The following is a 57,671-nucleotide window of genomic DNA, read 5'->3' as shown; positions in this document are numbered from 1 at the left end:
GCCGTAGTTTCTCGGTATGCCCCGAGAAGCTGCTGAATGCCGTGACAATCTCAATGCTGACCGGCGCGAGACTGTTCGTTAAAAATCAAATACTTATCTTGCTTTCGTAAATCCGGCTTCGGATCCGGCATCCGGATAGAACGGGCGCGCCGTCGGCGACCGTGCGTGACTGGCCTCCGGCCGCGTAACGGAGCCTTCACTGTCCCGCGGCTAATGAGCGTCCACCGGCAGCACACGCGACGCACCTTGCGCGCTCACGCCCACGCCGCGAGCCGGCGCGCCATTCGCCACGAAGTAGGGCACGTCTGCCCGCGTCAGCGGCTTTTGTCCACGGATCCGGTCGGCGATTTTCTCGGCGAGCATGATTGTCGGCGCATTGAGATTGCCCGTGGTGATGCGCGGCATGATCGAGGCATCCACGACACGCAGGCCCTCGATGCCATGCACGCGACCCTCGCCATCCACGACGGCCATGTCGTCATACCCCATCGCGCATGAACAGGACGGGTGATAGGCCGTCTCGGCACGTGCACGCACGAATGCGTCGATTTCGCCGTCGGTCTGAAGTTCAGCGCCGGGGTTGAGTTCGCGTCCGCGAAAACGATCGAGGGCGGGTTGGCGGATGATCTCGCGTGTGATGTGGATCGCGTCGCGGAACTCGCGCCAGTCGAGCGCTTCGGCCATATAGTTGAAGAGGATCGACGGATGCTCGTGCGGATTGCGCGAGTGCAGCTTCACCCGGCCGCGGCTGGGTGAGCGCATCGAACCGACATGCGCCTGAAAGCCGTGCATCCTGATCGCGTTGGTGCCGTTGTAGTTGATCGCGACCGGCAGGAAGTGATACTGGATGTTGGGCCATGGATCGTCATCGCGCGTGCGGATAAAGCCGCCTGCCTCGAAGTGATTGCTCGCGCCGATGCCGGTGCCCTTCAGCATCCATTCGAGCCCGATAGCCGGCTGGTTGCGCAGCAGCAGGGCCGGGTACAACGAGACCGGTTCCCTGCATTCGTACTGCATGTACACCTCGAGATGGTCCTGCAGGTTCTGGCCGACACCAGGCAGATCGAGCACGATGGGGATGTCGAGTTCGCGCAACCATGCCCCAGGCCCGACGCCCGAGCGTTGCAGGATCTGCGGCGAGGCGATCGCGCCGCCGCAAAGCAGGACTTCGCGTCGCGCGTGGGCGGTGAGCTGGGCGCCGCCTTGCAGGTAGGCGACGCCGTTGGCGCGCTTTCCCGAGAACAGGATGCGATCGGTTGTCGCGTGGGTGACGATGGTCAGGTTGGGGCGCTGCCGTGCCTGGTCGAGGTAGCCGCGCGCGGTGCTCGCGCGGCGGCCGTTTGCCGTGACGGTGCGGTCCATCGGACCGAAGCCTTCCTGCTGGTAGCCGTTCAGGTCGTTGGTGCGCGGGTAGCCGGCTTGCACGCCTGCTTCGACCATTGCACCGAACAGCGGATTCACGCCTGGCTTGCTGGTGGTCACATGGACGGGGCCCTCCCCGCCGTGATAGTCGTTCGGACCGACGTCGCGCGTCTCGGCTTTCCTGAAGTACGGCAGACAATCGAGGTAGCTCCAGTCTTCCAGACCCTTGCGCTCGGCCCAGCCGTCGTAATCGAGCGCGTTGCCGCGGATGTAGCACATGCCGTTGATCAGCGACGAGCCGCCAAGACCCTTGCCGCGCCCGCACTCCATGCGCCGGTTGTTCATGTGCGGTTCCGGTTCGGTTTCATAGGCCCAGTTATAGCGCCGACCCTGCAACGGATACGCGAGCGCGGCGGGCATCTGCGTACGGAAATCGAACCGGTAGTCGGGGCCGCCTGCTTCGAGCAGCAGCGCTGTAACGTCCGGGTCTTCGGTCAGGCGTGTGGCGAGCACGTTGCCCGCCGAACCCGCGCCGATGACGATGTAGTCATACTCTTTCTGTGCGGCCATGCTGTGCTCTCCTGAACCCGTCAAAACACCGGCTGATACTTGCCCAGTTCGACCTGGATGGACTTGATGCGCGTGTAGTGCTCAAGCGTCGTGATGCCGTTCTCGCGGCCGACACCCGACTGCTTGTAGCCGCCCACCGGCATTTCAGCCGACGATTCGCCCCACGTATTGATCCAGCAGATGCCGGCTTCGAGACGATGAATCACGCGATGCGCGCGCGAAAGGTTCTCCGTGACGACGCCGGCCGCTAGGCCATAGACCGTATCGTTGGCGCGGGCGACCACTTCGTCTTCGTCGTTGAACGTCAGAAGACTCATCACCGGGCCGAAGATTTCTTCCCGGACGATCTTCATGTCGTCACGGCAATCGGCGAAGACCGTCGGCTGCACGTACTGGCCGCGCGCGTAGTCTCCATCGACGATCCGCGCGCCGCCTGTCACCAGCCGGGCGCCTTGCTGTCTGCCGCTTTCGATGTAACCGAGCACCTTGTCGAGCTGCGCGGCGCTGGCGAGTGGGCCGAAGTTTGTCGCATCATCGGATGGCTTGCCGATGCGGATCCGCTTCACGCGTTCGACGATGCGTGCTTCGAACTCCCGCTGTACCGATTGATGGACGAAGACGCGCGTGCCATTGGTACACACCTGGCCCGCGCTGAAGAAATTCGCGGTGACAGCGATGTCGGCGGCGCGATCGAGGTCCGCGTCTTCGAAAACGATGAGTGGGGACTTGCCGCCCAGTTCCATCGTCACCTCCTTGAGCGTCGAACCGCCCGCGAGCGACATCACTTTCTTGCCGGTTTCAACGCCACCGGTAAACGAAATCTTTGCGATGCCGTCGTGGGCCGCGAGCATGGCGCCCACGCGTCCGTCGCCCTGCACGACGTTGAACACGCCAGGCGGTACGCCGGCTTCAACGTAGATTTCCGCCAGCTTCGAGGCGGACAGCGGTGTCACTTCGCTCGGCTTGAAGATCATTGCGTTGCCGGTAGCGAGCGCGGGGGCGGATTTCCAGCACGCAATCTGGATCGGGTAATTCCATGCGCCGATGCCCGCCGTGACGCCGAGCGGCTCGCGCCGCGTATAGACAAACGACTCGACACGCAGCGGAATCTGCTGACCTTCGATGGCCGTCGCGAGCCCGGCGTAGTACTCGATGACGTCTGCGCCCGTCACGATATCCACTGCGCGTGTTTCCGCAATCGGCTTGCCGGTGTCGTGCATTTCGAGTTCCGCAAGCGCGTCGTTGCGTTCGCGCAGCAACTCGACCGCACGGCGCAGGATACGGGAGCGCTGCATCGCGGTCATCGCGGCCCAGGTACGCTGGCCTTCGCGGGCCGACTGCACGGCACGGTCGATATCGGCCGCGCTCGCCTGCTGCACGGTTGCGAGCTTTTCGCCGGTGGCGGGATCGAAGGTATCGAAGGTTTCGCCGCTGGTGGCGTCGACGTACTCACCGCCGATATAGAGACGTTGCAGACCGTAAGAGGGCATCGTGGATTCTCCGTGAATGCTTTTTGCTGAGAGACGTGGGCGCCGTGCTTTAAGCTGGTTGCGCCAGCAGCATGTCGATGTAATCGTTGGCGAGACGCAATGCGGCGCGCGTATCGAACGGATCGCCGGACAGTGCGCCGCGCAGCCAGAGTCCGTCGATCATCGCGGCGAGGCCGCTTGCGGCCCTGCGCGCCGCACTGCGCGGTAAGGTCCTGGCGAATTCCGCGCACAGGTTCGAATAGAGCCGCCGCGTATTGACGCGTTGCAGGCGGCGCAGCGCCGGCTCATGCATGCTCTGGGTCCAGAACGCAAGCCACGTCTTCATGACCGGCCCGCTCACCTGCGTCACATCGAAATTCGCCGCGACGATGGCCCGCAACCGCGCGCGCGGCTGCGGCTTCGCGGCGATCCGGCGGCGCGTCGTGGCGGTCCATAGATCCCGCAGGATATGGCGCATCGTGGCTTCGAGCAGGCCGTCCTTGTCGCCGAAATAGTGACTGACGATGCCCGTCGAAATGTTCGCGCGCTGCGCCACCGATGCCAGCGTGGTGCCCGCAAGGCCCGCCTGATCGATGGTAAGCAGGGTGGCGTCGATCAGTTGCGCGCGACGCACTTCGCGCATTCCAAGCTTGGGCATGGCGTAGGGGGCGAGTCGCCTACCGTTTGACCAGAAGTCGCCAGCTTAGCGGTTTTTTATTGAACGTTCAATCAACAAAAACTGCGTTACGTCCCGCTTTGTCGGTTTGGGGAAAGCGCGTGTCGGGTTTTGCACGATTGCCGCAGGGCATCAGGGACTACGCTCGAACGAGCGGCATTCGCCGAATGTCGCGACCAAAGACGTCATCAGACGAACATGGAGACGAAACAATGAGCGGTAATCGTGGTGTCGTGTATCTGGGGCAGGGCAAGGTCGAGGTCCAGCGGATCGACTATCCGAAAATGGTCGATCCACGTGGCCGCGCCATCGGCCATGGCGTGATCCTCAAGGTTGTGTCGACCAATATCTGCGGCTCCGACCAGCATATGGTGCGCGGCCGCACCACGGCCGAAGTCGGCCTCGTGCTCGGCCATGAAATTACCGGCGAGGTGATCGAGGTGGGCCGCGACGTCGAGACGCTGAAGATCGGCGATCTGGTTTCCGTACCCTTCAACGTGGCATGCGGGCGCTGCCAGACCTGCAAGGAGCAGCACACGGGGGTGTGCCTGAATGTGAACCCGGCGCGTGCGGGCGGCGCGTATGGATATGTCGACATGGGCGGCTGGATCGGCGGCCAGGCCGAATATGTCCTCGTGCCGTATGCCGACTTCAACCTGCTGAAATTCCCGGATCGCGACCGCGCGATGGAGAAGATCCGCGACCTCACGTGTCTGTCCGATATCCTGCCGACCGGTTATCACGGCGCAGTGATGGCGGGTGTGAAGCCAGGCTCGACGGTTTATATCGCCGGCGCGGGACCGGTCGGGATGGCGGCGGCCGCATCGGCGCGTCTTCTGGGCGCCGCCTGCACGATCGTCGGCGACATGAATGCGGACCGTCTGGCGCATGCGCGTGCGGTGGGCTTCGAAACCGTCGACCTGTCACGCGATGCTTCGCTTGGCGAGCAGATCGCGCAGATTCTCGGCAAGCCGGAAGTGGACTGTGCGGTCGACTGTGTCGGTTTCGAGGCGCACGGCCACGGCAGCCATGGCAGCCAGGAAGAAGCGCCCGCGACGGTGCTCAACTCGTTGATGGATATCACGAAGGTGGCCGGCGCAATCGGCATTCCGGGCCTGTACGTCACGGACGATCCGGGTGCCGCCGACGCCGCCGCGCGCAAGGGCAGTCTCAGCATCCGCTTCGGCCTGGGCTGGGCGAAGTCGCACTCGTTCCACACGGGACAGACGCCAGTAATGAAGTACAACCGCAACCTGATGCAGGCGATCCTGTGGGACCGCCTGCCGATCGCCGAGATCGTGAACGTGTCGGTGATCTCGCTGGATCAGGCCGCCGATGGTTATCGGCAATTCGACGGCGGCGCACCGCGCAAGTTCGTCATCGATCCGCACGGGTTGCTGCAAAAGGCCGCTTGATGCGGTGCGGGCCGCCGTCGCGCAGCGTTGCGCTGACGGCGGTCCGGTGCTTGCGCCTATCGGGCCGCCAGTGGGCAACCATCACGTAACCCTCGGGCAACCATCGCCTAGCCGCATGCGCCGATTTCTCCGCATGCGGTGCAGAAGTCGCAGCCGTCTTTTCTAATGACCGCATTTGCTCCGCACGTGTCGCATTTCCGGCCCAGCATCGTCGGCGCCACCGCCGGTGCGGCATGTTCCTGCAAAGACCCGTCGTCGCCTGCATCATTCGGCCGCGAGGATGTTCGGCCCGCCTCCGTCATCAGCCCGCGAGGCAGCCGGGCCAGCAGGCGCGACGGCACCTGGTTGCCTTCGGAATCGAGAAAGCCGCGCCGGTGGAGGATCTGCTGGATCGCGTAACTCAATGCCGCGACTTCGGAATCATGCCAGCGCGGCGTGCGATGGCCGTCAAGCCGCTGTACCTCGCCGAGCCTCACCTGGCCACGATCCCACGACACCTTGCGCAGATCCTGCAGATTGCGTGCGACGAAACCGCCACGCGCGGCGAGTGACAGCGAACGCATGGTGGCGGTGATCCATTGCTGGGATTCGTCGCGTTGCCCGGCGGGAATAAAGAATTCGATTGGCCGCTCGATCGTGACTTCCTTGCCGCCCACGCGCCCGGTGACCTCGATGAACGACACGGCGACGTACAGCGACTTCTTGCCCGCCTGCGTGAGATATTCGACCTTTTCGATGATCGCCGGCAGTTCGCCCCTGGGGCGATGATCGATGGCGACCCTCAACGGGTCGAGATCACCCGCGCCGAGCGATTCGTCGGGCTCAGCAGGGGAAACGCTTAGCACCGCGCCTAGCGTATCGTTGGGCCGGTAGGTCGCGAGGCCCTTCAGGCCTCTTTTCCATGCGTCGAAATACAGGCCTTCGAAATCCGCAAACGGATAATCGGCGGGGACGTTAACCGTCTTCGAAATCGAGGTATCGACGAAGGGCTGCACGGCCGCCATCATTTCCAGATGGTCGCGTGCGGACATTTCCAGCGCGCTGACGAAGTAACCGGGCAGGGCATCGATATTGCCGCCCAGTTCCCGATAGAGACGCCACGCGTGATCTTCGACGGCGAACGACTGGCGGCTGCCGTCCGCCATGATCTTCATCCGCGTATAGGTCCAGGAAAACGCCGGCTCGATGCCGTTCGAAGCATTGTCCGCGAACGCGAGGCTCACGGTGCCGGTCGGCGCGATCGACAGCAGATGGCTGTTACGGATGCCGTGACGACGAATCGCATCCTTGATGTCGTCGGGCAGGCGCGATGCGAACGTGCCTTCTTCCAGATAGCCGGCCGCGTCGAAGTGCGGGAATGCGCCACGCTCACGCGCGAGTTCGACCGACGCGCGATACGCCTCGTCGCGCATCAGGCGCGCGACACGCGCGGCGAAATCGCGGCCTTCCTGCCCGTCATAGCGAAGGCCCAGCATGACGAGCGTGTCGCCAAGACCGGTCAGGCCGACGCCAATGCGTCGCTTGGCGGCGGCTTCGTCAAGTTGTTCGGTCAACGGCCAGAGCGTGACGTCCAGCACATCGTCGAGAAAGCGCACCTGCGTGCGTGTGCGCGCTGCAAGTCCGTCCCAGTCGAACGAGGGCTTGCCGCCGTGCATCTGCGCAAAGGGATCGAGGACAAAGCGCGTGAGGTTGAGCGGCCCCAGGTTGCAGCATCCATAGGCCGGCAGCGGTTGTTCGCCGCACGGGTTGGTCGCGCGTATGGTTTCGATCGCGCGCAGGTTGTTGTCCTCGTTCATCCGCGACACGAAGACGACACCTGGCTCCGCGACGTCGTAGGTCGAGCGCATGATCGTGTCCCAGATGGCGCGAGCCGGCTTCTCGACGTAGATCCAGTAGCCATCCTCGCGTTGCCGCAGATCTCCGGCGGCCCGCAGGGCGGGCGAGGGCTCGGCACGATGCACGAGCTGCCATGGTTGATCCTGTTCGACCGCACGCATGAATTCGTCGCTGACCGCGACCGAGACGTTGAAGTTATTCCAGCGCCCCTTCGAATGCTTCGCCTCGATGAATTCGAGCAGGTCTGGGTGGTCGCAGTCGAGCACCGCCATCTGCGCACCGCGTCGCGCGCCCGCGCTTTCCACCGTGCGGCACGACGCGTCGAAGACGTCGATATAGCTGCAAGGTCCGGATGCCGACGAACTGGTAGTGTGAACGCGCGCGCCCTTCGGACGGATGGCGGAGAAGTTGTAGCCGACTCCGCCGCCGCGCCGCATCGTCTCAGCGGCCTGCAGCAGCGCGACATAGATGCCCGGCAGGCCGGCTTCATCGACGCCCTGGATCGAGTCGCCGACGGGTTGAACGAAGCAGTTGATCAGCGTGGCCGCGATGCCGCTGCCGGCCGCGCTCATGATGCGGCCCGCACCGAGCGCGCCATGCTGAAAGTTCTCAAAGAAGCGTGCCTCAATTGTCTCGCGCAACGCCTCAGGCTCCGCCATCGCCACGCCGCGGGCGACGCGTCGATAGACATCGTCGACGGTCTGCTCGTCGCCTTTGGCGTACTTCTCGAGCATCACCTCGGTGGAGAATTGCTGCGGAGCAATCGATAGCTTCGGATCGTTTTCGGCCATGGCCCATCCCGAACGGCATGTGCACGCATGATGCAATGCGGCGTTTCAAGCGGATTGGTACTGGCCAGCGCGCAACGCGCGAGGACACGGTACCGCGATTCATCTCACGGTACCGCACACAGCCGATCGCCGCAATGGCAGCGATCAAGGGCGCGATGAAAGGGAAAAAGCCGGGGATCAGGCGGTCACGGCGAGGCCCGGGTGCAACGCGGGCGTCAGGGTATGGGCGAGCGGCGCAACCTGCTTGCGGCGTTCGCGGGTCGGCGCCGTGCCGAACGCATCGCGATAGCTCTTGCTGAAATGACACGCTGACTGGAAGCCGCACGCCATGGTGATGTGCATGATGGACATGTCCGTTTGCAGCAAAAGCTCACGGGCGCGCCGCAGACGCAGCGTCAGGTAGTAGTGCGTCGGCGTCATGCCGAGATGTTCGCGGAAAAGGCGCTGCAACTGGCGTTGCGACATGCCGGCCAGTCGCGCGAGCTCTTCGCGCGACAGCGGCTCCTCGATGTTGTTCTCCATCAGCGAGATGACTTCGAACAGCGACTTGTTCGCCGAGCCCAGCCGCGCGACGAGCGGCATGCGCTGCTGTGCGCTGTTGTCGCGCACGTGCTCGACGATAAACTGTTCGGCGATCTGCGTCACGCGCGCAGTGCCGACGCGCGAAGCAATCAGGTTGAGCATCATGTCGAGCGGCGCGACGCCGCCGGTGCAGGTCACGCGGTCGCGGTCGATCACGAACAGCTCTTTCAGGAAGCGCGTGTCGGGAAACTCCTCCTTGAGCGCCGACATGTTTTCCCAATGGATCGCGCATGCGTAGCCCGCCAGCAGACCGGACTTCGCCAGCGCATACGTACCGGTGCACAGGCTGCCCAGCGCGACGCCTGTGCGCGCGAAGCGGCGCAGCGTCGACAGATGGGCGGGCGTGGTTTCGCGTTGTACGTCAATGCCGCCGCACACGAACACGATGTCGGGCTGCCCGACGCATTCGGCCGGACCCGTGTCGACGCTGAGTCCGTTGCTTGCCGTGACGAGGCCGCCATCCGGGCTGATGATCGACCACCGGTAAAGCGGTTGCCCGCTCAGGTAGTTCGCCATGCGCAGCACCTCGATAGCGTTCGTGAACGCGATCATCGTGAAGTTGGGCAGCGGCATGAACGCGAAGTGCGACAGCGACGCGGTACGGTCGGGCGACATGGGGCTGATGTTTCCTTCGACTCTGTAGTGTTGCAGCTGTCTTGAAGTATCGGGGGGACGGGCTGTTTATTCTGGGATCGAGGCAACAAGCATGCCATACGGCTAAACCCCAGGCTCGCGCCTCGGTGATCGCCTCAAAGCTCCGTCTGCCGCACCTTGCCTGTGCGTGTCAGGCACTAACGGCGGGCGTGACGCGCACGTATGCAGTGCGGTTGTGCTGCGCCGCAGCACGCGCAGAAAAATGATGTGCAGCTCCCGTCACAGGCTGTCCGTTAGCCGTTGAACGGGTGTTTGGCACGGTCGTGCGCCATAACCTGCACTTGTCCAAAACGGACTTGAATGGCGGAAAAGGTAAAGAACGCGTCTGAATTCGTAAATTGGCGTTTGGGGCGAGGGAGAAGAATAGAGCCGTCGGTAACCGCTGCCGGCAGGCCGTTCAAGGCAACGCAAAAGGCCCGCCCCGCGCGCATGCAACGCTTTCCATGACCAACGGATTTCTCATGTCGAACGCCACTCCCTTCTTCACTCAGACTCTCGCCGAACGCGATGCGCCGGTGCGCAGTGCGCTTCTCAAGGAACTCGAACGTCAACAGTCGCAGGTCGAGCTGATCGCGTCGGAAAACATCGTGTCGCGCGCGGTGCTGGAAGCGCAGGGCTCGGTGCTGACCAACAAATACGCGGAAGGTTACCCCGGAAAGCGTTACTACGGCGGTTGCGAATTCGCCGACCAGATCGAATCGCTGGCAATCGATCGCATCAAGCAGCTTTTCAAGGCCGGCTATGCGAACGTCCAGCCGCACTCGGGAGCCCAGGCCAACGGTGCGGTGATGCTCGCGTTGACGAAGCCGGGCGACACGGTGCTGGGCATGTCGCTGGACGCAGGCGGCCACCTCACGCACGGTGCGAAACCGGCGCTGTCGGGCAAGTGGTTCAACGCGGTTCAGTACGGCGTGGATCGCGAAACGCTGCGCATCGACTACGACCAGATCGAAGCACTCGCGCATGAGCACAAACCGGCTCTGATCATCGCCGGTTTCTCCGCTTACCCGCGTGTCCTCGATTTCGCGCGCTTCCGCGCCATTGCCGATAGCGTGGGCGCGAAGCTGATGGTCGATATGGCGCACATCGCCGGGGTGATCGCGGCGGGGCGTCATCCGAATCCTGTCGAACATGCGCATGTCGTGACATCGACGACGCACAAGACGTTGCGCGGCCCGCGCGGCGGCTTCGTGCTGACCAACCACGAAGACATCGCGAAGAAGATCAACTCGGCAGTGTTCCCGGGGCTGCAAGGCGGTCCGTTGATGCACGTGATCGCCGGCAAGGCGGTCGCATTCGGCGAGGCGCTTCAGGACAACTTCAAGAGCTATATCGACAACGTGCTGGCCAACGCACAGGCGCTCGGCGAGGTGCTGAAGGCGGGCGGCGTCGATCTCGTCACGGGCGGCACGGATAACCACCTGCTGCTGGTCGATCTGCGACCGAAGGGCCTGAAGGGCACGCAGGTCGAGCATGCGCTGGAGCGCGCCGGCATCACCTGCAACAAGAACGGGATTCCGTTCGACACCGAGAAGCCGACCGTCACGTCGGGGATTCGCCTCGGCACGCCGGCCGGCACAACGCGCGGCTTTGGCGTCGGCGAGTTCCGCGAGGTGGGCCGTCTGATCCTCGAAGTGTTCGACGCGCTGCGCCACCACCCGGACGGGGATGCGGCCACCGAACAGCGCGTGCGCCGCGAGATTTTCGCGCTGTGCGAGCGCTTTCCGATTTACTGATTCGCCCAATCGCCGAACGTTGCGCGCAGCTATAGCGACCCCACACGCCAGAACCCTATACGGAGCATCGAATGAGCAATCTGCATGAGAACAGCATCATCATCGACGGCCTGAACATTTCGAAATTTGACCGCTCGGTGTTCGAGGACATGAGGAAGGGCGGCATCACCGCGGCGAACTGTACGGTGTCGGTGTGGGAGAGCTTTACGAAGACCGTCGACAACATCGCGTTGATGAAGCAGCAGATCCGCGCAAACAGCGAGCTGCTAACGCTCGTGCGCACCACCGAAGACATTGCGCGTGCGAAGAAGGAAAACCGCACCGGCGTGATTCTGGGTTTTCAGAACGCGCATGCCTTCGAGGACAACCTCGGCTACATCGAAGCCTTCGCCGACATGGGCGTGCGCGTCGTGCAGCTTTGCTACAACACGCAGAACCTCGTTGGCACCGGTTGCTACGAGCGCGACGGCGGGCTGTCGGATTTCGGCCGCGAAGTGATCACCGAAATGAACCGGGTTGGGATCATGGTGGATCTGTCGCACGTTGGCGGCAATACGTCGTCGGAGGCGATCGCGTTCTCGAAGAAACCGGTCTGCTATTCGCATTGCCTGCCGTCGGGTCTCAAGGAGCATCCGCGCAACAAGTCCGATGAACAACTGAAGGAAATCGCCGATGCCGGCGGCTTCATCGGCGTAACGATGTTCGCGCCGTTCCTCAAGCGCGGTATCGATGCGACGGTGGAAGACTACATCGAAGCCATCGACTATGTCGTCAATCTGGTCGGCGAGGATACGGTGGGCATCGGCACCGATTTCACGCAGGGCTACAGTGTGGACTTCTTCGACTGGCTCACGCACGACAAGGGCCGCTATCGCCGTCTGACGAACTTCGGCAAGGTCGTGAACCCGGAAGGCATCCGCACGATCGGCGAGTTCCCGAACCTGACCTCGGCGATGGAGCGCGCCGGCTGGAGCGAGACGCGCATCCGCAAGATCATGGGCGAAAACTGGGTGCGCGTGTTCCGCGATGTCTGGGGCGCATAAGCACCGAAGCTCGATCTTCATTCATTGAAACGCGACGGGCGCCGTGATGAGCGCCCGCACGAACCGAAACTCACCCCACGGAGCACCCTCGCGATGCAACCGCAACTGCCGATCGACGTCGATCCGAACACTGGCGTCTGGACCTCCGACGCACTGCCGATGCTGTACGTCCCCCGTCATTTCTTCACGAACAATCATACGGCTGTCGAAGAAGCGCTCGGGCGTGACGCCTACGCGGAGATTCTCTACAAGGCTGGTTACAAGTCGGCGTATCACTGGTGCGACAAGGAAGCAAAGCAGCACGGTATCAGCGGCATGGCGGTATTCGAGCATTACCTGAAGCGTCTTTCGCAACGCGGCTGGGGCATTTTTACGATTATCGAAGCCGATCCGGGGAGCGCGCGTGCGCGTGTCGAACTGCGTCACTCGTCGTTTGTCCTCGCGCAGCCGGGCAAACACGGCAAACTTTGCTACATGTTCGCGGGCTGGTTCGCCGGCGCGATGGACTGGGTGAACGACACGACCGAAGCCGGCAAGGGCGCACCGCGCTCGCAGTCGAAGGAAATTCAATGCGCAGCGGAAGGTCACGACCATTGTGTGTTCGAAGTGTCGCCAGTCGCTCAATAAACCAGGCCTAACCGTACACCGTCCGAGGTCGTCCGCGATGCGTTATCCGAATCTGTTCAAACCCTTGACGCTGAACAAGCTCACGTTGCGCAACCGCATCGTCAGCACGGCGCATGCCGAGGTTTATGCCGAACCGGGCGGTCTGCCGGGCGACCGCTATATCCGTTACTACGAGGAAAAGGCCAAGGGAGGTGTGGGGCTTGCCGTGTGCGGCGGCTCGAGCCCGGTGTCGATCGACAGTCCGCAGGGATGGTGGAAGTCGGTGAATCTGTCGACGGACCGGATCGTCGATCCGCTTGGGCGGCTGGCAGAAGCCATGCATCGTCACGGCGCGAAGATCATGATCCAGGCGACGCACATGGGCCGCCGCTCGGCGTTCCATGGCGAGCACTGGCCGCATCTGATGACGCCGTCCGGTGTGCGCGAACCGGTACACCGCGGCAACGCGAAGATCATCGAGGTCGAGGAAATCCGCCGCATCATCAGCGATTTCGCGGCAGCGGCGAAACGCGTGCAACAGGCCGGCATGGACGGCATCGAGATTTCCGCCGCGCACCAGCATTTGATCGATCAGTTCTGGAGCCCACGCACGAACTTTCGCACTGACGAATGGGGCGGCTCGCTCGAGAACCGTCTGCGCTTTGGCGTGGAAGTGCTCAAGGCCGTGCGTGAAGCGGTCGGCCCGGATTTCTGCGTCGGCCTGCGCATGTGCGGCGATGAATTTCACGAAGATGGTCTGGATCACGAGCAGTTGAAGGAGATCGCGCAGGCGATGTCCGAATCCGGCCTGATCGATTACCTCGGTGTGATCGGCTCCGGCGCGGACACGCACAATACGCTCGCGAACTGCATGCCGCCTATGGCATTGCCGCCTGAACCGTTCGTGCATCTGGCGGCAGGCATCAAATCGGTTGTCAAGGTACCGGTGATGCATGCGCAAAGTATCCGCGATGCAGGGCAAGCCGAACGTCTGCTCGCCAATGGCATGGTCGACCTCGTCGGCATGACGCGTGCGCAGATCGCCGACCCGCACATGGTCATCAAGATCCGCGACGGCCGCGAAGATGAAATCAAACAATGCGTCGGCGCCAACTATTGCATCGACCGCCAGTACAACGGCCTCGATGTGCTGTGCGTGCAGAACGCCGCCACTTCGCGCGAAGCGACGATGCCGCACGTGATCGAGAAGACACGCGGGCCGCGCCGCAAGGTGGTGGTCGTCGGCGCGGGTCCTGCTGGTCTGGAAGCGGCACGCGTCGCGCGCTCGCGCGGCCACGAGGTCGTGCTGTTCGAAAAGGCCGACGCTGTTGGCGGCCAGATCATGCTCGCGGCGAAAGCGCCGCAGCGTGAGCAGATGGCGGGCATCGTCCGCTGGTTCGATATGGAAACGAAGCGCCTTGGCGTGGATCGGCGTCTTGGCGTTGAAGCCGACGAGAAGATGATTCTCGCGGAAAAGCCGGACATCATCGTGCTGGCAACGGGCGGCTCGAGCTTCACGCAACAGGTGCCGGCATGGGGCGTCGACGAAGGGCTCGCCGTCAGTTCATGGGACATCCTCGCCGGTCGCGTCGAGCCAAAGCAGAACGTGCTGGTTTATGACGGCGTCAGCACGCATGCGGGCGCCGGCGTAGCGGACTTCATCTCCAGCCGCGGCTCGAAGGTCGAAATCGTCACGCCGGATGTGAAAGTGGCCGACGACGTCGGCGGTACGACATTCCCGATCTTCTATCGACGCCTCTATGCGCAGGGCGTGATTCACACGCCGAACTACTGGCTCGATCGCGTCTACGAAGAGGATGGCAAGAAGATCGCCGTGCTGCGCAACGAATACACCGAGGAACAGGAAGAGCGGGCGGTCGATCAGGTGGTGATCGAAAACGGCAGCACGCCCAACGACGCGTTGTACTGGAAGCTCAAGCCGGAATCGGTGAACCGCGGCCAGGTCGATGTGCACAAGCTGTTCGCTGCGGAGCCGCAGCCGTCGCTGTCCGAGGAACTGGGCAACGGCCGCTTCCTGCTGTTCCGTGTTGGCGACTGCATCTCGATGCATAACATTCACGGCGCGATCTACGACGCGCTGCGTCTTTGCAAGGACTTTTGACGATGAGCCCGGCGTTTCTCATCACCGCATTGCTGTGGGTATCGGTCGCCGGTCTTGCGTTCGCCCTCGCGCGCCGGGCGTCGTACTGGCGGCTCGGCCGTGCGACCGCAGCGGGCGCGTTCGGCTGGACCAACCTGCTGACCATCCCGAAGCGCTATTTCGTGGATCTGCACCACGTCGTGGCCCGCGATCCGTACATTGCGAAGACGCACGTTGCGACAGCGGGCGGTGCAATCGCGGCGTTCGCCTTCGTGTTCATCAACTACGGACTGGCGATCTATTCGCCCTGGCTCGATCGCGCGATTTTTCTTGCCGCGCTGGTGATGCTGGTGGGCGCGGTGTTTGTCTGGCGTCGCCGGCATGGCGCCAAGGCGGTGCCTGCAAGACTGTCGCGTGGTCCGTGGGATACGTTGCCGTGGCTGCTCGGTTCGTTTGCTGTCGGCCTGTTGCTGTTCGTGCTGGTGCCGGCGTCGGCGATGTCGGGTGGACTCGCCGTCATCTTTGCCGTCCTGATCGCCGTGGGCGCATTCGCGATGACGGTAGGCGCGGCACGTGGCGGTCCGATGAAGCACGCGCTTGCCGGCTTGCTGCATCTCGCATTTCATCCGCGTCAGGAGCGGTTTGCGGGCAATGGCGATGTGCGCGCCGCCGATGCCATACCGCCCACCGCACTCAAGACGCCCGCACTCGATCAGAACGAATACGGTGTCGGCAAGCCCGTCGAGTTTCGCTGGAACCAGTTGCTGAGCTTCGATGCCTGCGTGCAGTGCGGCAAGTGCGAAGCAGCGTGTCCCGCGTTCGCCGCCGGGCAGCCGCTCAATCCGAAGAAGCTGATTCAGGATCTCGTCACCGGGATGGTCGGCGGCACCGATGCCGCGTATGCCGGCAGTCCCACGCCGGGCCTTCCCGTGGGGCAGCATGGCGGCGATCCGCAACGCCCGATCGTATCGAGCCTGATCGAGGCAGACACGCTCTGGTCGTGCACGACGTGCCGGGCCTGCGTTGAGGAGTGCCCGATGCTGATCGAACATGTCGATGCAATCGTCGATATGCGCCGCAATCAGACGCTCGTGCATGGCATGGTGCCGGGCAAAGGCCCTGAAGTGCTGGCGAATCTGCGCGAAACCGGCACTGCCGGAGGCTACGACAAGACCGCCCGCTACGACTGGGCCGTCGATCTGAACGCGCCGGTCGCACAGCCGGGCAAGCCTGTCGACGTGCTTCTTGTCGTCGGCGAAGGCGCTTTCGACATGCGCTATCAACGCACCTTGCGCGCGCTGGTCAAAGTGCTGAACAAGGCCGGCGTCGACTACGCCGTGCTCGGCGGCATCGAGACGGATACGGGCGACGTGGCCCGCCGCCTGGGGGACGAAGCCACATTCCAGCGCCTTGCGAAGCAGTTGAAAGGCACGCTTTCTACCCTCTCGTTCAGGCGCATCGTGACGGCGGACCCGCACGTGATGCACAGCCTGCGCAACGAATATTGCGCACTGGGCGGACGTTTCGACGTGCTGCATCACACGACGTTTGTCGCGGAGCTCGTCGCGGCGGGCAAGGTGACGCCGAAGGCGAACGAAGCCATGCGTGAGCAGAAGATCACCTATCACGATCCCTGCTACCTGGGCCGCTACAACGGCGAGACGGAAGCGCCGCGCAAGCTGCTGCGTTCGATCGGCATCCAGATCGTCGAAATGGAACGCCATGGCAAGCGTGGCCGTTGCTGCGGCGGCGGTGGCGGCGCGCCGCTGACCGATATTCCCGGCAAGCAGCGCATCCCGGACATCCGCATCAACGACGCCCGCGCGATCGGTGCCGATGTGGTCGCCGTGGGTTGCCCGAATTGCACGGCGATGCTGGAAGGCGTCGTGGGACCGCGTCCGGAAGTGCTCGATGTGGCCGAACTCGTTGCAGCCGCGCTGGAGTGAAGCAATGAACACGATCAAACGTATCGATCCGCGCCGGCCTTACACGATCACAGCCGCGGGCCTGCGGCGCATCACGCTGGGCGCTGTGGCTGAAGCCGGTGCGATGACGGGCGGCGACGCGCCGCGCGCCGTGCACGGCGGCGCAGCGAAGCCGCGTCGTACGACGCTGACTGCCACGCGCACGATCCTCGTCGCCGCGCACAGCGATCGCGGCTCGCTCGACGAACATGCACGCCAGACGATCGCGGCTGCCGCGTTGATCGCCGACGCGCATACGCAGGTCGCGTTGCTCGTCTTTGGCGAGATGAAAGACGACGCCGCGGCGCTAGGCGCTGACAGGCTGATCGAGTTGCCCGCCTTCGATCGCCGGGTGTTTGCGCCCGAAAGCGAATTGCAGACGCTGTCCGCCTGTGTCGCACAGATCGCACCGGCACACATCCTCCTGCCCGACAACGCGACCGGTGATGGCGATCTCGGCCGCCGCTATGCCGCGTACGCCGGTGCGAGCGTGGCGACGCATGTGGTGGAGATCGACCCGGCGCGTGTCAGCGTGTACATCCACGCCAGGAAGTCGTTTGCAACCCGGGCGTTGCCGGACCTGATACTGCTCGCGCCGGGCGCTGTGGACACGCGTTTGCCGTTCACAGGCGCGGGAGAGCGTATCGAATTGCCCGGTACGGCTGCGGACCACGCGCACGGCTCCACGTATGTGGACCTCGGCATTGAAGAGATCGACGCGGCCCAGGTCGCGCTCGAAGAAGCCGATTTCATTGTCTCCGCCGGCAACGGCGTGACCGACGTCGGCGCGTTCGAGCGTCTGGCAGGGGCTTTCGGTGCGGCGATCGGTGCAAGCCGTGTGGCGGTCGATAACGGCATGTTCACGCGTGACAAGCAGATCGGTGCGACCGGCAAGACCGTCGAGGCGAGCGTCTATATCGCATTTGGCATTTCAGGCGCGGTTCAGCATCTGCAAGGCATCAAGGATTGTCGTCACGTGATCGCGGTGAATCTGGACGGCAGCGCGCCCATCGTCAAGCGCGCGAACCTGACGATCATCGCGGATACGCAGGCGACGATCTCGTCGCTGATCGACGAGGTCGCGCGTGCACGCTCGCCGGATTCGCGGGCCGTGGCGCCCGCGGTTACGACCGCTGTCGAAGGAGTCGCAGCATGAACAGAAAGCTCGAACGGATTGCCGTGCTGGTTTCGGTGGGGCGTCACCCGGTGAGCGGCGTCGCGCGCTATAGCCGCAATGACGCTGCTGCGCTCGAAACCGGCCTCGCACTGGCAAAGGAACACGGCGCCACGCTCGACGTGCTGCATGCAGGCGACCCCACGAATCCCGCGCTCGAGGATTATCTGGCGCTGGGCGCTCCCCGTGTCGAGGTGCTCATGTGCCGCACCGATGGTGACGCTGCCGCGACGCTTGCAGTCCGCGTCCAGGGGTACGACCTCGTTTTGACCGGTACCTGTGCCGAAGGGGCCTACGACAGCGGCATGCTCCCCTATCAGATTGCCGACGCGCTCGGCTTACCGCTGCTCGGGTCGGCTGTCGATGCGGCTGTCGCCGGCGGCAAGGTGACGGTGCGGCAGTTCCTGCCGAAGGGCGTGCGCCGCCGGGCGCAGGCTTCGTTGCCCGCCGTGGTGGCCGTGCACCCGCTGGCGGCCGTGACGCCGCACTATGCCTACGCGCGCCTGCGCGCCGGCTCCATCGATACGCAACACGTCGCGCCGCGCGAACACGCCGATGCGGCGCAATGGACCGTAGCTGCGGCCCAGCGCAAGCCGGTCCGGCTCGCCGCCGCCGAGAAGCGTTCTGGCCACGCGCGGATGCTGTCCGCAACGACCACCGAGAGCCGTGGCGGAAGCGTCGTAATTGAAGGGACTTCGGTCGAAAAAGCACAAGTGATACTCGGCTATTTGCGCGAGCATCAACTCATCGATTACTGATTTTGCGCCGAACATAACGGCACCCATGCAATCCGGAGCAGAACGATGAAAGTATCGGCAGACATTCGCGCGCTGGTCGATCGGCGCAAAAAGGGTTTTAGCCTCGAAGCGCCGTTTTACACGAGCGACGAAATCTTCGCGCTCGACATGGAAGCGATTTTCCGCAAGCACTGGATCCAGGTCGCGGTCGAGCCGGATATTCCCGAGCCGGGCGATTACACAACCGTCGAGCTGGGCCACGATTCGATCCTGATCGTCCGCGACGACGATATGGAAGTTCGTGCCTTTCATAACGTCTGCCGCCATCGCGGTGCGCGGCTCTGTAATGAGGACAAGGGTTCGGTCGGCAACATCGTGTGCCCGTATCACAGCTGGACCTACAACCTGACCGGCCAGCTGATGTTCGCCGAGCACATGGGCGAGCAGTTCGATCGCTGCAAGCACAGCCTGAAGTCGGTGCATGTGCAGAGTCTGGCGGGACTCATTTTTATCTGCCTCGCGGAAGAGCCCCCTGTCGATTTCGACATGATGCGCGCTGCGATGGAGCCGTACATGCTGCCGCACGATCTGCCGAACCTCAAGATCGCGGCTTCGGTCGATCTCATCGAAAAGGGCAACTGGAAGCTCACGATGGAAAACAATCGCGAGTGCTATCACTGCGTCGCGAACCATCCCGAGCTGACGATTTCGCTTTACGAGTACGGCTTTGGCTACCAGCCGTCGCCGGCAAACGCGGAAGGCATGGCAGCGTTTGAGCGCACCTGTGTCGAGCGCAGCGAGCAATGGGAAGCGATGGATCTGCCGTCGGTCGAAGTCGACCGCCTGCTGGATGTGACGGGCTTCCGCACACAGCGCCTGCCGCTCGATCGCAGCGGCGAATCGCAGACGCTCGATGCGAAAGTGGCATCGAAGAAACTGCTCGGCGAGTTCAGGCAGGCTGACCTCGGCGGCCTGTCGTTCTGGACGCAGCCTAATTCATGGCACCACTTCATGAGCGATCACGTCGTGACGTTTTCGGTGATCCCGCTGTCTGCGGGCGAAACGCTCGTGCGCACGAAATGGCTCGTGCACAAGGACGCGAAAGAGGGCATCGACTACGACGTCAAGAACCTGACCGCCGTGTGGAACGCGACCAACGATCAGGACCGCGCGCTGGTGGAATATTCGCAGCTCGGCGCGACGAGCAGCGCTTACGAGCCGGGTCCGTACTCGCCCTTCACCGAAGGGCTGGTGGAGAAGTTCAGTGACTGGTACCTGAGCCGGCTCGCTGCGCAGATCGACAACTGACGAATCAATCGACAACCGACCGGAAGCCTCGCGGCAAGTGGAGTGGACAATGATGCGGGATACGGACAACTTCGACCCCGTGGCAAGCCGGCTGACGAGGCCGGAATTCTGGCACGCGCTGCCGGGGCGCTGGACGAGCGATGACGAAGAGACGCTCGTCTGCTGTCAGGTGCGGCAGGAAACGCACGACGTCAAGAGCTTTTTCTTCCGGTCGCAGCGAGGTCGCGCGTTCGTGTTCGAGCCCGGGCAGTTCGTGACGCTCGAACTCGAGATCGACGGCGAGCGGATCAACCGCTGCTACACGATTTCGTCGTCACCCACGCGGCCGCATACGATCTCCATCACGGTAAAGCGTGTACCTGGCGGCAAGGTATCGAACTGGCTGCACGACAACCTGCAGGCCGGCCACAACGTGCGCGTGCTCGGTCCGGCGGGTGAGTTCACCTGTGCGCGGCATCCGGCGCGCAAGTATCTGTTTTTGTCGGCAGGCTCCGGCATCACGCCGCTGATGTCGATGAGCCGCGCACATCACGAGTTGAGCGAGGACCGCGACATCGTCTTCGTGCACAGCGCTCGCACGCCGGACGACATTATCTTCTCGCGCGAACTCGATTTGATTGCGTCGAACCAGGAGCGGTTCAGGACGTCGTTCGTCTGCGAGCGCGTGGGATCACGCACGAACTGGCCCGGCGTAACCGGATTTTTGACGCTGCCGCTTCTCAGGCTGATCGCGCCTGACTTCATGGAGCGCGAGGTGTTCACGTGCGGTCCTGCGCCGTACATGAAGGCCGTGAGAGATCTGCTCGATGAAGCCGGTTTCGATTGCAGGCAGTATCACGAGGAAAGCTTCTCGTTCGAAACGCTGACCGAAGCGACGCCGCTTGTCGACCCGATCGAGTTGCCCGCACAGAACGGCTCCACCTCGGCCTTTTCCGTGAGCTTTGCGCGCAGCAATCGCGAGATCACGTGTGGAACGGAGCAGCATGTGCTCGACGCGGCGCGTCAGGCGGGCGTGCGGCTGCCCGCGTCGTGTACGCAGGGTATGTGCGGCACCTGCAAGGTGAAGCTCGTATCCGGGCAGGTGGAGATGAAACACAACGGCGGAATCCGCCAGCGTGAAATCGATCAGGGAATGGTGCTGCTCTGTTGCAGCAAGCCGCTCTCGGATCTGGTGGTAGATAAATGATCAGACAAGCCGCGCCATAAGCGGTCGTTTTTCGACAAACGGATGTCGTAAAGCATACTCACCTGCGATTTCTGGCTGGTGATGCTGGATACATACCGCAACTGCGGCAATCAAGGAGATCAGTCATGAAAGGCTTCAAAAAGCTGTTGCTGTGCAGTGCCATGGGCACCGCGCTGATTGCGACGATGAGTGCGACGGTCACGGCGACTGCCGACACCAAACCCACGATCAAGATTGGTTATGTCGAAGGTTGGGACGACAGCGTGGCGACCTCGAACGTGGCGGCCCGCATCATCGAGAAGCGGCTTGGCTATCCGGTGCAGCTCGTGCCGGTGGCGGCGGGGGTGATGTGGCAGGGCGTGGCGCGTGGCGATCTGGACGCGACGTTGTCGGCATGGTTGCCTGTGACGCAGGGCGCCTATTGGGAGCAGTTCAAGGGGAAGGTGACGGACCTCGGTGTCAATTTCCCGGATGCAAAGATCGGTCTGATCGTGCCGGCAAGCGTGCCGGAGAAGACCGTTGCCGATCTCGAAGCGCACAAGGCTGATTTCAACGACCGGATCGTAGGGATCGATGCCGGAGCGGGCGTAATGAAGAAGACCGACGAGGCAATCAAGGCTTATAACCTTAGCCTGCAACTGATGCCGAGCTCGGGCAGCGCGATGACGGCTGAACTGGCGCGCCAGATTAATGCGAGCAAACCCGTGGTCGTGACGGGTTGGGCGCCCCACTGGATGTTCGCCAAGTGGAAGCTCAAGTTCCTTGAAGACCCCAAGAAAGTGTTTGGCGAGGCCGAGCACGTCGATAACGTGGTCAACCCTCAGCTTGAGACCAAGGCTGCGCCTGTGGTGGCCTTTCTCAAGAAGTTCCAGTGGAAGCCGGGTGAGATCGATAGCGTGATGCTCGCCACCGAGAACGGTACCAAGCCGGTTGCAGCGGCCGACGCCTGGATTGCCGCGCACGGCGATCGGGTTGATAGCTGGGTTGCGGGCGCGCAGTAATTCCTTCTGTTTTCCTCCTGGCGTTGGTTGGCGAGATAGCGGCTTGATTGACGCTTTCTCGCCTTTTTGCTTTTTTGCTGATGCTTGATCGGTTATCGGTTCATCGACGTCGCCTCGGGTCCTGCGCGCGCATCACGATGACCGGCGCCTTTCGACGGTCCTCGGCGCGGCACCCGCGTTGCACGTTGCCTGGGCAGGCTCATGCGCCGTTATGTGGCGAAGATTTCCTCTGTGCCGCGGTACACCGTTGATCGATGTTGGCGCGCACTATTGGATCGTCGAGCAAATGACGCGTTTCGAGCACGCCGTAACGGGTCCGTAAGACATCCTGGAGTGCTTGCCAATAGGGATACCTGCCGCTATCGGCAAGACTGTAAGCTACGCGCCGGACGGCCTCGCGCCGCCCCGTGCCTAACACATCCCGGTTCTCCATGGCCGACCTCTGATGCGAGTGTGTTTCTTACATCATAGGTCGCATGGCAGCGTGTGGGGTGGCCGTGTCCGGCGGCCCGCAGCGCGGTCAGCGCGCGGCTTCGTGGGGGAGCGGCGGGTGATGCATTGCGTACCCCAAAATAACGACATGCCTGATGCGGAATGTCTTGCTTGATTGTTGCAAATCGAGCAATAGCGCGAAGTTGATATCGGCATCGTTCCACGATTCAGCTGACGTCATCGCGCTTGCTATTCCCCGGTTCTCGGGGTGGGGCGCGGAAGGATTTGCGTTTTTTATGGCGGCAGCGATGTACGTCGGCGAGGGGAGTGCGACGTGTTGATCGTCAGCACTCCGGCGGATGGCGTCTTGCACGTCATCCTGTTCATGGAAAGGACGACCAGGTAGTTTGGATTCTCAGCAAAGCACAGACAGACCTGGCGTAGCGGCAGACTGTCCATCGTCCAGTGCCAGGGCCGCGAATTTCTAACGGTTGTCTGCGAAGGCCTTGCCGAATGCAGTAATGATATCGACGGTGTGCATCCCGCCCGCGAGTCCTGTTGCGATGCCCGCGACCATCACCACAAGGAGCGCGTTGAAGCGCAACGCGAAGCCGATCACCACGATCGGCACTCCTACCAGAACCAGCATGTCTCCTCCTCCGTTGATTTCTGACGTGTCGTAGCGCGAGCACATCGGTGGCGTATGGCGCAACCGGGTTGCTGCGGTCAATGCGACGAAATCTAACGCGATAATTTATCGATAAAGAGTCGATAAACTGTGTTTTAAGGGTAATCCCCTGGCAGAGGCGGTGGCCTTGGTCCTAGATCACAACCGTCCGATCCCCATTAATAAAAACCCGCCGCTCAACGAACGCCTTGACCGCCCGCGCAAGCGTAATACATTCAACATCGCGGCCAACAGCAAGCAGCCTCTCAGGTCCATAGGAATGATCGACCCGTTCGACGACCTGCTCGATGATCGGCCCTTCATCGAGATCATCGGTCACGAAATGCGCGGTAGCGCCAATCAGCTTGACCCCACGCGCATGCGCCTGGTGATAGGGTCTCGCCCCCTTGAATCCCGGCAAGAATGAATGATGAATATTGATTGCCCGCCCCGCGAGCCGACGGCTGGTCTTGTCAGAAAGAATCTGCATATAGCGCGCAAGAATCATCAACTCGGCACCGGTAGATTCAAACAGATCAAGCATCTGCGCTTCCTGCGAATCCCGCGTCTCCGAAGTGACGGGCAGATGCCAGAACGGCAAACCATGCTGCACTGCAAGCGGCTCGAAGTCAGGATGATTCGACCCAATCCCCACAATGTCCATCTTCAACTCACCCATGCGCCAGCGAAACAGCAGATCCGCCAGGCAATGTTCAAGCTTTGACACCATGATCAAGACCTTGGGCCGCGCGGCGATATCGTGAATAGCCCAGTTCATGCGGAAGTCCGCGGCGATCGCGGCAAACTCACGCCGCAGCGCATCGATATGCAGCGTGGCATCGGACGCAACGCCTACGCCGTGAAAAACACACCGCACGAAGAACCGGGAACTGATGTCGTCGTCGAAAACGGCAAGTTCATCGATATAGCAGTGATGCCGGTCGAGAAAGCCGACTACGGCGGCGACCTGGCCCGCCGCGCTGGGGCAGTCGAGCGTCAGGGCGAACTGGTGGAGGCGATCGGTAGCAGGCATGCGGGTCCTTGATTCAGTATGGAATCCGCACGCAAGCGAAACAACGGGAGCGCGCGGGATGCTGAAGTAGACCAGTCCAGATTCCACGCGAATAGAATCAATGCGCCGCGCCTATGGTATCGACGCGTCAGCGCCCTGTGCGGCCGCAGCAATCCGTCATGCCATGTCAGGCCGCCTCGGTGCATTCCTCGAACAGCCAGCGGCGAAAGAGCGGTACGGCTGGCGCCTCGGGACGCGCCTGCGGGCATACCAGAAAATAGCCGCGCGTGGTCACAACCGGCGCGTCGAGCAGCCGCACCAGTTGGCCGGTGGCAAGCAGGTCGTCAGTCAGTGGCGTCCAGCCCAGCGCGACGCCCTGGTTCATCAACACGGCATGAATCACCAGCGCATAGCTGTTGAACGTCACGCCGTGCTGGTCCGCAGGCGGCGGCAGGCCCTGCGCCGCGAACCAGCCATCCCACGCCAGCCAGCGCTCGGGTTCTGTCGGTTGCAGATTCAGCAGCGGCAATTGCGCGAGATCCGCGGCGTGCGACACGCTTGGGTGTGCATCGCGAAAGGCCGGTGTGCAAACCGGCGTGACCTCCTCGCGGAAAAGCCGGGTGGAGGTGCAGGGCGCCCAGTTGCCGTCGCCGAACGCGATCGCGATGTCGGCGCGGTCCCGTTGCGGGTCGTAGCCAGGCTGCGACGTGATGATCCTGACGTTGACATCGGGCATCAGATGCTTCAGACGCGTCAGGCGCGGCATCAGCCAGTAGGTCGCGAAGCCGAAGTCGGTCAGGATCGTCAGTTCGCCTGTCGCGCGGCGGGTCCGGATATCGGCCGTCGCCGCGCGAATGGTTTCGAGCCCCTGGCGCACGGCCTCGAAAAGGCGGGCGCCGTCGGGAGTCAGCGTGACGCCGCGATGTCCGCGTTCGAACAGTGGCGTGCCGAGATCGGTTTCCAGTTGCACCACGCGCTGGCTGACGGCCGGCTGCGTCGAACCCAGTTCGCGCGCAGCAGCCGTGAAGCTCGCAAGCCGTGCCGCCGATTCGAATACCGATAACGTCTGCATCGGCGGCAGTCGATCCTGTCTCGGCATAAGTCCCCCTTATGGGTCTATAAGCGTTCAGCGCCTTCACACCGCTTTATTAAGCGGCAATAGTGCATACACCTGTGCCCACGACTGGCCACGAGTCAAGCCGCCGACAGCACGCAGGGCAATCCCGACGATATTAATCGACCCAGTCCATGAGCCTTAACACAAAGCAGAATATCCTTATCCTGATGGCGGATCAGATGACGCCGTTCGCATTGCGCTCATATGGCCACCAGGTCGCGCTCACGCCGCGCATCGACGCTCTTGCCCGCGAAGGCGTGGTGTTCGATTCGGCGTATTGCGCGAGCCCGCTATGCGCACCAGCGCGTTTTTCGATGCTGGCGGGCAAGCTCCCGTCAAAGATTGCAGCCTACGATAACGCCGCCGAATTTCCGGCGCAAACCCTGACTTTCGCGCACTACCTGCGCGCAGCCGGATACCGCACGATTCTGTCCGGCAAGATGCATTTCTGTGGCCCCGACCAGCTGCATGGTTTCGAAGAACGCCTGACCACCGACATCTATCCGGCCGATTTCGGCTGGGTGCCCGACTGGGACCGGCCCGGTGAGCGTCCGAGCTGGTATCACAACATGAGTTCGGTGCTGGATGCGGGCCCATGCGTGCGCACCAACCAGCTCGACTTCGACGATGAGGTCACGTTTACCGCGCGTCAGAAGCTCTTCGACATCGCGCGCGAACGGCAGGCCGGCAAGGACGACAGACCCTTCTGTCTCGTTGCGTCGCTGACGCACCCGCACGACCCGTACGCGATTCCGCGTCAATACTGGGACCTCTATCGCGATGAAGACATCGATCTGCCCAAAACCTCGCAGAGCTACGAGGACAGCGATCCCCATTCGCGCCGGCTGCGCCATGTGTGCGAAACGGACCGCACGCCACCGACCGAGCAACAGGTGCGCAACGCGCGCCACGCCTATTACGGGGCACTGTCATACGTCGACGCACAGTTCGGCGCCATTCTGGACGCGCTCAACGACACGGGCCTCGCCGACGACACCATCGTGCTCGTCACATCCGACCACGGCGAAATGCTCGGCGAACGCGGCCTCTGGTACAAGATGACCTTCTTCGAGGGTGGCGTGCGCGTGCCGCTGATCATTCACTCACCGGGGCGCTTCAGTGCGCGCCGCGTGGCGGCGCCCGTGTCGCACGTGGACCTGCTGCCCACGCTCGTCGAACTCGCGACAGGCACGCGGGATACCCGCTGGCCGGACCCGGTCGATGGCTGCAGCCTCGTGCCGCATCTGCGCGGGGAGGGTGGCCAGGGCGAAGCAATCGGCGAATATCTGGCGGAAGGCGCCATCGCCCCGATCGTGATGATCCGCAACGGCGACTACAAGTTCATCCACTCGCCCGTGGATCCTGACCAGCTCTACAACCTCGCCCGGGATCCGCAGGAGGTCCATAACCTGGCAGGAGATCCCGGCGCAGCCCAACTGCTTGCGGCATTCCGCGAGGACGTGGCACGCCGCTGGAACCTTCCCGCGTTGCATCAGGACGTACTCACCAGCCAGCGCCGCCGGCGCTTTCATTTCGAAGCGACGACACAGGGCCGCATCCAGTCGTGGGACTGGCAGCCGTTTGCCGATGCGAGCCAGCGCTACATGCGCAATCACATCGAACTCGACACGCTGGAAGCGATGGCGCGCTTCCCACGCGTCACACCTTGACCTCAACCTGTCACGACAAGACTGATCGACCCCGGAGCCGGCCATGAAAATATTCAGGACATTCCTGTTCTCCCTGATGCTCGCCGCGGTGTGCGGCATATCGGGCGTCGCGGCCGCAGAGCCGCAGAGCTGCACTCAGGTGCGCATGGCCGACCCGGGCTGGACCGATATCGACGCGACCAACGCCGTCGCTGGCGTGGTGCTGAAAGCGCTTGGCTATCAGCAGAGCGTGTCGAACCTGTCGGTGCCGATCACCTATCAGGGCCTCAAGAAAGGGCAAATCGACGTGTTCCTCGGCAACTGGATGCCGGCGCAGGGGCCGCTCGTGAAGCCGTTTGTCGACGAGCATTCGATCGACGTACTGCACGCGAATCTCACCAACGCGAAGTTTACGCTTGCGGTTCCCGACTATGTTGCGGCCGCTGGCGTGCACTCGTTCGCCGATCTGATGAAGCATGCCGACGAGTTCGGCGGCAAGATCTACGGGATCGAACCGGGTGCACCGGCTAACCAGAACATCAAGAAGATGATTTCGGACAAGGCGTTCGGCCTCGGCAGCTGGTCGCTCGTGGAGTCGAGCGAGACCGGCATGCTGACCCAGGTGGAACGTGCGGTGCGCGACCACAAGTGGATCGTATTTCTCGCGTGGGAGCCGCATCTGATGAACACGAAGTTCCATCTGAACTACCTGTCCGGCGGCGATGCGTACTTCGGGCCGAACTATGGCGGTGCGACGGTCAACACCGTGACGCGCGCCGGCTTCGCAGACCAGTGCACGAACCTCGCGCGCCTGTTCCAGCAGATGACGTTCAACGTCGACCTCGAAAACCAGATCATCACGAATGTGCTGCAAAACAAGGTCGACCTGAAGACGGCGACATTGCACGCGCTGCAGGCCAACCCTGAGATGCTGACGACCTGGCTCAAGGGCGTGACCACGGCGACCGGCGCAGACGGCTTGCAGGCCGTGCATGCATCGTTGGGCATCCACTAGCCTGGCGCGCCAGCTTCCCTCTCAGCGAGCGCGACATTCATGTCGCGCTCGCTGCCTTGCAGCATTCCGTCGCGTTTCTACACGTTGTCGTTATCGGACCAATCGACGTCGCTTGCCGTTGAGTTAGGGGAAGTATGAGCTTGTACTGTGCCTCATTGTCGCGCGAAGGGTGGTTCACGCGATGAGCGCCTGACCGGAAGCTTCATGGTCGGCGCGTCAGTCAGGCAAGCTCGGGCGGTTCCGCGCCATTGCGTGGAATCCTCTTCCCCAACCGACAGGCAGGAGAGAAACACACAATGAGAAGACTGAATGCCGCAGCACTCTCCGGCGTCGCGTTTGCGCTCGCCAGCATGCCAGGCGTAAGCGAGGCGCAAAGCAGCGTGACGCTATACGGAATCATCGATGCAGGGATTACCTATGTCTCCAACACCGGCGGCTCGCACGTCATCAAGTTCGATGACGGCGTTTCGTACGGCAACCGTTGGGGCATCAAGGGTTCGGAAGATCTCGGCGGCGGTCTGTCTGCGGTGTTCGTGCTCGAAAGCGGCTTTCACCTGAGCAACGGCCAGCTTGGATTCGGCGGCTCGCTGTTCGGACGGCAGGCGTATGTCGGCCTGAAGAACGACTGGGGTACGCTGTCGTTCGGTAACCAGCTCGACATGACGGAAGAGATGGTCTACTCGTACAACATCTCCGGATGGGCGAGCGGCTATGCGATCCACCAGGGCGACTTCGACCGCTTCAACGGCGACCGTCTGCCGAACGCGGTCAAGTTCCTGTCGAACGAGTTTCACGGCTTCATGTTCGGTGGCATGTACTCGTTCGGCAACATCGCGGGTAATTTCCATGAGCAAAGCGCCTGGAGCGTCGGCGCGCACTACGCTAACGGGCCGTTCACCGTCGGTACGGCCTACACGCAGTTGAACGATCCCCACGGTATCTATGCGTTCGATCCGTATGCGATGATCGGCGTGCACACCTTCCTCGGCCAGCCGACGGTCAGCGTCGATCCCGCAACGGGCGCCGTCACCAGTCTCTTTTCGGAAAACCCGTTCCCGGTCGACAAGCAGGGCACGTTCGGCATCGGTTCCAGCTACGCGATCGGCGACGTCACGCTGATGGGCAACTTCACGTTCACGACGATCAAGGGCCTTGGCCAGTCGTCGCACATGCGGGTGGCCGAAGGCGGCGCGGACTGGCAGGTCACGCCGGCCTTCAGCGCGATCGGCGGTTACCAGTACACGAACTTCGAAGGCCATCACTGGAACCAGGTGTCGGCCGGGTTGCACTATCTGCTGTCGAAGCGCACGGACGTGTATATCTCGGGTGACTACCTGAAGGCATCGAGCGGCGTCGATGCGGTGATCGGCTATAGCTTCACGCCATCGTCGACAACCACGCAGGCCGACGTCCGCATCGGTATGCGGCATTCGTTCTAAGGTCGTATTGAGGGAAGGTGAACCGGCGCGTGTTGTGCCGGCTCGCATCATGATCCGGGCGACGCCGGTTTAGCCGCCCGGCGGCCGCGACGATGCGGATCGATCGCGCCTTGGGCTCGCGCCAAACCGCGCCCGATAGGTGCGTGAGAAATGCGACGGCGACTCGAAGCCACACGCGACGCAGACCGATGTGATCGACATGTCGGTCTGTTGCAGCAGCTCGCGCGCACGGGTGAGCCTTAGCTGCAGATAGAAATGCGTCGGCGTGTCTTTTAGCGCCGAACAAAAGAGCCGTTCCAGATGACGGCGCGTCACGCCGATTTCCTGGGCGAGTTCGTCGGGCGCGAGCGGGTCTTCCATGTGCTGCTCCATCGCGCCGATCACCTGGATCAGCTTCGGATTGTGCACGCCATAGCGCGCGGCGATTTCCATTCGCTGATGGTCCGAGCGCTGCCGGATCCGGCTCAGGACAAACTGCTCCGATACCTCTGACGCGAGCGCATCGCCATGACTGCGGGCGATCAGGTCGAGCATCATGTCGATCGAGGCCGTGCCGCCCGCGCACGTGATGCGCCGCGTGCCGATTTCGAAGAGTTCCTGGCTTGCCTGCAACGACGGATAGCGTTCATGAAACGCGGACAGCGCTTCCCAATGCACGGTCAGGCGATCGGCCTGGCGAAAGAGACCCGCTTCGGCCAGCACGAAGCTGCCCGTATCGATGCCGCCGAGCGTCGCGCCTGCGCGATCGAGACCCTTGAGCCAGTCGCCGAGCGCGCGCGTGTAGCAGGCGAGCGGCTCGAATCCCGCCACCACGAAAACCGTGTCCGCCTGCGCGACATCGCCGAACGCCGCCTCTGCGTTCAGCGAGATGCCGTTGCTTGCGCTCACCGGCGCGCCGTCGGCGCTCAGAATGTGCCAGCGATACAGCTCGCCGCGAAACCGGTTCGCGACGCGCAGCGGTTCGACCGCCGACATGAAGCCGATCGCAGAAAAGCCCGGCAGCAGCAGAAACGAAATGTCTTGAGGCATTGGGTGAGCAACGTGTGTGACGCAGTTTATTCCGCCCTGGTCCTGGGCGTCTTCCGGGCCACGCAAGGGCAGACGCGCCATAAAGTGCCGCTGGGGTGCGCCGAGGGTAGCAAGCGGCGCGGCCGGCGGCAAGACCGTCAATATTCGCGTGACGCCCGTGCCACGGGCTTTCGGCGCGCCATGCTGGTTTTCCCTCATGGTCGCACGTGAGCAAGAACGGGTCGCTGGCGGTCGCTTTGGGGACAATATGGGGTTGTACCTTTTACCTCATGCAATTGGTCTTACGGTGTCGATGGATGTCCAGGTAGCCGCCCGTCTTGCGGCCTGATTCGAAACACGCCGAATAGCGTGTCAGAGAGGGGATCGTCATGAAGTTACGCGTCAAAACCTTATCCGCTGGTTTGAGTTGTCTCGTCGGCCTGCTGGCGTCGCCCGTTTTCGCGCAGGATCCGCCGGCCTGTCGCGCGGTGCATTTTGCGGACATCGGCTGGACCGATATCACATCGACGACGGCGCTTGCCACGACCGTGTTCGAAGGCCTGGGCTATCAGCCGGTGACGACCGTCGCTTCGGTGCCGATTTCGTTTGCGGGCCTGAAGAGCAGGCAGCTCGACGTCTCGCTCGGCTACTGGTGGCCGGTGCAGGAAAAAGCGATTCAACCGTTCGTGCAGGCGAAGGCGATCCAGGTGATCGAACCGCCGAATCTCTCCGGCGCGAAAGCGACGCTCGCGGTGCCGGGCTATGAGTATCAGGCGGGCCTGAAGACCTTCGCCGATATCGCGAAGCATCGCGAGGAACTCGACGGCAAGATCTATGGCATCGAGCCTGGCAGCAGCGCGAACGCGAAGATCCAGAAGATGATCGACACGAACCAGTTCGGGCTCGGCGGCTTCAAGTTGATCGAATCGAGCGAGGCCGGGATGCTGGTGACGGTCGAGCGTGCGATCCGCGACAAAAAGTGGGTGGTCTTTCTTGGGTGGGAGCCGCATCCGATGAACATCCAGTTCAGCATGAACTATCTGTCTGGCGGCGACGATGTGTTCGGTCCCAACTACGGCGAAGCGCGCGTGTACACGCTGACCTCGCCCGATTTTCTGCAGCGCTGCCCGAACGCCGGCAAGCTGGTGACGAATCTGCGCTTTACGACGCAGCTGGAAAACCAGGTGATGCAGTCGGTGATGAACAAGGAAAAACCGGCTGAAGCGGCGAAGGCCTACCTGAAGAAGAACCCGCAGGTGCTCGACGCATGGCTCGCCGGCGTGAAGACCTATGACGGCAAGGACGGCCTGCCGGCTGTCAAGGCCTACCTCGGCCTCTGAATGAGCGCCGATCCGATCATCGAAGAGGATATGTACGCATGAACTACGAAGTCATCGTGACCGCGGCGGTCACTGGCGCAGGTGATACCGTCGGCAAGCATCCGGCGATTCCGGTTACGCCGAAACAGATCGCCGATGCAGCCATCGAAGCGGCAAAGGCTGGTGCGACCGTGGCCCACTGCCACGTGCGCGATCCGAAGACGGGACGCGGCAGCCGCGACCCGAACCTGTATCGCGAGGTAGTCGATCGCATCCGCTCGGCGGATACGGACGTCATCATCAATCTGACGGCCGGCATGGGCGGCGACCTCGAGATCGGACCGGGCGAGGATCCGCTGCGCTTTGGCGCGAACACGGACCTGGTCGGCGGCCTGACGCGTCTTGCGCACGTCGAGGAGTTGCTGCCGGAAATCTGCACACTCGACTGCGGCACGCTCAATTTTGGCGACGGCGACTACATCTACGTGTCGACGCCCGCCCAGTTGCGCGCCGGAGCGAGGCGCATCCAGGAACTGGGCGTAAAACCGGAGCTGGAAATCTTCGATACCGGCCATCTGTGGTTCGCAAATCAGCTTCTGAAAGAAGGGCTGCTCGATGCGCCGCCGTTGTTCCAGCTTTGCATGGGCATTCCCTGGGGCGCGCCCGCCGACACCACCACGATGAAGGCCATGGTGGACAACTTGCCCGCCGGCGCGCAGTGGGCCGGCTTCGGCATCGGCCGCATGCAGATGCCGATGGTCGCGCAGGCGATGCTGCTCGGCGGCCATGTGCGCGTCGGTCTGGAAGACAACATCTGGCTGGATCGTGGTGTGCCCGCGAGCAACGGCTCGCTCGTGCAGCGTGCGGTCGAGATCATCGAGCGGCTCGGCGGCAGGGCGCTCACGCCCGCGGAAGGGCGCCGCAAGCTTGGCCTGCCGGCACGCGGTGAACGTCAGCTTGAACGTCGTGAGATGGCGCAATTCGCCTGAGCACGATGCGTACGCAAAAAACCATCTGAATGAAGGGTTTTCATTAATGGCAGTGATCGTCGATATCAGGACATTTGCGGCAATCGGGGCGGGGGTTATCGGCAGCGGCTGGGTGGCGCGCGCACTCGCGAACGGACTTGATGTGCTCGCGTGGGACCCCGCGCCCGGCGCAGAAAAGCAGTTACGCGACAACGTCGCCAATGCGTGGCCCGCGCTCGAGCGCGTGGGATTGAAAGAGGGCGCTTCGCAGGAACGCTTGCGCTTCGTCAAAACGATCGAGGAATGCGTCGCTCACGCGGACTTCATTCAGGAGAGCGCGCCTGAGCGCGAAGACCTGAAGCTCGCGCTGCACGAGCAGATCAGCCGCGCGGCGAAGTCCGATGCGATCATCGCATCGTCGACCTCGGGGCTCCTGCCCAGCGATTTTTACGCGCGTGCCGAGCATCCTGAGCGGTGCGTCGTTGGGCATCCCTTCAATCCGGTCTATCTGCTGCCACTCGTGGAAGTGCTCGGCGGCGAGAGGACGGCGTCTGCGACGATCGACGCCGCCATCCGTATCTATCGCTCGCTCGGCATGCGGCCGTTGCGCGTGCGCAAGGAGGTGCCGGGTTTTATCGCGGATCGTTTGCTCGAAGCGTTGTGGCGCGAGGCGCTCCATCTCGTCGACGAAGGCGTCGCGACCACCGGCGAAATCGACGATGCGATCCGCTTCGGCGCGGGCATCCGCTGGTCGTTCATGGGCACCTTCCTGACCTATACGCTCGCGGGCGGCGACGCCGGTATGCGACACTTCATGCAGCAGTTCGGGCCAGCGCTCGAGTTGCCATGGACGAAGCTCGTCGCGCCGCCGCTCACCGACGAACTGATCGATCGCGTCGTGAAAGGCACGGCCGAGCAGGTGGGGCCACGCTCGATCAAGGCGCTCGAGCGCTATCGCGACGACTGCATCACGAGCGTGCTCTCGGCGATCGACGCGGCGAAGGCGCGCCACGGCTTGCGGCCAGAAGAGTAAGCGAACCCGCACACAGGACAAGGGAGACGACATGCCGGACAACGCGCCGCTGACGGTGTACCGCGACGAGGTCCGCGCCGAATGGGTCGATTACAACGGTCATTTGCGCGACGCGTTCTACATGCTGATTTTCAGCTTCGCGACCGACGCGCTGATCGACCGGATCGGCCTTGACGACGCGGTGCGCAAGGCACGCGGCCGGTCGATCTACACGCTCGAAGCGCACCTGAACTATCTGCACGAAATCAAGGAAGGCACGCCGGTGCGGGTGGACGTGCGGCTCGTCGCCCACGACGCGAAGCGGCTGCACATCTACCTCGAGATGTTCGCGGGCGACGGCGCCGAGCCCGTCGCGGCCAGCGAGCAGATGCTGTTGCATGTCGACACGGACGGCCCGAAGGCGGCGCCGTTCGATGCCGATATCGAGGCGCGTGTGCGGGCGTTGGGCGACGCCCATGCGGCGTTGCCGCCGGGCGCCTGGCAGGGGCGGGCGATCGGGCTGCCGTCGAAGGCGCGTGGCTAGGTTCTGGCTGGCCTTCCGCTCAGACGGTATCCGCGGTACGCTGAGACGCAGGAGGTGCTGCCATGCTGGAACCTGAGATCGCGGCGTTCGTCGCCCGCGCGGAAGCGATCTATCCCGACAACTCGGCGTCGCTGCCGACGGTCGAAGGGCGCGCCATTTACGAACGCTTCGCCGCGGCGTTCACAGCCGCCAGGCCGGCGGGCGTGGGCGTTCAGAATGCAACGCTTGTGACGGCCACCGGCCATAGCATCCGCTTGCGTCTGTATGCAAAGGGCGAAGGCGCACAGTCGCCTGGCGCGTTGCTGTATTTTCATGGCGGTGGTTTTGTCTTTGGCTCGCTCGACAGTCACGAGATCGTGACCGCGCGCCTCGCTGCCGATACCGGGCTGTGCGTGGTCGCCGTCGATTACCGCCTCGCGCCCGAGCATCCTGCACCAGCGGCACACGAAGACTGTCTCGACGTCACGCTGGCCGCGCTCGACGGCCGCCTGCCTTTCAGGTCGCTGCCCGCGCCGCTGCTGCTGGCCGGGGATAGCGCGGGCGCCAATCTCGCGGCAAGTGTCGCGATGCGCTTGCGCGATTCCGGTATCGAAGGTGTAGCGGGAGTCGCGCTGATTTATCCGATGCTCGGCGCCGAGCCGCAGTCGCCTGCACGTGAGACGGAAGCGAACGCCCCGATGCTCACGCTCGCCGGTGTTCGCTTGTACAGCCGGCTGTACTGGGGCGACGCAGCGCCGCCCGTCTGGACCGTGCCGATCGAAGCCAGCCGCTTCGACGGCCTGCCGCCCGTGCTGTCTATCGGCGTCGAACATGATCCGTTGCGCGACGATGCCCACGTGTTCGCGGAACGCATTCAGGCCGCAGGAGGCGAGGTGCAGTTGTGGATCGCGCCGGGGCTCGTACATGGCTGCTGGCGCGCGCTGGAGACGAGCCCCGGCGTCCAGCGCATGCACGACAAGGTCTGCCGCTTCCTGCTCGATTCAGCTTGCCGCCGCGCCCGATAATCATCGAGAAGCTGTGTCCGCATGGACGGCGTTCTCTGGCACGCGGGACGCGTTGCTTTTGCAAAAGTGCCATGTGGATCGCAGGGGAACTGCTGCCGCGCATCCGGATGCCGGAGCGCCAGACGGGGGGGGGACAACATGGGGTGTCAGTCGGCGATCAGATCGCAGAGCATCTCGGCCGAAATCATCGCCGCCGCGTTAGACGGCGCCGGACGCTCGGCAGGCTTGAACACCGCGTCGCCGCGGCGGATCTTCCGGCGCGACAGCGCGCAGGTTCCCGATGTGTGCGCCGAACGACGGCGCCAGCGTTGCTCGCCGTAATGACAGCGGCCCGGTTCGACCCAGCGGATGACCAGCGTCGTGTCGGAACGCTCGAGAATCTCGATGCGCACGCCATTGGCTCCGTTCAGGGGTAGGGACTCTGTGGTCTTCATGGTCGGCTCCGTAGTGTGGTGTGCCGAATGTAGTCCTGCGCGCGCCAGAAGACCATTGTGCGCGCGTTGAAACACCGTTCTTGAAATAGCAACAATTGGGTCGGAATTCTCAACTGGTACGAAAGGATGCGGGTCTGCGGGACGTCCCGGATGATAACCCGCATTTTTGCAACGCAGTGTTGTACTGGGCGCGACGCGTGGCCCGGGGTTTGCGGCGGCGATCCGGGGTGTTTTTGCGCATCCTTTAAGATGTGCGGATCGCCGGGTTTCAGGATGCGGGCTTCATCGTCTGCACGAGACCCGATTGCATCGCGCCCAACAACCACAACGCTTCACCGCGCTCCGAGGCCTCATGATCCAGCGTCCGCCCAGCCCGCACGATTCCCATCAGCCCAACCGCCAGAGAGCCCAGAAAATGGCCTCGGCGATACTGTACACGTTGCTCGTGCTGCTTGCTTTGTGGATCGTACGCGGCTTCATTCCCGCCGTGGCGTGGGCCTGTGTGATCTCGATCGCCTTGTGGCCGCTGTTGCAGCGCGTCGCGGGACAACGCTGGCTCAAGGGCCGCACGACGGTGATTGCCACCTGTTTCACGGCTGTCATCATGCTGCTGGTCGTGCTGCCGGTCGGGCTCGGGATCGCGCAGGCGGCGAGCGAGGCGCGCGACCTGACGGCCTGGTTTCAGTCGGTCCAGGAAAACGGTATTCCGATGCCGGACTTCGTCATGCATCTGCCGTTCGGCTCGCAGCAGATCGCGACGTGGTGGCACGCTAACCTCGATCATTCGTTGCGTGAGTCGCCCGCGATGAAGGGTTTGCACGGGCATGCGGTCGTCACGATAGGGCAGCGTTTCGGCGCCCGGGCACTTCATGTCGTGGTGCTGTTCGGTTTCATGCTGGTCACGCTGTTTGTGATTCTTCAGGCGGGCCCCCGTTTGCCGAATGCGCTGATGAAGGGCGCACGACGGGCTTTCGGCGCGGATGGTGCACAACTGGTCCAGCGCATGGCGGTGGCTGTGCGTGGCACCGTGACAGGGCTGATCGTGGTCGGGCTCGGCGAAGGGCTGCTGCTCGGGGTCGCCTATGGGGTGATCGGCGTGCCGCATGCGGCGTTGCTCGCGCTCGTGACGGCCGTCGCTGCGATGTTGCCGTTCTGTGCGCCGATCGTGTTCTGCGGCGCGGCGCTATGGCTGCTGGTGCAGGCATCGGTGGCGGGGGCCATCGGTCTGCTGGTGTTTGGATTCGTCGTCGTGTTCGTTGCGGAGCATTTCGTGCGGCCGGTTCTGATCGGCAACTCGACGCGTCTGCCGTTTCTGCTCGTGCTGTTCGGCATCCTCGGGGGCGCAGAGACGTTCGGGCTGCTTGGACTCTTTATCGGCCCGGCCCTGATGACCGTGCTGATGGTGCTGTGGACCGACTGGGTCCGTCAGTAGGACGTCCGGGTTGGGTGTTTGGCACGTGTTGCCGCGGGTTGTGTTATCAATGCACGGTCAATAGTGTGAACGCCCTTCCGGCAGGTCAGCGAGGCACTGTCGCGCTTACCCGAAGCACGCTAGCGTGTATTTGAGCGCGGCGGGCAGCAAGCCTCGCCATACATCCCACGTATGGCCGCCGTCGACAATCCGCAGCGTCGCCGGATTGCCCGCCAGCCTCAGGTGGGTGTAGAGCGCGGACGCCTCGGCCTGGATCGTGAGATCGTCGTCGCCGGACGAGACGAACATCGGCAGGCGCCATGGCTTGCTCATATACGCGTTCCACAACGCCGGATAGTTCAGCGCGTGCCAGACACGAAGGTCGAACTGCCGGTCGCCGAACACGCCGACCCGGCGCGCCGCCGACGCGGGCGGCGGTTCGTCCGCATAGATCGCCGGACTGAGCAGCAGCACGCCACAAAAATGGTCCGGCCGCGTCATCGCATAGCGCAACGCACCGAAGCCGCCCATCGATACGCCGCCGATCGCCCGTCCGCCGCGCTCCTTCTCCACCGCGTAGTGCGTTTCGATCTCGGGGATCAGGTTGTCGAAGAACGCCGTCTCGATCTTTTCCTTGCGGTTGACATACCAGTCGGTCCCACCTTGCGGCATCACGATCACGACGGAGGGAATCTCGTGACGTTCGATCAACCCGTCGACGGTGCTTTGCAGATGGCCCTGCGTGATCCAGTCGGTGGGCTCGCCGTTGTTGCCGTGCAGGAGGTACAGCACAGGCAGGCGCGGGCCGTCGCTATGATAGCCGGTGGGTAAATAGATGGTGTACGTCCAGTCGCGATCGAGCGCCGGCGAGTGGAAGGTCCGGTTATAGACCGTGCTGGCGGATGCAGGCACGGCGCAGGCGAAGCATAGCAGGAGCATCGCGGAATGGAGGAGTCTGCGCATGACGAAGGAGAAGGAACAGGCCGCGCACATCGCGCGCGGCCTATGCTAGCAGCACCGGCAGGCTTGTTGAGCGCTGCTCGCGCGAGGCGTCAGCTGGACATGCGCAGGCGCAGGGTAAAGAAGCGCGATAGTGGTTCGGATGCCTTTGCCACAAGAAGCAGCGCACCGAGTGCAATGGCGTCGGCGACAAGGCCGAGCGGGATATTGAGGAGGCCGTCAGTGGTCTGATAGAGCAGTGAATCGACGACGAGCGATATCACTGCGCCAGAGACGAAACACAACAGCCCCTTGCGGCCGATCAGTCCCACCCATGGCAACCTGAGCGCCAGCTTCCTTGCCCAGCCGAGGCGGATCAGGTTCGCGGTGAGCCAGGCGATCGCCAGAAAATTCAGGACGCGCATCCATTCGAGGTTCTGCTTGATGCTGCTGTCGAACGGCGTGTGTTGTATGAAGAGCTTGTAGTATGCCGCGGCCAGCACGACACCTGACGCAAGCGCGCTCACGATCCAACCTGCGCGATGCGCGCTGATCCGCTGATACACCGGCTGGCAGCGCGCGATCATGCCGAGCACGAACATCAATTGCCACGCGAACGGATTGAAGTACCATTGCGTGTCTTCGGCGGTGGGCAGATAGGCGGCAATGTGTGGCGCAGTGGCCCACAGTGCGACGCTGCCGGCAAGCAGCCACCATGGCTTGCTGCGCGCGAGCGGCAGGACGGCCGGCACCATCAGCGCAAAAAGCGCGTACATGGGCAGCACCGACGCCAGATACGGCTGACGGCGGAACAGCAGGATCTCGCCGAGTGCCTCGAACGGGGCGTCCCTCAGATCGTCGATATCGGTCGTGGCCAGATTCGGCGCTTCGATACCACACGCCATCAGCACCGCACTGACGAGCAGCATCAGGCCGGCTGTGACGAGGAACGCACGGTAGATTTCCAGCGAGCGTTTGAAGAAGCGGTTACGCGCGATCACTTCGTTGCGGCGTTCCGCCAGCGCGGCCCAAGCCGTTGCGGTGGCGAAGCCGCCGAGGAACACGAACACTTCGGCGGCATCGCACAGCGCATAGGCGTGCAGTGTGACGCGCGACAGGATGCTGCCGCCGATGTGATCGACAACGATGATGAGAAGAACCAGACCACGAAAAAAATCAAGCTCGACGAGACGGGATTGCGACTTTTGCATTACGTTGCCAAAGCAACCTCATGCAGTCCGGCGCAACTGGGCGCTTGGGATGCACAAGGCGTGTCGTAGGGGAAAGACCGCTACTGCGTGCTGCCGCAAGGGCGCGGCGCGGTACCGAAAAGGCAAACGGGTGTATCCGGTTGCAGGACCGTTAAAGTGACTCGGCCAAGCGGGCGGAGTTCCGCAGAGCGCCGATAATTGATCGATGGCCGGGATTGGGCCTGTTTAAGTCTGCTGGAAACGGGTCGTTTTATCGCGCTCGCTAAATCGAGGGCGTCGTGTCAATGCGATTAACCCAATCGAAGATCTTCGCTATTTCCGCCACAGGGCGATTGCATGAAGCGTCAAAGATTGTTTAAAGATTGACCGGAAGGCTTGTGAACAAAGCTGTGCGCGCGATTACTCTGGATTTTGCCCCGGAGAAACGGATGCATGACGTACTGAGTATCGAGGAAGCTTTTGGGGATTTGAATGACCCACGCAGCCGCCCGTGGGCACATGATCTGACGCAGATGCTGGTGGTGGCGTTGTGCGCGATCCTGTCAGGCGCCAGATCTGGGGAGAAGAGAAGCCGGACTGGCTGCGCTGTCATATACCATTGGACCAGGGCATCCCCTCCCACGACACATTCGGTCGCGTCTTCGCGGCGCTCAATCCGAAGCAGTTCGACGCTTGCTTGATTCGCTGGATGAGTCGCCTGTTCCCAGCTTTAGCCGATCAGGTCGTGGCGATCCCCAAGGGGACTTCCTTTGAGGCGTGCACTGCTGCTCAAGGGCGCGATTGTCACGATCGATGCGATGGGGTGTCAGCGGTCCATTGCCGAACGCATTGTGACGGCGGGCGCCGACTACGTGCTGGCCTGCAAGGGCAACCAGGGCACGATGCTGGGCCGGGTACAGACGGCATTTGACGCCATGGAGCGCGTTCCGCTTGCCTATGCGGACTACACCAGCGAGCATCGGGAAGTCTAGAAAGATCACGGCCGCATCGAGACGCGCCGCTGTGTCGCCAGCGACATTCTCACGCGCTGGCAACATGAGCCCGATCTGTGGCCCGGGCTGCGCTCGATCGTGAGCGGCACTATTACGTCAGCAGCCTGCCGCCCGATGCAGCGCCTATTGTCCACGCTGTCCGTTCCCACTGGGGTATAGAGAATGGCATGCACTGGTGCCTCGATATGGCGTTCGGTGAAGATCAGTGCCGGGTCCGTGTGGATAACGCCGCTCAGAACTTCGCCATCCTCAGGCGCATCGCCCTGAACCTGCTGCCGCAGGATCGCAGTACCAAAGCAGGGCTGAAGATTCGCCGCCTGAAGGCATGCGCCAGCGACTTTTATCGCGCTCAAATCCTCGGCTGGCACGGTTCATAGCGATTCAACAATTGGTGCGATTGCCCTGCGCTCTTCATGCAATTGCCCTGATTTCCAGACCAGTCCGACGAAAGTATCGGACGCGGCCTACATTGGAATGAAGTTGAAAGCCCCAGAATTCGTTTGCTGCCTGAGAAGCGGCGACATTTATCAACCTTTCCAAAACGAGTTATACCTTGAAAAAACATCTTCTTGCCCTCGCCATTGCGGCTGTTCCTGCCTTCGCGTTTGCTGCCAGCGGCAACACCATCAACTTCCAGGGCGAAGTGACGGATCAGACGTGCGCGGTTTCGATCAACGGCAATGCTGCCAGCCCGACCGTGCTGCTGCCTACCGTCGCGTCGTCAGAGTTGACTGGCGCGGGCGCCGTCGCTAAACAGACGAACTTCACGATTGGCGTGACTGGATGTATGGCTCCGACGACGGTCGCTCAGTCGATCGATACGGTGTTCGTGGGCAACCAGGTCACCCCGAGCGGCAATCTGGGCAACACCGGCAGCGCGACTAACGTTGCACTGCAACTGCTCGATCCGGCAGCACCGTCTGCGCCGTTCAACCTGAGCGGCGTCAACGGTTATGCCGCACCGGGCCTGAATCTGGAAGTTGGCGCAACGACCGCGTCGCACGACTTCGCTGTTCAGTACATCTCCGAACAAGGCGGCGCAACGCCGGGTTCGGTGCTGGGCAGCGTGCAGTACGCAGTTAGCTACCAGTAATCACCCCCTTGCCTTCGGGCTTGCATATCCAAGCAAGCCCGAAGGATTTTATATCAGTACATCTAATCAACAGCTTGCGGAAACGGAGATAACATGGGCTGGGTTCGTGAAAATGTTTACAGGGTAATGCTGGCCGCCACGTGTGCTGCCCAGATTGGCAGCGCCTGCGCCAGCGTCATCATGCCCGGTACCCGTGTCATCTACGATGGAAACGCCAGAGAGCAGAGTCTGCAGTTTACCAACCAGGACGATGGGCCAAGCGTCATGCAGGTGTGGGTTGACTCGGGGAATGCCCAGTCTACCCCCGACACGGCCGACGCGCCGTTCCTGGTTACCCCACCCATATTTCGCATCGAGCCCAAGGCGGGGCAGACAGTACGCCTGGTGTTTACCGGCAAGGATCTGCCGCAGGACCGCGAGTCGGTGTTTTACCTCAATACCCTGCAGATCCCATCAAAAAACGCGGCCTATGCCGACCAGAACCAGATGCTGGTGATGTTGCGCAACCGGCTCAAGCTTTTCTATCGTCCAGCCGGGATTGAAGGCAGCGCGCAAAAAGCGCAGCAGCAACTCACATTCCGTATTGGCAAACAAGACAAGAGTGAGCGCGTCACCGCTAACAACTCGTCTGGCTACTACATCTCGCTTCTTGACGGCAGTGTGACCTGCGGCACGCATACCGCAACCTTCACGGCTGACATGCTCGCGCCTCATTCCGAGGCGGGATGGAGCGTTAAGGGGGAATGTCCGCTTGAAGGGGCAACCCCCAGTCTGAAAATCAAATACGTCGACGACTACGGTGCGGTTCGCGAATCGGAATACGCGGTAGTTGTAGAACAAGGGATGAAGTGAGATGTTGCGTCAGCCTCGAAAAACAGTGTATTCCGTCAACGGTCGGGTTGTTTCCACCCGCGTAAGGTCAAACAGACCTTCCCAGGTTTCGATAATCGTAGCGGCCCTCGGTTTTGCGATTCCCGCATGCCAGGTGCTGGCCGCGCCCATTCCGGCGGCCGTCGAGGCTTCCGGTAGTGCAGCACCCGCCTATACGTTTGACAGCGAGCTGCTGATGGGTTCATCGCTCGGTGTCGCCGATATCGAACGCTTTAATAAAGTTAGCAGCGTAGACCCCGGAAATTATCGGGTCGATATCTACGTGAATGACGTCTTTATCTCCCGTCAGCCGGTCGAGTTCCGCAGCACAGATAGCGGCGAGGTTTATCCGTGTCTGAGCGACGATTTTCTGACCTCGACCGGGATGCTGGTAGAGAGCGCCACCTCCAGCGAAGTGTCCAGTGCGTCTTCCGCGTCAACGGACAGTGTCCCGGATGAGGCTATGCCAGCGGTGCACACGCCACCCGCAGAAGCCTTGCCTGCGCTGTGCGGTCCGCTTGCGCAGCGCGTGCCGGGCTCATCCACGGCCTTCGACCTGTCGCGCCTGCGTCTTAACATCAGCGTTCCACACGCGCAGATGAAGCATGTGCCGCGCGGTGCAGTCGACCTGGCCAGCCTCGAGGCAGGCCAGACCATGGCCTATCTCAACTACGACACGAACTACTACACGTCGTCGGCCTTTGGCTACAAGACAAACTCGCTCTATGCGGGTATCAACGCCGGTCTGAACATCGGGCTATGGCGTTTTCACCAGCAGTCCGCCTACACGTTTAACAACAGCCCTGCGGGTAGCGCCGGACAGTGGAACAATATTCGCACGTACGCTGAGCGACCGTTGCCGGCCTGGAACAGCCACCTCACCGTCGGGCAAAACTTCACGGGTGGCAACCTGCTCAGTTCTGTGGGTTACACCGGGTTTCATATCGAGACCGATGACCGCATGCTGCCGGACTCGATGCGCGGTTACGCGCCGGTCGTGAACGGTGTTGCCAACACCAACGCACGGGTCGAGGTAAGTCAGAACGGCAACGTCATTTACCAGACCACAGTCGCGCCGGGTCCGTTTTCGATCAACGACCTGAACCCTACGAGCTATCAGGGTGACCTGACCGTGCGGGTGTTCGAAGCGAACGGGCAGGTCTCCACGTTCACGGTGCCGTTTTCCGCAGTGCCGAACTCGCTGCGACCCGGCGCGTCACACTATAGCTTCACGCTGGGTCAGGTGCGCCAGGTGGAAGGCTCGAACGCAAAGTTCGCCGACTTTACGTATGAGCGCGGTCTGACCAATATGATCACCGCCAACGGCGGCGCACGTCTTTCCACGGATTACCAGTCCGTGCTGGCTGGTGTGGTATTTGGAACGTCATTTGGCGCGTTCGGCCTGAACGCTGCGTGGTCCAACGCACTTGATGCGCAGGGTAACCGCGTGAACGGGTGGCGGAGTTCCATCAACTACAGCCATACCCTCCAGCAGACCATGACCACGTTCTCGCTGGCCGGCTACCGCTATTCGACCAAAGGTTATCGGGACTTTCTGGACGCGCTGAGCGCACGGGTGGCCTATCAGAATGGCGAGACCTGGTCATCAGGCACGTATCAGCAGCGCGATCAGTTTACGGTTAACGTCAACCAGAGCCTCAACCAGTACGGCTCCCTTTCGCTGTCAGCTGCGATAAGCAGCTACTATGGCTCGAGGCCGCGTGATACGCAGCTCCAGCTCAGCTATAACAATCACTACAGGTCGATCAACTATAACCTGTCGTTCATTCGCCAGCAGACCGGCATGCTCTACGGTACTGGCTTGCCGAACCTGGTGGCCGGCAGTGCCCAGTCGGGATCGAGCGGCCAGTCGTCCAATACGCTCATGGCGACGGTTTCGATCCCGCTCGGCTCCGGCCCGCGCTCCGCAAGTCTCTCCGGCAGCGTTGCAACCGGCACCGGCCAGGGCACCTCGTTCCAGACGTCCGTAAGCGGTATCGCCGATGCGGCGCAGACACTCAGCTATGGCCTGTCGGCATCGGCCGAGACGCAAAGCGGCTCGAAGAGCGTCAGCGGCAACGTGCAGAAGAACCTGTCGATGGTCACGATGGGCGCGAACTATTCGCAGGGTAATGGCTTCTGGCAGGCCGGCGCCACCGCACGCGGCGCAGCAGTCGCGCATGGTGGTGGGGTCACACTCGGCCCGTACCTGAGCGATACGTTCGGCCTTGTTGAAGCCAAGGGTGCAGAGGGTGCCACTGTGCGCAACGGGTCGGGTGCGCGCGTGGACAGTTTCGGGTACGCAATCGTTCCGTCGCTGACACCGTACCGCTACAACGATGTGGCGCTTGACACCAAGGGGATCAACCAGAACGCTGAATTGACAGGTAACCAGATTCGGGTTGCACCGTATGCCGGATCTGCCGTGCTGCTCAAATTCTCCACACTGACCGGTCACGCGTTGTTGATCGGAGCGACCCGGCCAGAAGGCGAGTCGCTGCCTCTGGGCGCGGATGTGCTGGACAGCACCGGCGCTGCCATCGGTATGGTGGGGCAGGGAGGACAGGTCTACGCTCGAGTGCCGGAGGATCGCGGCACGCTGACCGTGAAGTGGGGAGAGCGTCGCGAAGATCAATGCGCCATTGCGTACGACACCACCGGGCAGGATTCCGCACCCATCATTCGGATGAGCGCAAGGTGCGCCCCCCTTGAATCGGCTGAAATTCAGGCCGCAGCCAAGTAATGTTGTGCGCCGGCAAGGCTGGCGCACCCGTCGATTCGGGCCTAGGGCCGAATCGACGACTATCAGGAGTTCTTATTCATGAATCGCTTTTTAAACTTCGCCTGGCGTTCGCCCCGGGTGAGTCGAAACGGCCTGCTGGCGACGTTGGTCGTCATGTCGAGCATCGTCGTGCCCACGCACGCCTGGGCCCAGTCCACCTCGAAGGGGTGCTGGAAGATCACGAAGCTTACCACCAATAAGAATTCGAATCTCTACACGGACCCGGGTACCGTTGCCAGTAGCTGGACGGGGTCAACCGATGGGGGGGGGAAAGGCGCCTATCCAATGACCATTCAGATCAACACCCCTCCCTTTGTGCCAGACGGCACGCTGCTCGCAAGCGGCGTGGCGCCCATGGTCAACCTCGGTGATAAAGGCGTTGGGGGCTACAGTCCGGAGCAGGTTCTGTTCCGCTGCTCCCCTGATTCGGCCGGCACCATGTTTGAATACTATGCGACGAACGGCGATAACACATATGCTGGCTACACCAATGTCAGTGCCCAGTCAGGTATCCCGGAAACGTATGAAACCTATTACACGGGGGTCGTGTCCCGAGTAACGAACATGACAACAGGTGAATACGTGTCGCGGTACTGGAAGGCTACGCCCCTTACTAACCTCGATGTCGACAGTCAGGGCTGGTTTCTCGTCAAGGCAAAGAACTTCAGTCAGTACAAGATGGAGTTTTTCCAGTGCAGCACCTGCCCGGTCCATGACAATACTCGCACTGGGGCTTGGGCGTGGTCCCAGCCCGTCGCCTATTCTGCATTTGTTGGCGGCGCCAGTGGCACTATCATCAAGGGTAACCTGTCGGTTGGCGCCGACTCCCTCAATCACTACAACGGCTGGTATGGCAATTGGCCCGGTTCGATCAACCCCTATGGCAATGTAACGGTCAGACGATCCGCCACCTGTGCAGTGACCAATGCAACACCGGTGGTGAATTTCCCGTCGATTGCGATTGGCGAACTGAATCAGGGTGGTTCCAGGCAGTTGCCCATCACAATCCAGATGCAGTGCCAGACCACGAAACCTGCGAACCTGGCGGCTTTCGCGAGCGGAACGGCGGCCAACCAGACCGCGCTGGGCATTCTTGCTCCACCGGCCAATGCACAGAGCGCGACCAGCATGGGCCTGACGACCACGGGAAGTGGCGTGAGCTATCTGCTCTCCGATGGCTACGGAACCGATCCCGGTGCTGCAACCGGCGTGGGTGTGGCATTGTCGAGACCGGGAGGTGCTGCCTTGAACTTCCTCACCAACGAGTACGTCACCGCCGGCGGTACCAAGGATGGCTGGGATCCGGTTTTGAATGATGCATCTGCAAATGGCCCGGCATCTGGCGGCATGACCTCCTATACGCGCACGATCAATGCGACCTTCAAGGCCTTTGCGCCACGAGTGACGCCCGTGACGACAGGGAAGTTTAACGCGACGGCTCAGGTTGTCGTGCGGGTGCAGTAACCGGTTCTACCCTCACAGACGGTCATTATTAGGGCGCCGGTTGCGGCGCTCCAATGAAGTTTGCGGGCGCAGCCGAATAGTAAAGTCGTTAGATCAGCATCAATCTTTGTGAGCCCCCTATGAAGATCCACGTGTCAGCGTCCCGCGCGCAGGATGCCGAAAGACCGTCGATTCGCACGATGTTTGCGGACCGGCGCGGTGCCCCGACTGCGCGTGGACAGGTACGCATTCCTCGTGCTGGCTGGACACGTCTGGCCGTGCGCGGGTCCCGCCGGTTGGCGCGCTTCGCGCTTGCGTGGGGCGCACTGCCCCTGGCTATATGGAGCGCTCAGGCCGCTGCGGGTGTGACGCCCGAGGTGTCGCGGGTGGTGTTCGCGGCGGGTGCCACTGAACAGTCCCTGCAGGTGTTCAATGTCAACAAGTACCCGGTACTCGTTCAGGCATGGGTGGATGACGGCGACATCAATTCGGTGCCACAGGAGTCGAAGGCACCGATCATCGTGCTGCCGCCTGTTTTTCGCATGGGTCCAGGCGATCAGACGAGTCTGCGCCTCATCAATTCGGGGGCGCCGCTGCCCGAAGATCGCGAGTCCCTGTTCTGGCTCAATCTGTACGAGATTCCGGCAACACCCAAGGACCGGCTACCCGACGCTCAGACGGTGACTGTCACGATGCGCACCCAGGTCAAGGTGTTCGTGCGACCAGAAAAGCTCCCGTATTCCGTGAGCGAGTTCCCCCGGCATCTTGTGTTCTCGCTTGTCCAGGCATCGGACAAGCTTGTGCTGAAGGTTGACAACCCGACACCCTATTACGCAACGCTGGGTGCCGTCGAGGTCAAGCTGGCGAATGCGTCGCAACAAGCCCAGGCTGATATGGTCGCCCCGTTTTCCAGCGCCTCTTTCGATCTCGACACGCTGCATGCCAACCCGGGTGAAAATGCAAAAGTGCTATTTTCCCTGATCGACGATGATGGCAATCCGGCAGCCGATGAACGAAATGTGGCGGTTGGCCCGTAACAACTGCATGGATTGCGGGCCGCAGGCTTCGCGCGGTACGGCGTTCGGGATGAACGAGGGGTGAGGCGTTGTATCCTGGACGGCTTGATGGGTAGTGACCACGTAGCTGCCAAAAGTGACATTTGAGTCGCCCCGGCCGCTGGTGGAAATGAGCCGACCTGTCTCCATCGACGACCAGATGAACCGCCTTGTGGCGATTGAACATCAACATCCTGAGCAGCGTCACGAACAACCCACCGCTGAGCCCATCTTCGTATGTTGCAAACCAGAAGGCACTCTTCAAGTTGATGGCAGACGCCGCGCTCATACTTTGCCGCTCACCCGGACGCTCGACAACGGGTGTTTCACCGCACGGCGCCCAGGTCCTGCCATGCAACGAGTCAGCCCGGAAGTGCATGAGGCGATCGAGGATCGTGCTGCTTATCGCGTTGTCGCCGAGGTAAGCACCCCAGTTCTGAATAACGCGGTCGAAGATGACGACGACGCTGCGGTGCAGCTTGAAGCGTTGATGGATCGGCGTTTGCGGTAGTGCGCCGGAATCATCGGGGATCGTGCGCGACAGGAAAAGGTCGTCGTGCACGAGCAGGCCGAAGGCATATTTCTCGTGGAACGCATAGATGCCTTTGTCCTGGATCTATTCCAGTCCGACGAATTTATCGGACGCGGCTTACATTGGAATGAAGTTGAAAGCCCCAGAATTCGTTTGCTGCCTGAGAAGCGGCGACATTTATCAACCTTTCCAAAACGAGTTATACCTTGAAAAAACATCTTCTTGCCCTCGCCATTGCGGCTGTTCCTGTCTTCGCGTTTGCTTCCAGCGGCAACACCATCAACTTCCAGGGCGAAGTGACGGATCAGACGTGCGCGGTTTCGATCGACGGCAATGCTGCCAGCCCGGCCGTGCTGCTGCCTATCGTCGCGTCGTCAGAGTTGGCTGGCGCGGGCGCCACCGCTGAACCGACCAAGTTCACGATTGGCGTGACTGGATGTATGGCTCCGACGACGGTCGCTCAGTCGATCGATACGGTGTTCGTGGGCAACCAGGTCACCCCGAGCGGCAATCTGGGCAACACCGGCAGCGCGACTAACGTTGCCCTGCAACTGCTCGATCCGGCAGCACCGTCTGCGCCGTTCAACCTGAGCGGCGTCAACGGTTATGCCGCACCGGGCCTGAATCTGGAAGTTGGCGCAACGACCGCGTCGCACGACTTCGCTGTTCAGTACATCTCCGAACAAGGCGGCGCAACGCCGGGTTCGGTGCTGGGCAGCGTGCAGTACGCAGTTAGCTACCAGTAATCACCCCCTTGCCTTCGGGCTTGCATATCCAAGCAAGCCCGAAGGATTTTATATCAGTACATCTAATCAACAGCTTGCGGAAACGGAGATAACATGGGCTGGGTTCGTGAAAATGTTTACAGGGTAATCTTGGCCGCCACGTGTGCTGCCCAGATTGGCAGCGCCTGCGCCAGCGTCATCATGCCCGGTACCCGTGTCATCTACGATGGAAACGCCAGAGAGCAGAGTCTGCAGTTTACCAACCAGGACGATGGGCCCGGCGTGACAATCGCGCCCTTGAGCAGCAGTGCACGCCCCGAAGGAAGTCCCCTTGGGGGATCGCCACGACCTGATTGGCTAAAGCCGGGAACAGGCGACTCATCCAGCGAATGAAGCAAGCCTCGAACTGCTTCGGATTGAGCGCTGGCTAAAGCCGGGAACAGGCGACTCATCCAGCGAATGAAGCAAGCCTCGAACTGCTTCGGATTGAGCGCCGCGAAGACGCGACCGAATGTGTCGTGGGAGGGGATGCCCTGGTCCAATGGTATATGACAGCGCAGCCAGTCCAGCTTCTCTTCTCCTCAGATCTGGCGCCTGACAGGATCGCGCACAACGCCACCACCAGCAGCTGCGTCAGATCATGTGCCGACGGGCGGCTGCGTGGGTCATTCAAATCCCCAAAAGCTTCCTCGATACTCAGTACGTCATGCATCCGTTTCTCCGGGGCAAAATCCAGAGTAATCGCGCGCACCGCTTTGTTCACAAGCCTTCCGGTCAATCTTTAAACAATCTTTGACGCTTCATGCAATCGCCCTGATTTCCGCCAGTGCCCATGCGATGTCTGATCGGACACAGCATCGCGGAGTGAACGGGTGAAGAGGATTCGACGCCGGGATGCAGATCGCCATTTCGCGCAGGGGAAACTGGCCGATCACATCAGTTTGGCAATACGGGTAAGAGCTAACGTCAAGAGTGGTCTATGGGCAGGATGATGGCAGTCGATTTCACGCGCGCGAGGTTTGTCTGTCGTTGTAGTGGGGGCCTCAGAATTCTCTGTTCAAAACCGAAATCAGAACCTGTACGAAATACCGCAACATTCGGGAAGAACTCCCTGATTACCCTGTTTCCTACGGAAGTCCGATATGCCAGAATCAAAGATGTCGGCGTTCCAAAGGGGGATTGGTCCAATCATTCTCCAGGCCATTCTGGCAGGTGATCGGCGCATTCAAAGCTTCGTCAACGTCAAGTTCCTTAAGGCACATGATATTTGCATTGATGTACGGGTATCCCGTTTTGTTTGAACCGCCCCGGGAATCGTGGAGGCTGGTTGGTTTAAGTTAATGCCGGTTCAGCGGCAGCTGTTTCAAGTTGCCGATAGTAGTTTGCCTCAGCTTCAGCGGGCGGGATATAGCCGAGGGGTTCCATCAATCGATGATGATTGAACCAGGCCACCCATTCCAGCGTTGCCAGTTCAACGGATTCTCGCGTTTTCCAGGTGCGGCGATGAATCAGTTCAGCCTTGTACAAGCCGTTGATCGTTTCAGCCAAGGCGTTGTCATAGCTGTCGCCCCGGCTGCCGACCGACGGTTCGATGCCCGCTTCAGCCAGCCGTTCGCTGTAGCGAATGCTGACGTATTGGGACCCTCTGTCCGAGTGGTGTATCAACGTTCCGTCGCCGCCCGGGCGCCGCGCGTAAAGCGCCTGTTCAAGTGCATCCAGAACGAAGTCCGTGGTCATCGATGAGCTGACGCGCCAGCCGACGATGCGGCGGGCGAACACGTCAACCACGAACGCCACATACAGCCAGCCTTGCCACGTCGAAACGTAGGTGAAATCCGAAACCCAGAGCTGGTTCGGCCGTGTCGCCTTGAACTGGCGATTGACCCGATCCAGCGGACGAGGGGCTATGGCGTCAGGAACGGTCGTGCGAACACGCTTGCCTCGCATCACACCGCGCAGACCCAGTTGCTTCATCAACCGTTCAACCGTGCAGCGAGCCACCGCGATACGCTCCCGGTTCATCTGCTTCCAGACTTTATCCGCACCGTAGACCTGCATGTTGGCCTGCCAGACACGCTTGATCTCCGGCGGCAGACGTTCATCGCGTATTGCGCGAATACAGCGCCGCGACGGATCACGAAGCTGCGCGGCATGGCGCTGGTAGCCAGACGGGGCAATCCGCAAGACCTTGCAGATCGGCTCGACCCCGAAGGTGTCGCGATGCTGATCGATGAAGGCCTTCAGGATTTCAGGCGGCGGTCGAGCTCCGCCTGGGCGAAAAACGCGCTCGCCAGCTTCAGAATCTCGTTGGCACGGCGCAGTTCCCTGTTCTCGCGTTCCAGTGCCTTAAGGCGTTCGCGTTCGGACGTAGTCACGCCCTCACGCTCGTCGCCATCGACTTCATTCCGTTTGACCCACCCCAGCAATGTCTGGCTCGTACAGCCGATCTTGGGGGCGATGGATTCGATCGCCGCCCACTGGGACGGATACTCGCCGCGATGCTCTTGCACCATGCGCACTGCACTTTCCCGGACTTCAGCAGAAAATTTGTTCGACTTGTTCATGGCTCCATTTTCTCAAGAGTTGGAGCCTCCATCAAATCCGGGGCGGTTCAGTTTGGCATATCCACGCGGTCAAATACGTGGACGCCGCACCGCTTACAAAACGGATGATGTGCTACCGGGTTTTTGCCCTGATATTCCGCAAGTGCGATTTCACTGGAAAGAAGACGAAACTCTTCCCGACGAACTTTGACGTGCCAGAACCGCAGTCTGCTGCAGAAGCTGCAATTGCATTTCACCGTACCATCGCTGAAATCAATCCGAGCTTCAAACCTCACCAATTGGCAATGGCAACCTCCAGGGTATGTCCGCAGCATTGGGCTCTCCCATGGTTTTGGATACACTCAGCACGATTTTGAGTTTAGCAGACAGCGTTCATGCCAGGCGCTGCCAAAGCCCGACGTATTTCGAGCTAGCGCCGAGGTTTGGTGTATGAGTGTTTATGGATTTGAGTCCGGCGTATGAGCAATTTGATGCAGCCCGATTTCAAGCGGCGAGGCTCTGCTGAACCGGTTGATCGTCTTGCACAGGTTCGCCGTCCTTGAAAGCAATGCCCTCAAGCAACAGCTTGATCTTTTCCGGACCGTTGAAGCGGCGCCAGACTTTTGCGGCTTCCTCGATCAGCCTGGATGCGAGGCCGGGAAAGGTCGTCCGCGACACACAATTGCGCGTATCTTCACCGCCTTCAATTTTCCGCCTCAACTCTCCCTTACATCAGCTTCGACTGTAGTTCTACGGGTAGAACGCGCCAATTGAAGCGCAGTAAAAGAATGGCTTGACTGCTTTGGCCGGCCGCTTGCGCGAGTCAGCTATTTAGTAACTAAAAAGTTAAGTCTTCGCGATTTGTGAGAAGACTTCAGTGTGCTGCGGCCAGAATTGGAACGATGTTGAAACGGGTGAGAGAACAGGCAGCAGCGATGGCGGCGCGGCCCAGACGCGTGAGGTAGTAGCGGTAGGTATGGGCCACCTTCTTGATCAAGCCGAGTGTGCGCAGTCGCGAGAGCTGTCGGGACAGCACCGGGGCGCTCATGTCCACATGCCTGGCCAGATCGGCACGGCGCAGGCCATGCACGTTGAACTCGCCGCGCTGCAAGGCACGCAGCAGTGCTTGCTCGCCGCCGTTGAAGAAGTTGAGTCCTTTGACCCTGCGCTCATTACTGCCCACGCGGGACTGGCTCAAACGTTGAAGGTCGCGCTCACCTGCGCTGGGGTCATCCAGACTCGACAAAAACGCGAGGTAGCGCTGGTTGCAGCCCAGCATGATCTCGCGCAGGTCGAACAGGCTGTAGATGGTTTTCCTCAACGCTGCGAGTTCGTAGGTGCTTTGGCCATTCCTGTGTTCCACCTTGCGGTGGTGTTTGAAGAAGCTCACGTCGTTGATGGTGGTTTCTATCCGCAACACATGGGAGAACTTGTCGTAAACCTTGACGCTGGCAACGCCCATATGGTGCTTGATGCAGCGTCCCTCGATGCGGGTGGACAGCCGCGAGCCGATCTCCTGCGCCAATTGCGGCGTGACCTTCTTGCCCAGGAAGCCGGCTACTTTCCCGGCGTGCGCGGCCAGCACCGCCTGACGCGACAGCACGTCGTACAGCGGCACCAGCGTCTGTTGGCTGCGGAACATCAGGTCAGTGGAATACTCGGCCTGCCGCAGGCTCCAGTGGTAGGTCTGGCCGAACACGTCGAGCACCGGGCACAGCCACTGCGCGTAGCGGTCCAGTCGCTCATGCAGCATATCGGGGCTCAGCGCGTCGGCGATGGCCTGTGCACGGTCCATATCGGCAATGCGCAAAAAGGCGTTGTCGGCCTGCACGAACCCGATGCCCTCGCGCTTGAGCGCACGGGCCACGGCGCCGTGGCCATTGCAGTAGAACTGCAAGCCGAACGGTGCCCAGGTCGGGACCCTGAGGTAGCACAGCCCGAGTTCGTCATCGATGAAGTAGAAGTAGTAGTGCAGACACTTGCCCGTCTCGGGGCGCAGGTAGGTCTTGCCGCTGCTCTTGTCGTGCCACGGCTTGTAGCTCGGGCAGGCCTCCATCGCCGAGATGACGTGCACCAGCCCGGGTGCATCGCCACGCCCCTGCAGCACGCGTGCCACCAGATCTTCCTTGCGGATGTGGCTCTTGTTGACGTGCTCAATCTCGATGCCGGCGGCAGCGCAGACCTCTTGCGCGCGCACACGGATGCGTTCGCGCAGCGGTTCGGCGAACCTGGCGTAGTCGAATAGGCGAATGCCGTTGGCGTTCAGAAAACTCGTCATGCCCGCTGCGTAGCACGCGCCAGGCAGCGTGCCCGTGATCAGGATTCGGTCAAAGCACGACAGCACGCCGTGCAAATTCGCCGCGTAACGCTCAATCAGATCGGCCTTCATGGTTCACTTCGGCATCGGCTGGCTATATGGCTACGCATCGTACTACCTGTTTGGTTCCGGCTCGTCCGGCTTAGGGGTGTCAAGCAAGATCCCGCAGTGCAACCAATGCCTCCTGTTTCCCGCTTCGACGTTCGAAAGCGATTTTGACCAGGTCAATGCCGCAGATTGATGCGCTCGTCGTGGGCATTTCACAACAAGTTTTGAGACCCGCGTTCTCCCCTGATGGACGGTGCTTTAGCTGTGTGCCAGCATCGCGTCCGTTGCGTTTTCGACATGCAACATTGCAACAGACGTCGCTGCTGTAACGCAGAAAAAAACCAGTCAGGCAAGCAGGTTGTCCAATGATCAGGTACCGGAGAATTCATGAAAAAACAGATCTTTGCCCTCGCTGCATTGACCGCATTTGCCGTCCCCGTCTTCGCACAAAGCAGTGTCACGCTGTACGGTGTGATCGATGAAGGTCTCAACTATACGAACAACGCAGCCGGTCACAGTGCATACCAGATGCAAAGTGGTTACGCGCAAGGCAGCCGCTTTGGTCTGAAGGGCGCGGAAGATCTCGGTGGCGGCCTGAAAGCGATTTTCACACTTGAAAACGGCTTCGATCTGAATAGCGGCAAACTGGGCCAGGGCAGCCGCATGTTCGGCCGTCAGGCATTCGTGGGCCTGTCGGACGACAAGTACGGTACGATCACGTTCGGCCGTCAGTACGATTCGCTCGTCGACTATCTCGCTCAGACGACGGCAAACGGTAACTGGGGTGGTTACCTTTTGTCGCATCCGTACGATAACGACAACACCGACAACTCGTTCCGCGTGAACAACACGGTCAAGTACGCGAGCCCGGACTTCTCCGGCTTCCAGTTCGGTGGCACGTATAGCCTCAGCAACGACACGAACTTCGCGAACAACCGTCAGTACAGCGTGGGCGCACAGTACACGCTCGACGGATTGCTGGTCGCGGCCTCGTACCTGCAGGCGAACAACCCGGGCCTGACCTCGGGCGGCGCAATCGCAACCAACGATGCGAACTTCCTGTCCGAACGTCTGCGTATTTTCGGCGGCGGCGTGAACTACACGTTCGGCAGCACAACGCTTGGCTTCGTCTACACGAACTCGACCGTCACGAACCCGGCAGCGACGGATACGTCGGCCTACATCGGCTCGATCACGCCGCCGAACGGCGGCACGCTGTCGGCGCTCAAGTACCAGAACTTCGAAGTGAACGCGAAGTACCAGTTCACGCCGGCGTTCTTCGTAGGCGGTCAATACGTGTACACGACGTCGTCATTCGAATCGTCGACGGGCACACCGAAGCCGAAGTACCACACGTTGGGTCTGATGGCCGACTACAACATCTCGAAGCGCACGGACTTCTATGCTCAGGTTGCATATCAGCACGTTGCGGGCGACGAGACCGGCACGGTGCTGGACAACGCGTTCATCCCGGGTGCCGCCGACGTCTCGTCGACGCGTAACCAGGTTGCAGTCCGCCTCGCCATGCGCCACAAGTTCTAAGACCACGCTGCCCCACGCGGGATGATCTCTCTCGCGTGTGTGGCATGCCTTGATCACCGGGTGTTATCTGACACCAGGTAAGTTAATTTGCTCGCTACGCCCGGTTGCCATCAGTCTGCGAACAGATGCAGTGCGGCGTATTGCAGCAGCATGATGGTCTTTCCATCGGCGATGTCGCCACGCCGCACCATGGCAAGTGCTTCTTCGACAGGCAGTTCAAGCACCTCGATGTCCTCTCCCTCGGCAGCCACGCCGCCGCCCCGGCTTACCCGCGAAGCCGGATCGTACTGCGCGACGAAAAAGAACAGTTTCTCCGTCACCGACCCCGGGCTCATGTAGGCCTCAAAGACTTTCCGCACGGCATGCACGAGGTAGCCGGTTTCCTCTTCGACCTCGGCGCGAATCCGTGCTTCCGGCGAGGCGGCTTCGAGCAAACCCCCGGGCGCTTCGATCAGCATGCCATCATGTCCGTTGACGAAAACCGGCAGGCGAAACTGCCGTGTCAAGACGACCGTGCGCCGCTCTGGATCGTAGAGCAGCAGCGTTGCGCCGTTGCCCCGGTCGTACGTCTCACGGCTCTGGCGCTGCCAGGTGCCGTCTGCGCGCTGGAAATCGAAGGTGGTTTTCTTCAGCACGTACCAGTCGTCCGATAGCACTTCGACGTTGACGATACGCACGCGGTTGGCAGTTTCGTTCATGGTTTCCCTTCAGGGCACGCTTTGACTTGGCAAAAACATGGTATCGTGCAATATCGTGTGAAAACAAGTATTTTCGTGCATGGAGTTTCAGTGCTCACGTCGCAAAGAAAGCAGTTGATCCTCGAGGCGCTGACACGCGATGGCCAAGTCGTCGCCAAATCGTTGAGTGCGGAATTTGGCGTGTCGGAGGACACGGTGCGGCGCGATCTGCGCGAGCTTGCCGCCGACGGACGGTTGCAGCGGGTGCATGGCGGCGCGCTGCCGTCGTCGCCAGCGGCGGTTGATCTCGCGGGGCGGCAGGGCATCGGGTCGGCAGCGAAGGCGGCCATCGGCAGGGCCGCTGCGCAGATGATCGCGCCAGGCCAGATCGCCATCGTCGACGGCGGCACGACGGCCGTACAACTGGCGAGGCATCTGCCCCGCGATCTGCGTGCGACTATCGTCACTCACAGCCCGAGTGTCGCCGTCGAACTGGCTGATCACGCGGCGTTGGACGTCATCCTGATCGGCGGCCGCCTGTTCCGGCATTCGATGGTGGCAGTCGGCGCGGCGGCGGTTGAAGCGCTCAGCCACATTCGTGCGGACCTGTACTTCATGGGTGTGACCGGTGTGCATCCCGTTGCAGGGTTCAGCACCGGCGATCTCGAAGAGGCTTACGTCAAGCGCGCGCTGGCGGCGCGCGCGGCGGAGACGGTCGTGCTGGCGTCGGCGGAAAAACTCAATGCGGCGTCGGCGTTCATGATCGCGGAGATTTCGGCGGCGAGCGCGATCGTCGTGGAGAAGGAAACACCGGAGTCGTTGACTGCGCCGCTCGAAGCACTGGGCGTGGCGATTGTCCGCGCGTGAGCATCGCTCGCGTTCAATCGCGTCGCCCGCGTTCAAGCGCGTTGCCCAGTTCACATCGCTTCGAGCAGATTCTTTAGCGCCTGCAGATCACGCAGGACCCAGGCTGCGTCTGCGGCGAATTTCTCGTCGTCCATTCCCGGCAATCGAAACAGCGTGAACAGCACTTCGCTGCCCGTGCCATTCGCGATCACGCGCATCGGAGCGTAAATCTCGGTGCCGTCCGGTAACAGGACGTAGTGATCGAGCACGCCATACGCGTTGCGTTCGGTGAAGCGAACCTTCGCCGGACCTGTTTCGCCTTCGAAGATCCACACCGGCCCGTCGTGACTGAGCGGTTTGCCGAGACCGGAGGCCCAGCGCGCGAACGAAGCAGGCGGTGCCATGAAGTCGTACACCTCCTGCATACTGCGCTCAATCTGGATGCTGATCGCTTTCGATTCAAAAGTCTCTGCCATGACGTCTCCGGTGGTGCCTCGCGTATGCGAGCGCGCGAGATGTTGAAACCTGGGTCGATGCAATCGTTCAAATAGTATCGCGCGCTTGTGGCTCTGAGATCCCGAAGTCTTTGTCGCGGTTCGCTTCGGTGATGATGAAGGTCTGTCGCAGGAGATCCCGGGTCTCGCGGTCGGGCAGCCGATCTAATTGCAGGGGGAGTACGTTTCCGGGGTAGAAGTCTATCAACTGCTGACAACCAGAATCCTGTGCTGCCGGTGCTTCATTTCACGCACCACCCGGTCGGTTATGTGAAGTACGGAGGCGAGTACTACAGCTGATTGAGTGCTGGTGTGCCGCT

Annotated in this window: 49 protein-coding genes, 5 pseudogenes and 1 other annotated feature; of the genes and pseudogenes, 32 read left to right on the top strand and 22 right to left on the bottom strand. The window is 61.8% G+C overall.

The window, feature by feature from the left end:
- Window positions 1-210 precede the first annotated feature (210 nt).
- Genes betA through betI form a run of 3 tightly spaced genes read right to left on the bottom strand, consistent with a single transcriptional unit; the run spans window position 211 to window position 4,059 of the window.
- Window positions 211-1,932, bottom strand: coding sequence for a choline dehydrogenase (gene betA, locus B0G77_RS23505; protein ID WP_133664496.1), 1,722 nt, complete (start codon window positions 1,930-1,932; stop codon window positions 211-213).
- 20 nt (window positions 1,933-1,952) lie between these two features.
- Window positions 1,953-3,422 carry a betaine-aldehyde dehydrogenase gene (gene betB, locus B0G77_RS23500; protein WP_133664495.1) on the bottom strand — a complete coding sequence of 490 codons (1,470 nt, stop codon included), beginning with the start codon at window positions 3,420-3,422 and terminating at the stop codon, window positions 1,953-1,955.
- A gap of 49 nt (window positions 3,423-3,471) precedes the next feature.
- The gene (gene betI, locus B0G77_RS23495) at window positions 3,472-4,059 is read right to left on the bottom strand and encodes a transcriptional regulator BetI (RefSeq protein WP_133664494.1); all 588 of its coding nucleotides are present in this window, start codon (window positions 4,057-4,059) and stop codon (window positions 3,472-3,474) included.
- A gap of 230 nt (window positions 4,060-4,289) precedes the next feature.
- Between betI and fdhA the strand changes: the two genes are divergently transcribed.
- Complete coding sequence (gene fdhA, locus B0G77_RS23490) at window positions 4,290-5,492, top strand: formaldehyde dehydrogenase, glutathione-independent (protein WP_133664493.1); 1,203 nt, start codon at window positions 4,290-4,292, stop codon at window positions 5,490-5,492.
- 107 nt (window positions 5,493-5,599) lie between these two features.
- Here the strand turns inward: fdhA and B0G77_RS23485 are convergent, their stop codons facing one another.
- On the bottom strand, window positions 5,600-8,119 hold the full coding sequence (locus B0G77_RS23485) for an adenosylcobalamin-dependent ribonucleoside-diphosphate reductase (protein WP_133664492.1): 2,520 nt from the start codon (window positions 8,117-8,119) through the stop codon (window positions 5,600-5,602).
- Between the two features lie 177 nt (window positions 8,120-8,296).
- Window positions 8,297-9,352: a GlxA family transcriptional regulator gene (locus B0G77_RS23480; RefSeq protein WP_243751383.1), complete on the bottom strand. Its 1,056-nt coding sequence runs from the start codon at window positions 9,350-9,352 to the stop codon at window positions 8,297-8,299.
- A 464-nt stretch (window positions 9,353-9,816) separates the two neighbouring features.
- Here B0G77_RS23480 and B0G77_RS23470 point away from each other — a divergent pair, with 464 nt between their 5' ends.
- From B0G77_RS23470 to B0G77_RS23425, 10 genes are all read left to right on the top strand, one after another.
- Window positions 9,817-11,091, top strand: coding sequence for a serine hydroxymethyltransferase (locus B0G77_RS23470; RefSeq protein WP_133664489.1), 1,275 nt, complete (start codon window positions 9,817-9,819; stop codon window positions 11,089-11,091).
- A 71-nt stretch (window positions 11,092-11,162) separates the two neighbouring features.
- Window positions 11,163-12,134 carry a dipeptidase gene (locus B0G77_RS23465; protein ID WP_133664488.1) on the top strand — a complete coding sequence of 324 codons (972 nt, stop codon included), beginning with the start codon at window positions 11,163-11,165 and terminating at the stop codon, window positions 12,132-12,134.
- A gap of 93 nt (window positions 12,135-12,227) precedes the next feature.
- Window positions 12,228-12,761 carry a DUF5943 domain-containing protein gene (locus B0G77_RS23460; protein WP_133664487.1) on the top strand — a complete coding sequence of 178 codons (534 nt, stop codon included), beginning with the start codon at window positions 12,228-12,230 and terminating at the stop codon, window positions 12,759-12,761.
- Window positions 12,762-12,798: 37 nt separating this feature from the next.
- The gene (locus B0G77_RS23455; RefSeq protein ID WP_133664486.1) at window positions 12,799-14,862 is read left to right on the top strand and encodes an NADH:flavin oxidoreductase; all 2,064 of its coding nucleotides are present in this window, start codon (window positions 12,799-12,801) and stop codon (window positions 14,860-14,862) included.
- Between the two features lie 2 nt (window positions 14,863-14,864).
- Window positions 14,865-16,787, top strand: coding sequence for a (Fe-S)-binding protein (locus B0G77_RS23450; RefSeq protein WP_133664485.1), 1,923 nt, complete (start codon window positions 14,865-14,867; stop codon window positions 16,785-16,787).
- Between the two features lie 4 nt (window positions 16,788-16,791).
- Complete coding sequence (locus B0G77_RS23445) at window positions 16,792-17,961, top strand: electron transfer flavoprotein subunit alpha/FixB family protein (protein ID WP_133664484.1); 1,170 nt, start codon at window positions 16,792-16,794, stop codon at window positions 17,959-17,961.
- Window positions 17,958-18,737 carry an electron transfer flavoprotein subunit beta/FixA family protein gene (locus tag B0G77_RS23440; protein ID WP_133664483.1) on the top strand — a complete coding sequence of 260 codons (780 nt, stop codon included), beginning with the start codon at window positions 17,958-17,960 and terminating at the stop codon, window positions 18,735-18,737. Before B0G77_RS23445 ends, B0G77_RS23440 begins: the two co-directional genes overlap by 4 nt.
- Before the next feature lie 45 nt (window positions 18,738-18,782).
- Complete coding sequence (locus B0G77_RS23435; protein WP_133664482.1) at window positions 18,783-20,024, top strand: aromatic ring-hydroxylating dioxygenase subunit alpha; 1,242 nt, start codon at window positions 18,783-18,785, stop codon at window positions 20,022-20,024.
- A 49-nt stretch (window positions 20,025-20,073) separates the two neighbouring features.
- Entirely contained in the window at window positions 20,074-21,210 is a 1,137-nt protein-coding gene (locus B0G77_RS23430; RefSeq protein WP_133664481.1) for a hybrid-cluster NAD(P)-dependent oxidoreductase, read from the top strand.
- A gap of 161 nt (window positions 21,211-21,371) precedes the next feature.
- Complete coding sequence (locus B0G77_RS23425) at window positions 21,372-22,211, top strand: glycine betaine ABC transporter substrate-binding protein (protein ID WP_243751180.1); 840 nt, start codon at window positions 21,372-21,374, stop codon at window positions 22,209-22,211.
- Window positions 22,212-22,731: 520 nt separating this feature from the next.
- Here the strand turns inward: B0G77_RS23425 and B0G77_RS23415 are convergent.
- The 4 genes and pseudogenes from B0G77_RS23415 to B0G77_RS23400 form a co-directional block, all read right to left on the bottom strand.
- Window positions 22,732-23,016, bottom strand: coding sequence for a hypothetical protein (locus B0G77_RS23415; protein ID WP_133664478.1), 285 nt, complete (start codon window positions 23,014-23,016; stop codon window positions 22,732-22,734).
- 114 nt (window positions 23,017-23,130) lie between these two features.
- A pseudogene (locus tag B0G77_RS23410) lies at window positions 23,131-23,292 on the bottom strand (DUF969 family protein); the annotation flags it as partial.
- 172 nt (window positions 23,293-23,464) lie between these two features.
- Window positions 23,465-24,343, bottom strand: coding sequence for a formyltetrahydrofolate deformylase (locus B0G77_RS23405; protein WP_133664477.1), 879 nt, complete (start codon window positions 24,341-24,343; stop codon window positions 23,465-23,467).
- Between the two features lie 166 nt (window positions 24,344-24,509).
- Window positions 24,510-25,421: a LysR family transcriptional regulator gene (locus B0G77_RS23400; protein ID WP_133664476.1), complete on the bottom strand. Its 912-nt coding sequence runs from the start codon at window positions 25,419-25,421 to the stop codon at window positions 24,510-24,512.
- A 149-nt stretch (window positions 25,422-25,570) separates the two neighbouring features.
- Between B0G77_RS23400 and betC the strand changes: the two genes are divergently transcribed.
- The 3 genes from betC to B0G77_RS23385 all read left to right on the top strand — a co-directional run bounded on the left by betC (window position 25,571) and on the right by B0G77_RS23385 (window position 29,542).
- Window positions 25,571-27,109 (top strand): choline-sulfatase, encoded by a 1,539-nt coding sequence (gene betC, locus B0G77_RS23395; RefSeq protein ID WP_133664475.1) that lies wholly within the window; start codon window positions 25,571-25,573, stop codon window positions 27,107-27,109.
- Between the two features lie 76 nt (window positions 27,110-27,185).
- On the top strand, window positions 27,186-28,103 hold the full coding sequence (locus B0G77_RS23390) for a choline ABC transporter substrate-binding protein (RefSeq protein ID WP_243751382.1): 918 nt from the start codon (window positions 27,186-27,188) through the stop codon (window positions 28,101-28,103).
- 296 nt (window positions 28,104-28,399) lie between these two features.
- Window positions 28,400-29,542 (top strand): porin, encoded by a 1,143-nt coding sequence (locus B0G77_RS23385; protein WP_133664473.1) that lies wholly within the window; start codon window positions 28,400-28,402, stop codon window positions 29,540-29,542.
- A 69-nt stretch (window positions 29,543-29,611) separates the two neighbouring features.
- Here the strand turns inward: B0G77_RS23385 and B0G77_RS23380 are convergent, their stop codons facing one another.
- On the bottom strand, window positions 29,612-30,571 hold the full coding sequence (locus B0G77_RS23380; RefSeq protein WP_133666832.1) for a GlxA family transcriptional regulator: 960 nt from the start codon (window positions 30,569-30,571) through the stop codon (window positions 29,612-29,614).
- A gap of 368 nt (window positions 30,572-30,939) precedes the next feature.
- Between B0G77_RS23380 and B0G77_RS23375 the strand changes: the two genes are divergently transcribed.
- The 5 genes from B0G77_RS23375 (at window position 30,940) to B0G77_RS23355 (ending at window position 35,397) form a co-directional block, all read left to right on the top strand.
- The gene (locus B0G77_RS23375; protein WP_133664472.1) at window positions 30,940-31,890 is read left to right on the top strand and encodes a choline ABC transporter substrate-binding protein; all 951 of its coding nucleotides are present in this window, start codon (window positions 30,940-30,942) and stop codon (window positions 31,888-31,890) included.
- Between the two features lie 38 nt (window positions 31,891-31,928).
- Window positions 31,929-32,858, top strand: coding sequence for a 3-keto-5-aminohexanoate cleavage protein (locus B0G77_RS23370; RefSeq protein ID WP_133664471.1), 930 nt, complete (start codon window positions 31,929-31,931; stop codon window positions 32,856-32,858).
- A 46-nt stretch (window positions 32,859-32,904) separates the two neighbouring features.
- Window positions 32,905-33,870, top strand: a complete 966-nt coding sequence (locus B0G77_RS23365) for an L-carnitine dehydrogenase (RefSeq protein ID WP_133664470.1) — start codon at window positions 32,905-32,907, stop codon at window positions 33,868-33,870.
- Window positions 33,871-33,901: 31 nt separating this feature from the next.
- Window positions 33,902-34,393: a thioesterase family protein gene (locus tag B0G77_RS23360; protein ID WP_133664469.1), complete on the top strand. Its 492-nt coding sequence runs from the start codon at window positions 33,902-33,904 to the stop codon at window positions 34,391-34,393.
- A gap of 62 nt (window positions 34,394-34,455) precedes the next feature.
- A complete protein-coding gene (locus B0G77_RS23355; RefSeq protein ID WP_133664468.1) occupies window positions 34,456-35,397 on the top strand; it encodes an alpha/beta hydrolase in 942 nt (313 codons plus the stop codon).
- A 146-nt stretch (window positions 35,398-35,543) separates the two neighbouring features.
- On the opposite strand, the gene B0G77_RS23350 is transcribed toward B0G77_RS23355, so the two are convergent.
- On the bottom strand, window positions 35,544-35,831 hold the full coding sequence (locus B0G77_RS23350; protein ID WP_133664467.1) for a DUF3331 domain-containing protein: 288 nt from the start codon (window positions 35,829-35,831) through the stop codon (window positions 35,544-35,546).
- 352 nt (window positions 35,832-36,183) lie between these two features.
- On the opposite strand from B0G77_RS23350, the gene B0G77_RS23345 reads away from it, so the two are divergent.
- The gene (locus B0G77_RS23345; RefSeq protein ID WP_133664466.1) at window positions 36,184-37,263 is read left to right on the top strand and encodes an AI-2E family transporter; all 1,080 of its coding nucleotides are present in this window, start codon (window positions 36,184-36,186) and stop codon (window positions 37,261-37,263) included.
- A gap of 105 nt (window positions 37,264-37,368) precedes the next feature.
- Here B0G77_RS23345 and B0G77_RS23340 read toward each other — a convergent pair whose 3' ends face one another.
- Both B0G77_RS23340 and B0G77_RS23335 read right to left on the bottom strand, forming a co-directional pair.
- A complete protein-coding gene (locus B0G77_RS23340) occupies window positions 37,369-38,205 on the bottom strand; it encodes an alpha/beta hydrolase-fold protein (protein WP_133664465.1) in 837 nt (278 codons plus the stop codon).
- Window positions 38,206-38,294: 89 nt separating this feature from the next.
- Window positions 38,295-39,392 (bottom strand): OpgC domain-containing protein, encoded by a 1,098-nt coding sequence (locus B0G77_RS23335; protein WP_133664464.1) that lies wholly within the window; start codon window positions 39,390-39,392, stop codon window positions 38,295-38,297.
- 529 nt (window positions 39,393-39,921) lie between these two features.
- Here B0G77_RS23335 and B0G77_RS44480 point away from each other — a divergent pair.
- From B0G77_RS44480 to B0G77_RS23305, 8 genes and pseudogenes are all read left to right on the top strand, one after another.
- A pseudogene (locus B0G77_RS44480) lies at window positions 39,922-40,023 on the top strand (hypothetical protein); the annotation flags it as partial.
- A gap of 118 nt (window positions 40,024-40,141) precedes the next feature.
- Window positions 40,142-40,363, top strand: coding sequence for a hypothetical protein (locus tag B0G77_RS44475; protein ID WP_243751440.1), 222 nt, complete (start codon window positions 40,142-40,144; stop codon window positions 40,361-40,363).
- Between the two features lie 77 nt (window positions 40,364-40,440).
- Window positions 40,441-40,761: an ISAs1 family transposase gene (locus tag B0G77_RS44470; RefSeq protein WP_243751179.1), complete on the top strand. Its 321-nt coding sequence runs from the start codon at window positions 40,441-40,443 to the stop codon at window positions 40,759-40,761.
- Between the two features lie 176 nt (window positions 40,762-40,937).
- A complete protein-coding gene (locus B0G77_RS23325) occupies window positions 40,938-41,477 on the top strand; it encodes a fimbrial protein (protein ID WP_133664463.1) in 540 nt (179 codons plus the stop codon).
- 93 nt (window positions 41,478-41,570) lie between these two features.
- Window positions 41,571-42,329 carry a molecular chaperone gene (locus B0G77_RS23320; RefSeq protein ID WP_133664462.1) on the top strand — a complete coding sequence of 253 codons (759 nt, stop codon included), beginning with the start codon at window positions 41,571-41,573 and terminating at the stop codon, window positions 42,327-42,329.
- A gap of 133 nt (window positions 42,330-42,462) precedes the next feature.
- Entirely contained in the window at window positions 42,463-45,090 is a 2,628-nt protein-coding gene (locus B0G77_RS23315; protein WP_243751178.1) for a fimbria/pilus outer membrane usher protein, read from the top strand.
- Between the two features lie 78 nt (window positions 45,091-45,168).
- A complete protein-coding gene (locus B0G77_RS23310) occupies window positions 45,169-46,593 on the top strand; it encodes a fimbrial protein (protein ID WP_243751177.1) in 1,425 nt (474 codons plus the stop codon).
- 131 nt (window positions 46,594-46,724) lie between these two features.
- Window positions 46,725-47,609: a molecular chaperone gene (locus tag B0G77_RS23305; protein ID WP_243751176.1), complete on the top strand. Its 885-nt coding sequence runs from the start codon at window positions 46,725-46,727 to the stop codon at window positions 47,607-47,609.
- A gap of 163 nt (window positions 47,610-47,772) precedes the next feature.
- Here B0G77_RS23305 and B0G77_RS23300 read toward each other — a convergent pair.
- Both B0G77_RS23300 and B0G77_RS23295 read right to left on the bottom strand, forming a co-directional pair.
- Window positions 47,773-48,000: pseudogene (locus B0G77_RS23300) on the bottom strand (transposase); the annotation flags it as partial.
- Window positions 48,001-48,195 (bottom strand): annotated as a pseudogene (locus B0G77_RS23295) (ATP-binding protein); the annotation flags it as partial.
- 170 nt (window positions 48,196-48,365) lie between these two features.
- Here B0G77_RS23295 and B0G77_RS23290 point away from each other — a divergent pair.
- A complete protein-coding gene (locus tag B0G77_RS23290; RefSeq protein ID WP_133664461.1) occupies window positions 48,366-48,905 on the top strand; it encodes a fimbrial protein in 540 nt (179 codons plus the stop codon).
- A 200-nt stretch (window positions 48,906-49,105) separates the two neighbouring features.
- Here the strand turns inward: B0G77_RS23290 and B0G77_RS44465 are convergent, their stop codons facing one another.
- The 5 genes and pseudogenes from B0G77_RS44465 to B0G77_RS23260 all read right to left on the bottom strand — a co-directional run bounded on the left by B0G77_RS44465 (window position 49,106) and on the right by B0G77_RS23260 (window position 53,816).
- A complete protein-coding gene (locus B0G77_RS44465; protein WP_243751175.1) occupies window positions 49,106-49,426 on the bottom strand; it encodes a transposase family protein in 321 nt (106 codons plus the stop codon).
- A 790-nt stretch (window positions 49,427-50,216) separates the two neighbouring features.
- A protein-coding gene (locus B0G77_RS23275) for an IS3 family transposase (RefSeq protein WP_133664460.1) occupies window positions 50,217-51,448 on the bottom strand; the annotation gives its coding sequence in 2 pieces (ribosomal slippage) (window positions 50,217-51,160 and window positions 51,160-51,448; 1,233 coding nt in all).
- Window positions 51,054-51,170 (bottom strand) — a sequence feature (AL1L pseudoknot). Its footprint overlaps the gene before it by 117 nt.
- A gap of 47 nt (window positions 51,449-51,495) precedes the next feature.
- On the bottom strand, window positions 51,496-51,762 hold the full coding sequence (locus B0G77_RS23270; protein ID WP_133664459.1) for a GFA family protein: 267 nt from the start codon (window positions 51,760-51,762) through the stop codon (window positions 51,496-51,498).
- 169 nt (window positions 51,763-51,931) lie between these two features.
- Window positions 51,932-52,117: pseudogene (locus B0G77_RS23265) on the bottom strand (IS256 family transposase); the annotation flags it as partial.
- A gap of 184 nt (window positions 52,118-52,301) precedes the next feature.
- Window positions 52,302-53,816, bottom strand: a complete 1,515-nt coding sequence (locus B0G77_RS23260; protein WP_133660315.1) for a winged helix-turn-helix domain-containing protein — start codon at window positions 53,814-53,816, stop codon at window positions 52,302-52,304.
- Between B0G77_RS23260 and B0G77_RS43390 the strand changes: the two genes are divergently transcribed.
- A complete protein-coding gene (locus B0G77_RS43390) occupies window positions 53,815-53,985 on the top strand; it encodes a hypothetical protein (protein ID WP_166656258.1) in 171 nt (56 codons plus the stop codon). The two genes, B0G77_RS23260 and B0G77_RS43390, sit on opposite strands and share 2 nt — an antisense overlap.
- Window positions 53,986-54,179: 194 nt before the next feature.
- The gene (locus tag B0G77_RS23255; protein ID WP_133664458.1) at window positions 54,180-55,334 is read left to right on the top strand and encodes a porin; all 1,155 of its coding nucleotides are present in this window, start codon (window positions 54,180-54,182) and stop codon (window positions 55,332-55,334) included.
- A 110-nt stretch (window positions 55,335-55,444) separates the two neighbouring features.
- Here the strand turns inward: B0G77_RS23255 and B0G77_RS23250 are convergent, their stop codons facing one another.
- Entirely contained in the window at window positions 55,445-56,032 is a 588-nt protein-coding gene (locus B0G77_RS23250) for an NUDIX domain-containing protein (RefSeq protein WP_133664457.1), read from the bottom strand.
- Between the two features lie 90 nt (window positions 56,033-56,122).
- Between B0G77_RS23250 and B0G77_RS23245 the strand changes: the two genes are divergently transcribed.
- Window positions 56,123-56,878, top strand: coding sequence for a DeoR/GlpR family DNA-binding transcription regulator (locus B0G77_RS23245; protein WP_133664456.1), 756 nt, complete (start codon window positions 56,123-56,125; stop codon window positions 56,876-56,878).
- A 50-nt stretch (window positions 56,879-56,928) separates the two neighbouring features.
- Here B0G77_RS23245 and B0G77_RS23240 read toward each other — a convergent pair whose 3' ends face one another.
- Window positions 56,929-57,333: an SRPBCC family protein gene (locus tag B0G77_RS23240; protein ID WP_133664455.1), complete on the bottom strand. Its 405-nt coding sequence runs from the start codon at window positions 57,331-57,333 to the stop codon at window positions 56,929-56,931.
- Window positions 57,334-57,671 lie beyond the last annotated feature (338 nt).

Source organism: Paraburkholderia sp. BL10I2N1 (assembly GCF_004361815.1).
Lineage (GTDB): Bacteria > Pseudomonadota > Gammaproteobacteria > Burkholderiales > Burkholderiaceae > Paraburkholderia.
This window is presented reverse-complemented; position numbering and strand designations above follow the sequence as displayed.

Coding starts and splice junctions, on each gene's coding strand:
- B0G77_RS23370 (WP_133664471.1), top strand. CDS start 31,929: ATGAACTACGAAGTCATCGTGACCGCGGCGGTCACTGGCGCAGGTGAT.
- B0G77_RS23460 (WP_133664487.1), top strand. CDS start 12,228: ATGCAACCGCAACTGCCGATCGACGTCGATCCGAACACTGGCGTCTGG.
- betI (WP_133664494.1), bottom strand. CDS start 4,059: ATGCCCAAGCTTGGAATGCGCGAAGTGCGTCGCGCGCAACTGATCGAC.
- B0G77_RS43390 (WP_166656258.1), top strand. CDS start 53,815: ATGGTTCACTTCGGCATCGGCTGGCTATATGGCTACGCATCGTACTAC.
- B0G77_RS23310 (WP_243751177.1), top strand. CDS start 45,169: ATGAATCGCTTTTTAAACTTCGCCTGGCGTTCGCCCCGGGTGAGTCGA.
- B0G77_RS23465 (WP_133664488.1), top strand. CDS start 11,163: ATGAGCAATCTGCATGAGAACAGCATCATCATCGACGGCCTGAACATT.
- betC (WP_133664475.1), top strand. CDS start 25,571: ATGAGCCTTAACACAAAGCAGAATATCCTTATCCTGATGGCGGATCAG.
- B0G77_RS23445 (WP_133664484.1), top strand. CDS start 16,792: ATGAACACGATCAAACGTATCGATCCGCGCCGGCCTTACACGATCACA.
- B0G77_RS23375 (WP_133664472.1), top strand. CDS start 30,940: ATGAAGTTACGCGTCAAAACCTTATCCGCTGGTTTGAGTTGTCTCGTC.
- B0G77_RS23350 (WP_133664467.1), bottom strand. CDS start 35,831: ATGAAGACCACAGAGTCCCTACCCCTGAACGGAGCCAATGGCGTGCGC.
- B0G77_RS23425 (WP_243751180.1), top strand. CDS start 21,372: ATGGGCACCGCGCTGATTGCGACGATGAGTGCGACGGTCACGGCGACT.
- B0G77_RS23405 (WP_133664477.1), bottom strand. CDS start 24,343: ATGCCTGCTACCGATCGCCTCCACCAGTTCGCCCTGACGCTCGACTGC.
- B0G77_RS23455 (WP_133664486.1), top strand. CDS start 12,799: ATGCGTTATCCGAATCTGTTCAAACCCTTGACGCTGAACAAGCTCACG.
- B0G77_RS23450 (WP_133664485.1), top strand. CDS start 14,865: ATGAGCCCGGCGTTTCTCATCACCGCATTGCTGTGGGTATCGGTCGCC.
- B0G77_RS23485 (WP_133664492.1), bottom strand. CDS start 8,119: ATGGCCGAAAACGATCCGAAGCTATCGATTGCTCCGCAGCAATTCTCC.
- B0G77_RS23440 (WP_133664483.1), top strand. CDS start 17,958: ATGAACAGAAAGCTCGAACGGATTGCCGTGCTGGTTTCGGTGGGGCGT.
- B0G77_RS23255 (WP_133664458.1), top strand. CDS start 54,180: ATGAAAAAACAGATCTTTGCCCTCGCTGCATTGACCGCATTTGCCGTC.
- B0G77_RS23360 (WP_133664469.1), top strand. CDS start 33,902: ATGCCGGACAACGCGCCGCTGACGGTGTACCGCGACGAGGTCCGCGCC.
- B0G77_RS23355 (WP_133664468.1), top strand. CDS start 34,456: ATGCTGGAACCTGAGATCGCGGCGTTCGTCGCCCGCGCGGAAGCGATC.
- betA (WP_133664496.1), bottom strand. CDS start 1,932: ATGGCCGCACAGAAAGAGTATGACTACATCGTCATCGGCGCGGGTTCG.
- betB (WP_133664495.1), bottom strand. CDS start 3,422: ATGCCCTCTTACGGTCTGCAACGTCTCTATATCGGCGGTGAGTACGTC.
- B0G77_RS23435 (WP_133664482.1), top strand. CDS start 18,783: ATGAAAGTATCGGCAGACATTCGCGCGCTGGTCGATCGGCGCAAAAAG.
- B0G77_RS23385 (WP_133664473.1), top strand. CDS start 28,400: ATGAGAAGACTGAATGCCGCAGCACTCTCCGGCGTCGCGTTTGCGCTC.
- B0G77_RS23270 (WP_133664459.1), bottom strand. CDS start 51,762: ATGCTGCGGACATACCCTGGAGGTTGCCATTGCCAATTGGTGAGGTTT.
- B0G77_RS23340 (WP_133664465.1), bottom strand. CDS start 38,205: ATGCGCAGACTCCTCCATTCCGCGATGCTCCTGCTATGCTTCGCCTGC.
- B0G77_RS23260 (WP_133660315.1), bottom strand. CDS start 53,816: ATGAAGGCCGATCTGATTGAGCGTTACGCGGCGAATTTGCACGGCGTG.
- B0G77_RS23250 (WP_133664457.1), bottom strand. CDS start 56,032: ATGAACGAAACTGCCAACCGCGTGCGTATCGTCAACGTCGAAGTGCTA.
- B0G77_RS23380 (WP_133666832.1), bottom strand. CDS start 30,571: ATGCCTCAAGACATTTCGTTTCTGCTGCTGCCGGGCTTTTCTGCGATC.
- B0G77_RS23430 (WP_133664481.1), top strand. CDS start 20,074: ATGATGCGGGATACGGACAACTTCGACCCCGTGGCAAGCCGGCTGACG.
- B0G77_RS23390 (WP_243751382.1), top strand. CDS start 27,186: ATGCTCGCCGCGGTGTGCGGCATATCGGGCGTCGCGGCCGCAGAGCCG.
- B0G77_RS23320 (WP_133664462.1), top strand. CDS start 41,571: ATGGGCTGGGTTCGTGAAAATGTTTACAGGGTAATGCTGGCCGCCACG.
- B0G77_RS23335 (WP_133664464.1), bottom strand. CDS start 39,392: ATGCAAAAGTCGCAATCCCGTCTCGTCGAGCTTGATTTTTTTCGTGGT.
- fdhA (WP_133664493.1), top strand. CDS start 4,290: ATGAGCGGTAATCGTGGTGTCGTGTATCTGGGGCAGGGCAAGGTCGAG.
- B0G77_RS23240 (WP_133664455.1), bottom strand. CDS start 57,333: ATGGCAGAGACTTTTGAATCGAAAGCGATCAGCATCCAGATTGAGCGC.
- B0G77_RS23345 (WP_133664466.1), top strand. CDS start 36,184: ATGATCCAGCGTCCGCCCAGCCCGCACGATTCCCATCAGCCCAACCGC.
- B0G77_RS23365 (WP_133664470.1), top strand. CDS start 32,905: ATGGCAGTGATCGTCGATATCAGGACATTTGCGGCAATCGGGGCGGGG.
- B0G77_RS23470 (WP_133664489.1), top strand. CDS start 9,817: ATGTCGAACGCCACTCCCTTCTTCACTCAGACTCTCGCCGAACGCGAT.
- B0G77_RS23400 (WP_133664476.1), bottom strand. CDS start 25,421: ATGCCGAGACAGGATCGACTGCCGCCGATGCAGACGTTATCGGTATTC.